The following is a 57,671-nucleotide window of genomic DNA, read 5'->3' as shown; positions in this document are numbered from 1 at the left end:
GACAGAGGAGAAGATTACAGAGATTGACGGGGAGCAGGTTGTTGTGACAGTCACAAAGCCGGGAGAATTTGTTGTATGTAATCTTGCAAGTCTCTCTCTTGGAAGGATCGATGTCAATAACAAGGAAGAGTTGTCAGAGATCACGAAGACGGCAGTGCGCGCGCTGGACAATGTCATTGATCTGAACTTTTTTCCGGTACCATACGCGAAGATTAACAATGAGAAATATCGCCCAATCGGGCTTGGGGTAAGTGGTTACCATCATATGCTGGCGAAAAATGAGATTCCATGGGAGAGCGAAGAACATCTGGCATTCGCAGAGCGTGTATTTGCAGAGATCCATTATGCAGCGGTGGAAGCAAGTGCAGAACTTGCCAGAGAGAAAGGGTGCTACACCTATTTTGAAGGAAGTAAATGGCAGACCGGAGAATATTTTGCAGAGAGACATCTGACCGAAGACCGCTGGAAAAAGCTGGCAAAAAAGGTTAGGGAAAATGGAATGCGAAATGGGTATCTGATGGCGATCGCGCCGACGGGAAGTACAAGTATGATTGCCGGAACGACAGCGGGGATTGACCCGGTCATGAGCAGGTATTTTCTTGAGGAAAAGAAAAGCGGAATTCTTCCGCGTGTGGCGCCGGAGCTTACAATGGATACGTTCTGGTATTACAAGAACGCACACCATATCGATCAGACTTGGTCTGTCCGTGCCTGTGGAGTAAGGCAACGCTACATTGACCAGGCGCAAAGTATGAATCTTTATATTACAAATGAGTATACATTCCGAAAAGTATTGCATCTATATTTGCTTGCGTGGGAAGAGGGAGTCAAAACGATCTACTATATCCGTTCTAAGAGTCTGGAAGTGGAAGAGTGTGAAGTGTGCTCTGCGTAGAAGAGTGTGCCTGGGAGAAAAGAGAAAAGGAGAGAACGAATCAAATGGCAGAGTTAAAGAAAAAACCGCTGTTTAATCCGGCAGGGGATACGGAAGTACGCTTGCGCCGGATTGTCGGGGGGAATACGACAAACTTAAATGATTTCAACAATATGAAATATAGCTGGGTGAGTGACTGGTACCGGCAGGCAATGAATAATTTCTGGATTCCGGAGGAGATTAATCTTGGTGCGGATGTCAGGGATTATCGCACGCTTCCGGCACCGGAACGGCGAGCATACGATAAGATTTTATCATTTCTTGTATTTCTGGACAGTATTCAGACTGCGAATCTGCCGAACATCAGCGAATATATTACAGCAAATGAAGTAAATCTGTGCCTGTCGATTCAGGCATTTCAGGAGGCAGTACACAGTCAAAGTTATAGTTATATGCTGGATACGATCTGTGAGCCGCAGGAGAGAAATGAAGTGCTGTATCAGTGGAAAGATGATCCGCATCTGCTGAGTCGGAATGAATTTATCGGAAATCTGTACAATGAATTTCAGAGAGAGAAAAGTCTGGAAGCATTCGTGCGGACGATGATTGCAAACTATATTTTGGAGGGAATTTATTTTTACAGTGGGTTCATGTTTTTCTATAATCTTGGGCGAAATCAGAAGATGACAGGTTCCGTGCAGGAAATTCGTTACATCAATCGGGATGAGAACACACATTTATGGTTATTTACCAATATTTTAAGAGAACTCAGAAAAGAACTTCCAGAATTATTCAGCGAGGAGAAGGAAAAAGAATATCGTCAGATGATCCGAGAAGGCTGTGAGCAGGAGATTGCATGGGGGCATTATGTGATCGGCGATGCAGTGAGTGGACTGAGCTGTGACATGATCACAGATTATGTGAAATATCTGGGCAATCTGCGCTGCAAAAATCTTGGGCTTGCGCCAATTTATGAAGGGCATGAAAAAGAGCCGGAGAGTATGGGATGGGTCAGTCAGTTTTCCAACGCAAATATGATCAAAACAGATTTCTTTGAGGCAAAAAGCACCGCTTACGCAAAGAGCAGTGCGTTGGTCGATGACTTGTAAAATAGTGTAGAGAAAAAGAAAAAAATAAGAACTGCGTTGGGGACGCAGTTCTTGGAGAAAAGTTATGAAAAAGATGTTATTAGTAATAGTATTATGAATGTTGCTTCAGTAATATTTATTACAATAATAACTATACTGGAAAAATGTGTTGATTGTGTGTGCAAAAAATAAAAGGATTGTGAATAAAATAAGAAGAAAAAATGAAGGACTGTTCACAAAGAGAACTATTCGACCTACTCAGACACAACACCGAGAACTTTTCCCAGACATTTGAAATCACTCATCGGATGGATATGGATTGGCGTTGCATTGACATGGAATGGAATCAGTTTAATCGTATTTCCCATATGATATAATTTCAGAATGTACATCTTATGCTGAAAGGAGAATACTCCGATTTCATTGTGATGAACCGGACAGTTTTTCACGGCAAGAATATCGTTGGAGTGAAAAATAGGCTCTAGAATATCCGTATCCGGAATTCTGATGCAGTAATCAGTCTCGCTTGTGATATGGTTAGGCAGGATACTGACTTCCTTTGAGAAACAGTCATCAAGATGGAATGTCCAGGCATTGTGAAGGGTTGGAAACAGGCATGGGAAGGAGACACGTTTCTTCCGGAGAAGACCTTCCAGCATACGGGCATATTCCTCGTCAATGATCAGTTTGGCTACATGTTTTCCATGGTCATTGAGCTGACGGTATTTTTCGATGAGATCTTGTTCGTTTTTTGTAATATTAAAGTCTGTCTGGAGATTGGCAGGCAGATAATCCTGGTATAGATAATTGGCATCACATTCTAATGATTGAAAAAGGCTGATTAATATTTCAAATTTCGGAGTACTGATTCCATTTTCATAGTTGGCCAGGGCTTGTGGAGTAATGTAAGTGATCTCGCTTAATTTTTTTCGACTTAAATTCAGCATAACGCGTCGTTCTTTCAGTCTATCTCCTAAACTCATTGTAAAATCTCCCTAAAATGATATAATATTTTGTTAAACAAACCCATAATATTACAAGATTCTTTTAAAGTCAACAAAAAGATTGACTATTTTAGACAAATACGATAGGGTAAAGGGCAGGTGCTTTCTAAGGATTTACCAGTTTGTCGAAAGGAGTAGAGTGATGAGAGAACGGGTACAGGAAATTTTAATGGAGATTGGGATACCAGCGAATTTGAAAGGATTCAAGTATATTTTGGACATCATGGAACTATTTGAAGAAGACGAAGCATGGAGAAATGCGAAGATGATGATTGTATACGAGAAGGTAGCGCGTATGAATAAGACAAATTATTGCAGGGTAGAAAAGTCTATTCGTTATGCTTTTTCCAACGCGGTTACTTATGGAGACTTGGCGCTGGTAGAGAAATATCTGTCAGTAGTCAATGTGACAAATGGAAATTTACTTCACACACTTTATGCTAGGGTATCAGAAGAACAAAGAGAAGAAAAGAAAGCAAATCTGCCGGAAAAAGACCGGGAAAAACAAAATACATATGAGAAAGAAGTCAATACATTTTTTATCAAGATTATGTGCGAACTGATGGATTTTCGGAATAAATGTATTGGAGAAGAAGATCATTTGTATGAGTCGATGAAAGAGACGTTTGGAAAAGTTGCCGGCTTCTAAAAAATACGAGGAGAAAATTTGTTTGAAAGAAGGACAAATGAAAAAGCTGCTCCCGAAAGGGAACAGCCGGCAAAATGAAGTGGAAAGCTTCTATCTGAGAAATTGATCAATGACGAACAGAACACCGTCTTCGTCATTGGACTTTGTAATATAATCTGCTTTTTCACGGACAAGCGGCTGGGCATTTGCCATGGCAACACCGAGTCCGGCGCTTTCCAGCATGGTAATATCATTATAACCATCGCCGCAGCAGATCATTTGGTCTGCGGTCAGGCCGATTGCAGATAATAATTTCTGGAGGGTATATGCTTTATCAATATTTTGTGGCATGATTTCCAGAAAGAAAGGCTCTGAGCGGTAAATATTGAGTAGCTTGCGGAAATGGGAGTTCAATTTGATTTCCAGTTCGGCAGTGAGCGACTCTTCACCTGAGATCAACAGTTTGTTTGTAGGAAAATTTATATATGCAGGGAAATTTTCTACACGGCAGATCGGAAGACTGTTGATTCGGGCTTCCAATTCTGTATAGGAATTCGGGCAGATTCCGGAGATGATCGCATCATCGGAATATGCAAGAATATCCACATCATAATCTTTTGCCAGTTCATAGGCAGGGCGTATCACTTCAGAAGGAATCGTCTTATTGTATAAGACTTCTCCGGTACTGCAGTTGATGATTTTTGCGCCATTAAAAGAAAGAACATATCCCCCATATTTTTCTAATTCCAATTCGTGGGCAAGCGGCAAGATGCCGGGGGTCGGCCGGCCGGATGCAAGCACGACGATCTTTCCTTTTTGCTGAATGTCAAGCAGCGCTTCTTTTGTTGGTTCTGTAATCTTTTTTTCAGAGTTGGTGAGTGTACCGTCAAGATCAAGAACTAATACTTCATAATTCATGTCAATTCTCCTGAGTGTTTTTTAAAATGTTAAGTGACAGAGGGCGTGGACGATCTCTTCAAAAGCCATTCCATGGGAAGCTTTTACAAGAATTGTATCGTGCTCCTTTATAATAGAAGAAACAGCATTTAAAAAGTCGTTTTTTGTCTCAAAATAGCAAATTTTTGTATCGTTTTGTGCAGAAAATTCGGATGCACCATCTGCCATTGCTTTGGATAATGTCCCAATGCAGCAGAGGAGATCCAGTTTCTTTTCGGCTGCATAGGTACCAACTTCTCTGTGAAGGAGAAGTTCCTTCGTTCCAAGTTCAAACATATCTCCGAGAATTGCAACCTTTCTTGTAAGTGCGGTGGAGAGGACATCCAGGGAGGCCTTCATGGAAACTGGATTTGCATTGTAGCAGTCATCAAGGATTGTCAGATGTTCTGTCTCAATCATGTGGTTTCTTCCGGCAACTGGCTGTAATGCTTCGATTCCGGTCTTGATCTCATCGAGTGTCAGTCCAAGTTCAATGCCGACTGCGGTTCCGGCAAGGGCATTGTATACCATGTGTGCACCTGGGATGGAAATGATCACTGTAAAATCACCTGCTGGAGTGTGAATCTTACAGGAAGTTCCTTTGAGTCCGAGACTTTGAATTTCATCGGCATAGAAAGCATTGTGCGGATCTTTTCCAAAGAAGATAGGAGTCGTATCCCCGGATTTGCCGACAGCGGATGCGGCAGAAGTCTCATCGTGAGTCGAATCAGAATAAGGAACGACAGTTGTACCGTCTTGTTTGGAGAAAGAAGCGGCATGCACTGTTGCAATTTCAGACAGTTTGTCATCATCTCCGTTCAGGATGATTGAAGCGCCCGGACGTCTGTGGGCGAACATCTCTGTCTTTGCTTTCCGCACACCGTCGCGGTCTCCTAAATTTTCCAGATGACATTGTCCGATATTGGTCAACACACAGATGTCTGGCTGTGCAATTTTGGCTAGGCGGTTCATCTCCTGAAAGTCGCTGATGCCCATCTCAAGAACAGCAACCTCATGTTCTTTTTGAATCTGGAAAACGGTCAGTGGGAGACCGATTTCATTGTTGAAGTTGCCGGCAGTTTTTAAAACGGAATATTTCTGTTCCAAAATGGAAGCGATCATTTCTTTCGTACTTGTCTTTCCCACACTTCCACTGATCCCGACTACTTTAATTCCGAGTGCCCTGCGATAATGTTCGGCAATATCTTTGAGCGCCTGGGCGCAGGAACTCACAAGGATATATGGGGAACTGTCAGAAAGCGGGTGCTCGGAGAGTGTGCAGAGTGCCCCTTGTTCCATCACCTGTGGAATAAAAGAATGTCCATCTACTCTGGCTCCTTTGATCGGGACAAATAAAAAATCCTTTCCGGCTTTCCGGCTGTCGATGGCGACACCGGATACTTCTCTTGTAAGCAGTGACGGTTCCCCGTAATAGGTTCCGCCACAGGCTGTTGTAATTTCCTGTAATGACATATGTTCCATAATCAGTTTCTCCTATTCTTGAATACTCATCTGATCTAACAGTTCTTTTTTGACATCATACAATTTCTTTGAGAGGTCAATATACACTTTATGCGGATTGAACAGACGTGTCACTTCATCCCAGAGTGTTTCTTTCTCTTTGCGGCAGTAATCAGCGATTTCCATGACGGTCGGTGATTGGTAGACACAGTTCCCGTTTAAGAAGACTGGTTTTAACAGTTCGCGCATCGTGTAAGTACCACCTTTTAGTTTTGTCTTCTTCCAGGTTTCTACTGGATCAAAGAGTAGGAGATCCTTACTTTCGTCGAAGACTTCATCGACAAAACAGATCAGGTCAGCAAGAAGCTTTCCGGTTTCTTTGTCATAGATTCGGTGAACGGTTTTATTTCCTGGGTTCGTAATCTTTTCCGTATTTTCTGAGAGTTTGATCTTCGGAATAAATTCACCGTCGGCATTCTGAATGGCAGCAAGTTTGTAGACACCGCCGAATGCCGGGCAGTCTTTGGAGGTGATCATGCTCGTGCCGACCCCCCAGGAAGTGATTGCAGCACCTTGATTCTTCAAGTCGAGAATGAGATATTCATCAAGGTCATTGGAGGCTGAGATAAATGCATCCGAGAAGCCAGCGGCATCTAACATCTTTCTTGCCTTTTTTGATAAATAAGCAAGGTCACCGCTGTCCAGACGAATCCCATAATTTTTCAGTTCGATTCCTTCTTCGCGCATTTCCCGGAAGACACGGATCGCATTTGGAACACCGGATTTTAAGGTGTCGTAAGTATCTACAAGCAGGCAGCATGCGGAAGGGTATAGCTTGGCATAAGTTTTAAAAGCAGTGTACTCATCCGGGAAACTCATGATCCAGCTGTGTGCATGGGTTCCTTTTACCGGTACATCAAACATTCGTCCGGCAAGCACGTTGGAAGTACCGATACATCCGCCGATCATGGCGGCTCTTGCGCCGTAGAGTCCGGCATCCGGTCCTTGTGCCCGGCGAAGTCCAAATTCCATCACACCGTCTCCGTCAGCGGCATAGACGACGCGGGAAGCTTTTGTGGCGATCAGTGACTGGTGATTGATAATGTTTAACAGTGCAGTCTCCACAAGCTGCGCTTCCATCACCGGAGCAATCACCTTCAGGAGTGGTTCTCTAGGGAAGATCACAGTTCCTTCCGGGATCGCATAGATACTTCCGCTGAAATGAAATCCGCTTAAATACTGAAGAAAAGTTTCATCAAATAGATTCAGGCTGCGAAGATAGTCGACATCTTCGTAAGAAAAATTCAAATTTTTGATATATTCAATTACCTGTTCCAGTCCTGCTGCGATGGAATACCCGCCGCCGGATGGATTACTGCGGAAAAAGATGTCAAAGACGACAGGAGTATTTTCCTCTTTGCTGTGAAAATATCCCTGCATCATCGTCAGTTCATAAAAATCGGTCAATAATGTTAAATTTTGTGTTGTCATGGTTCTTAGCCCCTTTCGTGCACGCTTTCGAGCAGTGCAGCGTTTTTATTGATAGTTTCCTGAATGATATTCTGGCAGTAGGCACCAAGGTGCTTGCGTTCTTCCCGATCAAGTGTGTGTGGATAGATTGGCTTGCCATATTCAATAATCACATGCGTCTTCCGGATTTTTGGAAATCCCTTTGTACCTTTCTTTGGCAGATGGTTTTCGAAAATTTCGGCAGTATTGTTCATCGAGATCGGAACGATTGCACATCCGGTCTTGTCGGCGATCTTGAGTGCGCCGTCTTTAAACGGGAGCATACTTAATTCCTCGCCGGTATTTCTTGTCCCTTCCGGGAAAATACAGATGGAAATTCCCTGCTTGATATAATCGATCCCGGTCAGAATTGTCTTGAGTCCTTCTTTTAAATTATCTCGGTCGAGGAACAGGCAGTAGAGATTACGCATCCAGTTGTTCAAAAGAGGGAAGCGTTCCATCTCCTTTTTAGCCACATAGCCGGTTAGACGCTTGCAGCGGGAGTAAGTAAGCAGAATGTCAAAATAACTTCTGTGGTTCCCGACAAATAAGACCGGTTCATCTGGTACTTGTTCCTCGCCGATCACGGTCGTTTCTACTCCGGTGATCCATAAAATACAACGAAATCCCCACTGGACAATGCGAAGACAGCTGTAATCTTTTGCCTTCCGGTTGAACTTCCCGATGATGGCTTCTACAAGCAATACTGGGATGGAAAGAATTAAAAAGGATATTAAAAATATCACTAAAAATGTAAAACGCAGCATAGTTAAAGTCTCCTTCATTATTTTGATTTATTGAAAATATTATACTAGAGAGGGAATGAAAAGACAAGAAAGATAATAAGATGTAGAGAGAATCATGCAGGAGCGGAAGTGATTGTTTCCAGGTGAAAAAGTATATTGGCAGGAAAATAGTTCTTCTTCTTGTTGCCTGTCTGATGTTGACGGTGGGCGGCTGTGTGGAGAAGACAGAGCGGACCGGGAAACTTCGGGACATAGAATTTACGGTGACAGAGAAGCAGGACATTCCGGAAGAATTAGAGGAAATGATTGCAGAGCGAAAGGAAGAAGGATTTCAACTTTCTTATGCAGATCAGGGAGAACTGTACCTTGCAGTGGGGTATGGAACAAGACCGACAAGCGGTTACAGTATAAAAGTGAAAGCATTGTACGAGACAGAAAATGCAGTCTATATACAGACGGAGCTTTTAGGGCCGTCCAAGGAAGAGAAAATCACGGAAAAACAGACATATCCGTATGTTGTTGTGAAAATGGAATGGATTGATAAAAATATTATATTTGAGTAGGAGGATGTTTTATGGAGTTAAGAAAGAAAAATGTACATTGCAGTCAGATTGGAAAGCGGATGATCCATCAGTTTTTTGTAGATGACGATTACAATGTACCCGATGCAAAAAATGATGTACTCCGTGTTGTACAGGGGGAGGGGCATGTCAAGGTCGAAGGGATAGAACGGATGGAAAATTATCTCAGAGTATCCGGAAAACTATATTTTCAGGTGTTGTATGTGACCGATGAGGTGGAACCAAAACTGTCAGCAGTGGAAGGAAGACTTCCGTTTGAAGAGATGGTCTACATCGAAGAAGGGGAAGCACAGGTTACATACAGTGTAGGGGATTACCGAGTGGAGTTTGTGCCGACGCTGATCCATTCCCGGAAAATGAATTTGAAAGCGATGGTAGAGCTTCAGATTTGCCGGGAAGTGCTCCGGGAAGAGGAGACAACAACCGGAATTGAAGAGGAGGAGGAAATTTTCCAGAAAAAGCGGACTGCGAAAGTGCTGGAACTGCACACCGGGAAGAAAGATACTTACCGGATCAAGGAAGAGATTACATTGCCGGGCACAAAGGAGAATATTGGGACGATTCTTTGGACAGATATTGTAAACCGGAAGCTGGATTCGAAGCTGATTGACGATCAGCTTGTCGTCAAAGGAGAACTGCTTGTTTTTTGCTTATATCTGTCGGAGGAACAGAAAGAAGACTGGATAGAACAGACTGTTCCCTATGAGGGAACGGTGGAATGTTCTGGGGCAGAGGCACAGATGTATCATCATCTCTATGCAAATCTGGAGGATACTCTTGTGGACATCCGCATGGATGAAGATGGAGAAATGAGGGTACTGGGCGTTGAGGCAACACTGGATCTGAAGATCACGATCTATCAGGAAGAAGAATTGGAGATTCTTGAGGATGCATATTCTCTGAAAGAAAAATGTAATCTGGAAAAGAAGGAAGCAGCTTATGAGACATTGTTGCTTCAGAATCATTCAAAATGCAAGGTGACAGAGCAACTTGCGCTTCCGGAGTTAAAAGAAGAAATCCTTCAAATCTGTCATAGTAATGGAGACATTCAGGTAGAGCACACAGAAGTGACGGAAAACGGAATTCAAATGGAAGGAATCCTCCATGTCTCCTTTTTATATGTGAAAGCAAATGATGAGGTGCCATTTGCAACGTGGCAGGGCATGGTGCCGTTTTCCTATCTGTTAGAGGCAGAAGGAATGAATGAGAAGACACAGTATGATATTTCAAATAATATTGAACAGCTTTCTATTTCCATGGCGGGAAGTGGAGAGATTGAGGTGAAGGCAGTTCTGGCATTTTGCAGTTTTATCAGACAGCCGGTGCAGACAGAGGTCATTGACAACATTACGATGGAGCCATATCAGACAGAGGAGCTGGAGCGCCGTCCGGGAATCGTCGGTTATATCGTAAAAGAAGGAGAGGAACTGTGGACACTGGCAAAGCGGTACTGTACCACAATTGACGGGATCTGTGCAGTCAATGGGCTGACGGAAGATCAGGTGAAACCGGGGGATAAGATATTGATTTTTAAAGAAAACATGAGTATACTATAAGAATAATGTATACAAGATACACGATTTCTTCTATCGGATGTAGAGGTTCTGATAGAAGAAATCCGTGTGTTGTGGTCGAAAGGGGTAGGAAGATGAGATACTTAAAGTTAAAATCTCTGGCGAAAATTAACCTGGGACTAGATGTACTCGGAAGAAGAGAGAATGGTTATCACGATGTCAGGATGGTTATGCAGACCATCTATCTGTATGATGATGTGACACTGAGACGAACGGAGGAACCGGGCATACGGATTCAGACGAATTTGTTCTATCTTCCGGTCAATGAAAATAATATTGCGTACAAGGCGGCAAAGCTTCTGATCGATGAATTTGATATTCAGGACGGAGTGTCGATCACACTTGATAAGCATATACCGGTAGCGGCAGGTCTGGCAGGTGGAAGTTCCAATGCGGCGGCAGTTCTGTTTGGAATGAACAAGATGTTTGCCTTAGGACTCTCTGAGCAGGAATTGATGGACAGAGGGGTCAAGCTTGGAGCAGATGTACCGTACTGTCTGATGAGAGGGACAGTGCTGGCAGAGGGAATCGGGGAAGAATTGACAAGACTGCCGCAGATGCCGAACTGTTATGTGCTGATTGCGAAACCGCCGATCAGTGTATCCACGAAGATGGTGTATGAAAAATTAGATTCGGGGGAGATTACAGATCATCCGGATATTGATGGGATCCTGCAGGGACTTTCGGAGCAGAGCCTGGAAAAAGTGGCAGCTTCGATGGGCAATGTGCTGGAGAGAGTGACGATCGGGGAATATCCGGTGATCGAAGAGATTAAAAATGTGATGAAAGCGCACGGGGCTTTGAACGCGATGATGAGCGGAAGTGGGCCGACGGTATTTGGTCTGTTCCGAGACCGCAGAATGGCGCGCGAGGCACAGAAAGCAATCAGAGACAGAGAACTGGCAAAGCAGGTGTATATTACGAATATACACAATGCAAGGAGGAAATAAGAGCATGGAACCAAAATTTCAAGTAAGCATGGACGAGTATTTACCATTGAGAGATGTTGTATTCAATACACTGCGGCAGGCAATTCTGCGCGGAGAATTAAAGCCGGGAGAGCGCCTGATGGAGATACAGCTTGCCAATAAGCTGGGAGTCAGCCGCACTCCGATTCGGGAGGCGATCCGCAAGCTGGAGCTGGAGGGACTTGTGCTCATGATCCCAAGAAAAGGGGCGGAAGTGGCCGAGATCACAGAGAAAAGCTTAAAGGATGTGTTGGAAGTCAGACGTGCGTTAGAAGAGCTCGCCGTAGAGATTGCCTGTGAGAAGATGACTGCACAGCAGATTGAGGAGTTGAAAGCAGCCGCGAAGGAGTTTGAAGTGACATTAAAGAGCAAAGACGTGACAAAATATGCGGAAGCCGATGTGAAATTTCATGATGTGATCTATATGGCGACCGACAACCAGCGTCTGATCCAACTGTTGAATAATCTCCGGGAGCAGATGTACCGTTTCCGCGTGGAATATTTGAAAAAGGACGAATCCCATGTGAAATTGTTAGAAGAGCATGATCAGATTATAGAAAATATTGAAAAGCGCAACAAGGAAGAAGCTGCAAAGATTGTATGTCGCCATATTGAGAATCAGGTAGAATCTGTGCTGCATACGATCCGCTCGAAAAAAGAATAGGAATAATGAATAAAAACTGCTCATCGGTACATACTCCTTATATCAAAAAGGGAGGTACATAGTGATGAGTGGGAGAGAACAAGCAGCAGAAACAGAAAAGACAGTTGTGCCGGGGATCACAAAGAAAGCGAAGTACAGGATTTTCATACTTGCAGTATTGATCGCAGGGGTATTGACCGGGGTGGTGACAACCAGGATGCATGCGGCAGCAAAGGAGAAGTTGTCCAATCTTCAGGAGCATATGGCGGGAGAGGTTTTGCGGTTCCATGTGCTGGCAAATAGTGACAGCGAAAAAGATCAGGCATTGAAGATGAAGGTTAAGGAAGCGGTTCTTGCCTATATGGAATATAAAATGCCGCAGCATACCGATCTTGCACAGACAAGAGAGTGGGTTGGGGAGCATCTCGGAGAGCTGGGGGATATTGCTCAGGCAGTAATCTGTGGGGAGTCCTATGACTATCCGGTTCACCTAGAACTGACTACAAGTTATTTCCCGGAGAAAACTTATGGGGACGTCACATTTCCGGCAGGGGAATATGAAGCGCTTCGCATTGAGATTGGAGAGGCGAAAGGGCATAACTGGTGGTGTGTCCTATATCCAAATCTCTGTTTTATTGATGCAGTTCATGCAGTCGTCCCGGAAGATGGAAAGAAAGAACTTCAGGAAGTGTTGACGGAGGAAGAGTATGATCTGGTAACTTCTGATGCAAAAGTAAAAGTGAGATGGTTCTTTTTTCCGGAGAAAGATGACAAATAGAAAACAGCAAAAGAAGAGAGGGATTTTATGACCGATTGGTTAGTAAAACGATTTGTAAAAGACTATGAAGAGACAGGAAACAACGTAGTCCGGACAAGATATGGGATGCTGGCGAGTGTCGTCGGCATCTTTTGTAATGTGTTATTATTCTTGATAAAAATAAGTATCGGGTTTGTTCTGCGAAGTATTTCGGTTATGGCAGATGCATTTAACAACCTGTCAGATGCGGGATCTTCTATCATAAGCTTTGTAGGAGTTCGGATCGCAAGTAAGCCCGCAGATAAAGATCACCCGTTTGGGCATGGAAGAATCGAGTATATTTCTGCACTGGTAGTATCTTTCCTTGTCATTGAGGTCGGGTTTACTTTTTTGAAAGATGCGATTCAGAAAATCATGCATCCGCAGGAGATGCACTTTCAGTTGATTTCTGTTATAATATTATTGCTTTCTGTCGGAATCAAGCTGTGGCTTGGAATGTTCAATAAGAAATTAGGAAAACGAATCCATTCCCAGGTGATGCTGGCGACAGCGGCCGACTCGATCGGAGATGTGATCACAACTTCAGCGACGATTCTTTCATTGATTGTTTTTGGAGTGACGGGAATTAATATCGATGGATTTGTAGGACTGGGAGTGTCACTTGTCGTGATGTGGGCAGGAATCAGCATTGCAAAAGACACACTGGAGCCATTGATCGGAGAAGCGGTTTCCCCGGAAGTCTATGTACAGATCACAAAATTTGTAGAGCAGTATGATGGGATTGTAGGGAGCCATGATTTGATCGTACATAATTACGGACCTGGGAAAAGTATGGCATCCATCCATGCAGAGGTTCCTAACGACACAGACATTGAGACGTCACACGAGGTGATCGACCGGATTGAGCGGGATGCGCTCAAGCAGCTTGGCATTTTTCTTGTCATTCATATGGATCCCGTTGAGACGAAAGATGAGACAGTACTTGCAGCGAGAAAGATGGCAGAAGAAGTGCTTCAGTCGCTGGACGCAGATGCAAGTATCCATGATTTCCGAATGGTAGACGGCAAAGACCAGATCAATCTGATCTTTGACATGGTAGTGCCACATGAATATGATCAGGCAAAGCAGAGGGAGCTGCATGACTTATTTGTCAGATGCATCCGGGAGAGGGATTCTAGATACCAGTGTGTGATCACCGTGGAGACAAGTTTTATCAATGAGAAAGAAAAGTAAAAGAGGCGCAGAGAAATGAAATATCAATGGAAACAACGGATCAGATACAGCGAAGTCGATGGGGAAAGGAAACTGACCATTCCCAATCTTGTCAATTATTTTCAAGACTGCAGTACCTTCCAGTCAGAAGAACTTGGAGTCGGATGTGAATATATGGAGGAGCATCAGAAAGCATGGGTATTGTCTTTCTGGCAGATTGTGATCGAGCGTCGGCCAAAACTTGGTGAGGAAGTTACAGTAGAGACGTTCGCGACCGGATTTGACGGATTGTATGGGACAAGAAATTTTGTGATGACCGATGCAAAAGGGAGTAAAATCGCCTATGCCTATTCCATATGGGTATTCATGGATCTGAAAAAAGGGCGTCCGGTAAGACCACAGCCTCAGGAAATTGCAGGGTATGGAACAGAGGAACCGCTTCCGATGGAATATGCAGGAAGAAAGATCCCTCTGCCAAAAGAACGAAAGCAGGGTGAGCCATTTCCAGTGAGAAGACATCAGATCGATACGAATCACCATGTGAACAATAGCCAGTATGTGCAGATGGCATTGGATGTTTGGGAAGAGATGGGAACGCCGTCTAAGATCAGGGAACTGAGGGTTGAGTACAAAAAATCAGCAGTGTACGGAGATATGATTTATCCGTCTATGATAGAGGAACAAGACAACACAACGATCGTGCTTGGAGATGAAAAGGAAAGACCATATGCGATCGTGCAAGTAAGAGGAGAAAATTAGGATGCAGTTAGGGAAAAAACAAGTATTGACAGTAGTAAAAATCGTGGATTTTGGAGTGTATTTGGGAAGTGATGAAGAAAGAGTGCTCCTTCCGAAAAAGCAGGTGCCGGAGGATATTGAAGTGGGAGATCCGATTGAGGTCTTTCTGTATAAGGATTCCAGCGACCGTCTGATCGCCACGACCAATGAGCCGGAATTGAAAGTCGGAGAATTGGCAGTGCTCGAAGTTGCAGATGTAGGAAAATTCGGGGCATTTCTGTCGTGGGGACTGGAAAAGGATCTGTTCCTTCCATTTAAAGAACAGACAGCAAAAGTGGAAAAAGGAGATAAATGTCTTGTGACACTTTATATTGACAAAAGTCAGAGACTTTGTGCGACAATGAAAGTATACGGTCTTCTTCGCACGGATTCTCCATATAAGAAAGATGATATGGTACATGGGATTGTCTATGACACCAGTGATCGCTTTGGAGTCTTTGTTGCCGTAGATAATAAATATTCTGCGCTGATCCCAAGAAAAGAAGTTTTTAAAAATTTCTGTGTCGGAACAGAGGTGACTGGAAGAGTTACTGCGGTCAAAGAAGACGGAAAGCTGGATTTAAGCATCCGCGAGAAAATTCCGGCGCAGATGGATAAAGATGCAGAGTATGTGCTTGGTATCATGAAAAAATGCGATGGAAAGCTGCCGTTTAATGATAAAGCAGACGCAGAAAAGATTAAAAAGGAACTCGGCATGAGCAAAAATGCATTCAAAAGAGCAGTGGGAAGGCTGCTTAAGGAGAGGAAGATTGAGATCAAAGAAGATTCCATTGTGATGAAATAGGCAGAAGAAATGATTTGATATAGGTAAAATACTCCGAAATAAAAGGAACTGTTGTACTAAGAAAATAGTATTACAGTTCCTTTTTGAGTGTTTTCTTTTCTGTGCAAAGGAGATTTTTTGACCGTATTTAATCCGTAGTATTCCGGCGGATCAAAACAGGAGTAATCTGCTTATGAATCGGTTCGCTTAAAGGAACGGGCTGCCTTTTCTTCATCTCGTTCATTTGGAGGATCAGAAGTTCCATAGCTGTTTTGGAAATTTGATCGATCTGTTGTCCGATAGTGGAAATAGGGATGATTGACTCGTTTGCAATAGGGGAATTGTCAAATCCCATGATCTGATACTCTTGTGGTAATGTTCCATATTTTTGAAAAACTAGGTTTAGAAAAATATTTGCATAGGTATCATTGGCGAGAAAAACACCTTTTTTCTTTCCTGGATAAGCATTGTCAATTTTGACAAAGACTTTTTTGATTGCTTCGTAAGTTGTCTCATAAGTGGAACCAAAATCTTGCAGCATCAGTTCATAAGGAACATGGTGTTCGATGCAGGTATCTTCAAAACCACGGATACGATTGTAAGCGGGAACCTGCTTAGGAACCGGAACATTGACGTGAATGAGGATTTCACACTGATTCCGAATCAGGAGAGTGGCTGCCTGTACGGCTCCCATATAATTGTCAGTGTTGACGCTGCAGATATGTTCTGCTTCCCGCTCGATAGCAACGATCGGAATATGATAGGAGGCCAGTTTTTCTGAAGGAAACGTGTGGCTTAAGACAATCAATCCCTCAATCTTATATGCCATCAGCTCATCTAAATATTGTTGTTCCAGTTCTTTCTGGTCGCTGCTTACAAATACAAGAAATTTGTAATGGTAGTCTGTGTAGCTGGATAAAAGCTGATTCAACATCTCAGAATAATAGTGTAGATAAAGGTTCGGGATAATGATGCCGACAAATTCACTCTTTCCATTTGCGAGAACTTTTGCGAGTTTGTTTTCCTGATAATCAAGCTCGTCCAGTGCTTTTGCAATTTTTTCCTGATTTTCCAGAGTCAGGGAATCCGGGTCATTAAAATATCTGGAGATAGTTGTCTTGGAGAATCCGGTATATTTTGCAATGTCAGCAAAGGTGACTTTCTTTTTGCTCATAATAAAACGCCTCTTTCTATAAATTAACATTAGTATAGCAAGAACAACTGTAAAAAGCAATTTAAAAATAACTGGTAAAGTGACCGGTTATTTAGAGTGGGAGAAAAGAGAGTGATTTTTTGGAAAAAATGTTGACAGAGGAGTAATTTTATTGTAGTATCAAATCAAAAGTAACCGGTTACTTTACCGGTTGCGGAACCGGTTTATAAAAGAGGAAAAGAAAATGGAGGAACAAAGCATGAGGACGTTTGCGAGAAAGAAAACAGTTTCTGCAAAGCAGACAATGAGGCAGAAGCTGGCGTATGTCAGAAAGAACTGGCAGTTGTATGTGATTTTTTTAATGCCAGCTCTTCTTTTGACGATTATTTTTAAGTATATCCCAATGAGTGGAGTACTGATCGCATTTGAGGATTACAATGTCATCAAAGGAATTTTTGGAAGTGAGTGGGTAGGTCTGGAGTATTTTAAGAGATTCCTGTCTTCACCAGATTTTATGAATTATTTGCTGAACACATTGAAACTGAGTGCATATGGGCTTTTATGGGGATTCCCAGTACCGATTATTTTAGCACTGTTGCTAAATCGGATTCGAAAGGTTGGACTGCGGAAGAATATTCAATTATTGATTTATGCGCCAAATTTCATTTCAGTGATTGTTCTCTGTGGTATGGTTAGGATGTTTTTGTCACCGGTAGGTCCGATCAATCAGGTGCTTGGAATCAATACAAACTGGATGGCAATGCCGGAGGCATTTCGCACCATTTATATCGCCAGTGGAATCTGGCAGGGAGCTGGATGGGCTTCGATCATGTATACGGCAGCGCTTTCCAACGCAAGTAAGGATTTAGAAGAGGCGGCAATCGTAGATGGTGCAAATATTTTTCAGCAGATTCGTTATGTAGAACTTCCGGCCATCAAAAATATTATTGTCATTCAGTTTATTTTGCAGGCAGGAAATATTATGAGCATTGGATTTGAAAAGGCATACGCATTACAGACTTCGATGAATCTTCCGGCATCAGAAATTTTATCAACATATGTTTATCGAATTGGTCTGCTGAATGGCGATTACGGATATTCAACAGCGGTCGGTCTGTTCAACTCGGTTATCAATGTTATTTTATTGATTGCAGTAAATCTGATCGTGAAGAAGCTTAATGATGGAGAAGGATTATAGGAGGTGCAAAAATGAAGGCAACAGGAAGAAAAAGAAAACTGGGAATGTCAGATAGACTAATCTTGGGAGTTGGATATTTCGCGTTAGGTTTATTTGTACTTGCGATTATCATTCCGCTTGTATATGTTGTAGCAGCTTCTTTTATGGATCCAAATGTATTGAACAGTCAGGGAATCAGCTTTGATTTTAAGAAATGGACCTTAGATGCCTATCGGAGAGTACTGGAAAATGAGATGATCTGGAGAGGATTTTTCAATTCCTTTTTCTATTCCACAGCATTTACAGTCATTTCGGTGTTTATCACATTGTTAGCTGCGTATCCGATGTCAAAAAAAGATTTTGTCGGAAGAGGATTTTTTAATGTGATTTTCATCATTACCATGTTTTTTGGAGGAGGATTGATTCCGACTTTTATTTTGATCAATCAGTTACATCTGGTGAATACGGTTTGGGCGATTTTGATTCCGGGGGCATTTAATGTTTGGAATATGATTCTTGCAAGAACTTACTATCAATCAATACCGAAAGAGTTGCGGGAAGCATCTGCGCTGGATGGGGCAAGCGAGCTTCAGCATTTCTTTAAAATCATGATTCCAGTCTGCAAGCCGATCATCGCTGTTTTGGCATTGTGGTCTTTTGTGGGAATGTGGAATAGCTATTTTGATGCATTGATTTACTTAAATGATGCGGATCTGCAGCCATTGCAGCTTGTGCTTCGGTCTATTTTAGTGCAGAATACGCCGCAGCCGGGAATGATCGCGGATATCCAAAGTACGGCAGAGATGGCGAAAGTGGCAGAATTATTGAAATATGCCACAATCGTTGTATCAAGTTTACCATTATTGATCATGTACCCATTTTTCCAAAAATATTTTGATCAGGGTATTATGGTTGGTTCAGTGAAAGGTTAGGAGGCAGCAGCATGAGAAGAAAGAAGAATACCGTAATTGCAGCAGGATTATCTTTGGTGCTTGCATGTTCTGTTGTGGGATGCGGAGACGGAAAGAAGATGGAAGCAGAGATCAATCCGGATACACCAGTGGAAGAAGTAGCATTTCCATTAAAAGAAAAAGCGGAGCTGTCATTTATTACCAATGCGCCGGCAACCTCTACACAAGATCCAAATCAAAGAGAGATCTTCAAAAGACTGGAGAAACAGACGAACGTACATATTGACTGGACCTGTTTTGTGGCAGATCAGTTTGCGGATAAGAAAAATCTTGCATTGGCTCAATTTGGAAATCTTCCGGACGGGCTTTTCAATGCGGGGATGAATGATTATGATCTTTTACGCTATGCAAAACAAGGAATCATTATTCCTCTGGAGGAGTTGATTGACAAATACATGCCTAATTTGCAGGCGGTATTTGAACAGTATCCGGAATACAGAACAATGTGCACAGCTCCGGATGGACATATTTATTCCTTTCCGTGGATTGAACAGCTTGGAGAGGGAAAAGAAGCGATTCAGGCAATTGGCAACATTCCTTATATCAATAAAAAGTGGCTGGATTTTTTAGGACTAGAAGTACCAGATACGACAAAAGAACTAGAACAGGTACTGATCGCTTTTCGGGATAATGCAGATCTTTTGGAAAGCGAATTTGAAATAGAGGGAGAGGTTATCCCAATGTCTTTTATCATCAATAATGGAGATCAGGATCCAGGAATCTTAATCAATGGATTCGGAGAAGGCTATGGGGACACGGGGGATCATTTTGCGGTGACAGATGAAGGAAAAGTGATCTATACTACTGTGCAGGAAGGATATAAAGAAGGCGTTCAATGGCTGCATGGGCTGGTAGAGCAGGATTTGGTCGATCCGGAAGCTTTCACACAAGAGTGGTCTACTTATGTAGCGAAAGGAAAGAGCCATCGTTATGGGCTTTGCTTCACATGGGATATTTCTAATATTGATAATTATGAAGACTATGTTATGCTGCCAGCGCTCGCAGGCCCAGAAGGACTGGTAAACATTACAAGACAGAATAACAGTGAAACGAGCGGGTTTGACAGAGGGCGCTGTGTACTGACAACAAGTTGCCGGAATACTGCACTGGCGGCTGCTTGGATCGATCAGATGTATGCTCCGTTACAGTCTCCGCAGAATAACTGGGGAACCTATGGGGAAAAAGATTCCTTTAATATTTTTGAGATGAATGAGAATGCACAAGGCGAAAAAATGTTAAAGCATATGGACCTTGGAGAGCAGTCTCCGGTAGAAGTCCGAGAGGCACAGTCGGTCAATGGACCACTGGCAATATTAAATGAGTATTATGATACTTATGTGACACAGCCTACGGATGCAAAATGGCGTCTCGATAATATGCATGAAGTATACTTGGAGGACATGAACAGCAAGTATGTATACCCAAATGTATTTATGAGCATTGCAGATACGAATAAAGTATCTCAGTACGATACTGACATCAAGAAGTATGCAGAACAGAAAAAAGCAGACTGGATTTTAAATGGCGGAATTGAAGAAGAATGGGATAGTTATCTGAAAAAAATGGAGCAGTATGGACTATCCGATTATTTAAAAATCAAACAGAAATATTTTGATCAATACCAGGAATCCTTAAAGAATGAATAGAAAGACAGGTGAGCAAAGCGTGAGTGAAAAATTAGAAAAAGCGCGAGAATATGAAAAAAATAAACAGAAGGAGATTTCTTTCGAAGAAAAACCGGTGTTTCATATCACACCACCGATTGGCTGGATGAATGACCCAAATGGATTTTCATTTTATGATGGGAAAATTCATCTGTTTTATCAGTATCATCCTTATACACGAGAGTGGGGACCGATGCACTGGGGACACAGTGTCTCAGAGGATATGATTTCATGGGAAACTCTTCCTGTGGCGTTGGCTCCAGATGAAAATTATGATGCATTTGGATGTTTTTCAGGAAGCGCTCTGGAAGCAAATGGGAAACATGTGCTTCTCTACACTGGTGTGAGCAGACAAGTGCTGGAAGATGGAAGAGAAGAAGAGCGACAGAATCAATGCATTGCATATGGAGATGGAAATTCTTATGAGAAATCTTCCAAAAATCCGGTAGTGACTGGAGAGCTGATGCCGGAGAACTGTAGCCGGATTGATTTCCGTGATCCTAAAGTATGGAAAAAAGGGGATACCTATTACCTCATCGTAGGGAATAAAAATGCAGAACAAAAAGGACAGGTTGTTCTTTTTTCCAGTAAAAATTTAGAAGAGTGGAAATTTGAAACTGTACTGGCAGAAAACAGTGACGGCAAAGTGGGGACCATGTGGGAATGTCCGGATTTCTTCGCATTGGATGAAAAATATTTTCTAATCTGTTCGCCGCAGAATATGAAAGCGCAGAAATACGAATTTCATAATGGAAATAATTCTGTATATTTTGTGGGAGATTACAATGAAAACACACATACATTCCAAAAAGAGATGCCGAAAACATTGGATTATGGATTAGACTTTTATGCACCGCAGACGACAGAACTGCCGGATGGAAGAAGAATCCTGATTGCGTGGATGAAATCCTGGGATGCCTGCGTAATTCCGGAAGAACAAAAATGGCAGGGAATGATGACACTTCCAAGAGAATTACATTATGTAAATGGAAAGTTATATCAGAAACCGGTAGAAGAATTGAAAAACTACCGAAAAAATTCCTGTCGTTTGGAGAATCAGGAAGTATCTGGTACGGTGCAATTTGATGAAGTGAAAGGGCGGATTTTGGATTTGACAGTGGAAATCTGCGAAGGAGTCTTCGATGAATTTTGCATCGAACTGGCACACAATCAAGAATATACGACCAGTTATACTTATTATAGAAAAAAACAGATAATGGAAGTGAACCGAACATACTGCGGTGTGACAAGGGACATCGTATGTCAGCGTGCGTGGAAACTTCCAGAACAAAAAGAACCTTTAAAACTTCGTTTTATTATGGACAGACAGTCTATTGAATTATTTATTAACGATGGGGAGCAAGTGTCTACCACAGCAATCTGTACGCCGATGGAAGCAGAAGAGATTGTATTTTGTTGTGATGGAACAGTAAAAATCAACGTGGAAAAACATGAACTGATTTAAAGAGCAGGAGGAAGGCAATGGATGTAGTAGCATTAGGAGAACTTCTGGTAGATTTTACCAGTGCAGGAATCAGCGGTCAGGGTAATCAGATTTATGAGGCAAATCCTGGAGGAGCGCCATGCAATGTACTTGCAATGCTTCAGAAACTGGGGAGAAATACCGCATTTATTGGAAAAGTAGGGAAAGATTCTTTTGGAGAAATGTTGGTGTCGGTAGTAAAAGAACAGGGAATTTCAGCAGAGGGAATCTGCTATGATGAGAAAATCCCAACGACATTGGCTTTTGTACATAATGCAGCAGATGGAGAGCGTACGTTTTCGTTTTATCGGAATCCCGGTGCGGATATGATGCTTCGAAAAGAAGAAGTTGGGGAAGCACTTTTAAAAGAGACAAAACTTTTTCATTTTGGAAGCCTTTCTATGACATCGTCCGAGGCAGAAGAAGCGACAAAATATGCCATTTGGACAGCAAAACAAAATGGTGCGATAATCTCTTTTGATCCTAATTTGCGTCCGGCACTTTGGAATCATTTAGATGAGGCAAAAGAAAAGATTGCATTTGGGATGAGTCAGTGCGATGTGTTAAAAATCTCTGACAATGAGATCACATTTATGACAGGAGAAACAGACATTGATCGCGGAGTACAGAAACTGATAGAGAAATATCAAATTCCTTTTGTCTGTGCAACGATGGGAAATCAGGGAAGCAAAGCATTTTTTGGCAGTGAGATTGTAGAAGCAGAAGCCTTTTTGATGGAGGACACAATCGATACAACTGGAGCGGGAGATACATTTTGCGCTTGCCTTCTGGACTACATATTAAGATATGGCATACAGAAGCAAGACAAAGAAAGGGTAAGGGAAATGCTACAGTTTGCCAATGCAGCAGCTGCATTGATCACGACGAAAAAAGGCGCTCTGCGAGTGATGCCGGAACGAGAAGAAATTGAAAAGGTTTTGGGAGGAAAATCCTGCTCTTCATTTTGAGGGGCAGGATTTTTCTATTAGAAAAGGAATGACGGCGAGTTTCAATGATGATATACTGGATTCGTAGATTTTAGAATCATTGTAATAAATATTTGAGTAATAAAAATCTGCCGGACCGATTCAGAAGGAAATGGTACTTTCACTGTTTCGGATATTGACAGGAAGAGAAGAAAAGGAGGAAATCAGCAACATCTATGAGTTTTGCACATTTGCATGTCCATACAGAGTATAGTCTTCTGGATGGATCAAATAAAATCAAAGAGTACGTTGCCAGGGTAAAAGAGCTGGGGATGAACAGTGCTGCGATCACCGATCACGGTGTCATGTTTGGTGTGATTGATTTTTACCGGGCGGCTAAGGCTGCAGGCATCAATCCCATTCTTGGCTGTGAGGTGTATGTGGCTCCCGGGTCACGTTTTGACCATGAGATCAATGGCGGAGAGGACCGCTATTACCATCTGGTATTGTTGGCAGAAAATAATCAGGGATATCAGAATCTGATGAAGATTGTTTCCAAAGGGTTTGTGGAAGGATATTATTACAAGCCAAGAATTGATATCGAATTGTTAGAAGAGTACCATGAAGGAATCATTGCACTGAGTGCTTGTCTTGCAGGGGAAGTACAGAAAAATCTTCTTCGGGGAATGTTCGAGGAAGCGAAACAGGCAGCACTGAGATATGAATCTATTTTCGGAAAGGGGAATTTCTTTCTGGAGCTTCAGGATCATGGGCTGACCGAGCAGGCAGATGTCAATCAGCGTCTGATTCGGCTGGCGGCAGAGACCGGGATCGAGCTTGTGGCGACCAATGACGTCCACTATACTTATGCGGAGGATGAGAAACCGCATGACATTCTGCTGTGTATTCAGACCGGGAAAAAGTTGACAGATGAAAACCGGATGCGCTATGCAGGCGGACAGTATTATGTCAAGTCAGAGCAGGAGATGATCGAATTATTCCCATATGCAAGGCAGGCGCTGGAAAATACGCAGAAGATTGCAGATAGATGTCATGTGGAGATTGAATTTGGGGTGACGAAACTTCCAAAATACGATGTGCCAGGGGGAATGACTTCATGGGAATATCTGAATCAACTCTGTTTTGAAGGGTTAGAACGCCGGTATCCAAATCCGGGAGAAGAATTAAAAGAACGTCTTTCCTATGAATTGAGTACGATCAAAAATATGGGATATGTGGATTACTTCCTGATCGTATGGGATTTCATCAAATATGCGAGGGACAATGATATCAGTGTAGGGCCGGGGCGAGGTTCGGCGGCGGGAAGTATTGTCTCGTACTGTCTTGGGATCACGAATATTGATCCGATCCGCTATCAGCTTCTGTTTGAACGTTTCTTAAATCCTGAGCGTGTGTCCATGCCGGATATCGATATTGATTTCTGTTTTGAACGGCGTCAGGAAGTCATCGATTATGTTGTGAGAAAATATGGGAAAGACCGCGTTGTGCAGATCGTAACATTCGGTACAATGGCGGCAAGAGGTGTGATCCGCGATGTAGGACGTGTGATGGATCTGCCGTATGCATTTGTCGATACGATCGCAAAGATGATTCCGACAGAGCTAAATATCACGATTGATAAAGCATTGAAAATGAATCCGGAGTTCCGGAAAATGTATGAGACAGACGAACAAGTAAAATATTTGATCGACATGTCCAAACGTCTCGAAGGGCTTCCACGGCATACGTCGATGCATGCTGCCGGAGTCGTGATCAGTCAGAAGTCGGTAGACGAATATGTGCCGCTTTCCAGAGCATCGGACGGTTCGATCACGACACAGTTTACGATGACGACACTGGAAGAACTTGGTCTTTTGAAAATGGATTTCCTGGGCTTGAGAACTCTGACCGTAATTCAGAATGCCGTCAACCTGGTGGAGCAGGCGACTGGAGTCAAGTTGGATATGGGGGAGATTGACTACAACGACAAACTGGTATTGGATTCCATCGGAACCGGGAAGACTGATGGTGTATTTCAGTTGGAGAGCGCCGGAATGAAAAACTTTATGAAAGAGTTAAAGCCGCAGAGTCTGGAAGATATCATTGCCGGTATTTCGCTGTACCGGCCGGGGCCGATGGATTTCATTCCACAGTACATCAAAGGAAAGAATGACAAAGGATCTATCACCTATGATTGCCCACAGCTGGAGCCAATCCTTGCACCGACATATGGATGTATCGTTTACCAGGAACAGGTTATGCAGATTGTGCGTGATCTTGCCGGATATACACTTGGACGAAGTGACCTTTTGCGAAGGGCGATGTCAAAGAAAAAGGCGGATGTCATGGAGAGGGAGCGCCAGAGTTTTGTTTATGGCAATATTGATGAAGGAGTTCCGGGATGTCTGAACAATGGAATTGATGAAAAGACAGCGAATAAGATTTATGATGAAATGATTGATTTTGCAAAATATGCGTTCAATAAATCTCATGCCGCAGCATATGCAGTTGTTTCTTATCAGACAGCCTATTTGAAATATTACTATCCCATTGAGTTTATGGCAGCGCTGATGACATCTGTGATTGAAAATCCGACAAAGGTATCAGAATATATTTATGCGGCAAGGCAGATGGGCATCAAAATCCTTCCGCCGGATATCAACCGCGGAGTCAGTGGATTCTCGGTAGATGAGGGAAATATCCGCTATGGACTGGCGGCGATCAAAAGTATCGGGAAGCCGGTCATTGAAGCAATTGTAAGTGAACGGGAAGAAAATGGATTGTACCGGGGACTGAAAGATTTTATTGAACGTATTTCCTTAAAAGAAATGTTAAATAAAAGAAGTATTGAAAACTTTATCAAAGCAGGGGCGCTAGACAATCTTGGCGGGACAAGAAAGCAGTTTATGATGATCTATATTCAGATTGTAGACAATGTCAATCAGGAAAAGAAATTTTCGATGAGCGGGCAGATGTCACTGTTTGATTTTGTCGACGAAGATCAGAAGAAAGAATTTGAGATCCAGCTCCCAGATGTTGGGGAATATGAAAAAGAGACGCTTCTTGCATTTGAGAAGGAGGTGCTTGGTGTTTATATCAGCGGGCATCCATTAGATGCCTATGAAGAGCAGTGGAAGAAAAGTGTGTCGGCAACTACACTGGACTTTCAGCTTGATGAGGAGACAAACCGGACAAAAGTGCATGACGGTGCGAAAGAAATCATCGGGGGCATGATCGTTGGGAAGACGATCAAGCATACGAAGACAAATCAAATGATGGCATTTATTACCGTGGAAGATCTGCTCGGAACGGTGGAAGTTGTCGTGTTCCCGAGAGATTATGAGGCGAACAGACAATACTTGGAAGAAGATAAGAAGGTGTTTGTCAAAGGAAGAGTTTCTGAGGAAGATGACCGTCCTAGCAAACTGATTTGTGAGAAAATCATCCCATTTCATCAAGTAAAGAGAGAACTTTGGATTCAGTTTGCAGACAAAAATAGTTATCTTGCGGAAGAAAAGCTTTTGATGGGCATGCTCCAGGATTCTGAAGGAGATGACACAGTTGTAATTTATTGTAAGGCAGAGAAAGCGGTAAAACGTCTTCCGCGTAACTGGAACATTGGGATTGAACCGAATATTTTGAGCAGACTGACAAATTATTATGGGGAAGAACGTGTGAAAGTTGTCGAAAAATGCATTGAAAACAAATTTTAAGTATGTTAAAATAATCACAAAATATATAAATAATAATATTTAGGTATAGGTAAATGGAGGTAATATCATGGCAAAGCGTATACGTACAATCGGTGTCCTGACAAGTGGTGGAGATGCTCCGGGAATGAATGCGGCAATCCGTTCCGTAGTCAGAACAGCTTTGGGGAAAGGACTTAGAGTAAGAGGGATCAGAAGAGGATATCAGGGACTGATGGAAGAGGAGATCATCGATCTTTCAGCAAGAGACGTATCTGATACAATTCAGCGCGGAGGTACGATTCTCCAGACTGCCAGATGTAAGGAAATGCGTACAGAAGAAGGACAGCAGAAGGCTGCTGCAATCTGTAAGAAATACGGAATTGAAGGGCTTGTTGTCATTGGTGGAGACGGTTCTTTTGCCGGAGCACAGAAGCTTGCAAAGCTCGGAATCAATACAATCGGAATCCCGGGAACAATCGATTTGGATATTGATTGTACAGAGTATACGATCGGTTTTGATACAGCGGTGAATACCGCAATGGAAGCAATTGATAAAGTGCGTGATACTTCGACTTCTCATCAGCGCTGCAGTATTGTAGAGGTTATGGGAAGAGATGCAGGGTATCTGGCATTGTGGTGTGGAATCGCCAACGGTGCAGAGGAGATCCTTCTTCCAGAAGAGCACAATTACGATGAGTCAGAAATTATCAAGAGAATTATTGATAACAGAGACCGTGGAAAGAAACATTATATTATCATCAATGCAGAAGGTGTCGGAGATTCCATCAACATGGCAAAGAGAATCGAAGAAGCAACTGGAATGGAGACAAGAGCGACGATCCTTGGACACATGCAGCGCGGTGGAAGCCCGACAGCAAAGGACAGAGTGTATGCTTCCATTATGGGTGCAAAGGCAGTAGAACTTCTCTGCGAAGGAAAGACGAACCGTGTGGTAGGATACAAGCATGGTGAATATATTGATGTGGATATTGATGAAGCGCTGAACATGGAAAAGAAACTTCCAGAGTATCAGCTTGAGGTTGCGAAAAAACTGGCAATTTAGTGATTTTATAAGAGAAACAATCTGTCTGTGAGGACGGCAGAGTAGATGGCTTTCTCTGACTGACAAAGGAAGAAAGAACATTTTCAATTCGGACGGGCATCCAGTGACGGGGGATGATTGAAAATGTTCTTTTTTTGCTTCTCATTGGACCGGGATTTTGAGTAAAGGGAACATGCCCTTGAAATCTGCCTGATAAGCGGGTACAATAGAGAACAGATATGGCAGATAGAAGGAGAAATGTTGTGAAGATAGAGAATAAGAAAGATATGCCGATCGGCGTATTTGATTCCGGAGTCGGAGGACTTACAGTGGCAAGGGAGATTATGCGGCAGCTTCCTAATGAGAGTATTGTGTATTTCGGAGATACTGCAAGAGTACCTTATGGAAGCAAGTCGGAAACTACAATTATCCGCTATTCCCGTCAGATTATCCGCTTCCTGCTGACGAAGGAAGTGAAGGCGATTGTGATTGCCTGCAATACAGCGAGTGCGCTTGCTCTGGATGCGGTGCGGAAAGAATTTAAGATTCCGATCATCGGTGTTGTTGCACCGGGAGCGAGGGCGGCAAGGGAAGAGACGATCAATAAAAAAATCGGAGTGATCGGTACAGAGGCGACGGTAAAAAGTGAGATTTATAAAAAACTGATACAGGCAGAAGACCCTCAGATCAGTGTATCCGGAAGAGCATGTCCCCTGTTTGTGCCGCTTGTGGAAGAAGGATTTGCAAAACATAAGATTACCCGGGAAGTCATTGATATCTATCTGTCAGATATGAGAGAATCTGATATCGATACACTGATTCTTGGCTGCACACATTACCCACTCTTGCGCTCAACGATCCGGGAATATATGGGAGAAAAGATTCATCTTGTGAATCCGGCATATGAGACTGCAATGGATCTTAAACGGCTTCTGGAGGAAGAAGAGATGCTCAGAGACACTCCGGTGAATGGCCAGGAAGAACATGGAGAGTATTCTTTCTATGTCAGTGATGCGGCAGATAAGTTCAAGCAGTTTGCCAATTCTATTTTGCCGTATGATATTGAGACGACAAAGCAGATCAATATTGAAGAATATTAGAATGCAACAATATGAGAGATGACAGACAAAAAGTACAGGTGAGAGTATGACAAAAGACGTATTAATAAGTATTTCGGGACTGCAGATGGACGTACTGGAGGAGGAAAAAGAGTATGAAGCTATTGAAGTCGTTGCTCCTGCTAACTATTTCCTCAAAAATGGAAAACATTACATTTTATTCGATGAAGTTACAGAGGGCATACCGGGCATTACAAAAAATCGAATAAAGATTACCGGAGAGGACACTTTGGAAGTGATGAAGAGCGGTGTATCAAATGTGCACATGGTATTTGAGAAGAATAAAAAGAACCTCACATACTACCAGACACCGTATGGACAGCTTCTGATCGGCATCCATACAAAAGAAATGGAAGTGGAAGTGTCAGAGGATAATATCAATGTAAAGGTCGGATATATATTGGATGTCAATCATGAGCCATTGGCAGACTGTCAGATCCGAATCAATGTAAAGTCTAAAGATGCAGGAGACTTTCAGATTACAAAAAATATGGATTTCTAAAGAAGAATGAGAAAGGAAAGTGTTGAAAATCTGAGGGAAGAGTAAAGGAAACCTCCAAAATGATGTGTATTAACTGGCATCATTTTGGAGGTTTCTGTAATCTCCAGACATTTCCATGAAAGTTATCTTCCTGTAGGAATGTATTAGATTATTTATTTTTCTTTGTAGATTCTTTACTCTTTTTGTTATCGTTTTGTTCGTCTTTGTTCTTTTTGAATCTTGCGAAGAAGCCTTTTTTCTTTTCAGGCATTTCTAATTTTCCGCGAAGTCCTTTGACATCTGTGATATAGATACCGCTGAGAACTGCTTTGACTTCCTTTTTGACCGGGATCAATGGGAAAATTTTCTCGTCGCACATCAGAGTCATTACTTTTGGACCGATCTTTGCTTTTACAACCGGAACTTTGGCTCTGCGCAAATATTTCGGTGTACTCTCCAGTACGATGGCAGGAAAACCGGCTTCTTTTAGTTTCATATGCTTCTTATCAATGATAAGCATCGTTACATTTTGAGCCATAGCATCTAACTGCTGCTGTTGTTCTGCCTGTTTCTTTTCCGCTTTTTTTCCCAAGAAGTACAATACGATCGTGCCGATGATCAGTACGGCTAAAACGATAAGTAATATAATTACTGGTAAACTCACGATAGACCTCCTAGTATATAGTAAAAATACATTTTTAGACAAATAGTATTGTAGCATTGTTTCTTAGGAAGTGCAAGCGATTTGAGCGCTGCACCTTACTTTTCTGTGGAAAAATGAGTATAATAGGGAATGAGAAAAAGGTGAAAAATACAAAAGTGAGGTGAGGGAATGTTAGGAAATATTTGGAATGATCTTTGTACAGGAACTGGCTGGATGATGGAGCATCTTGTTTTGATCAATATTCTTCTTTCGTTTGTGATCATCTTCTTTCAGAGAAGAAAGCCGCAGACTGTCTGGACATGGCTGCTCGTACTATATTTTATACCAATTGTTGGATTTGTATTGTATCTGCTGATCGGACAAGATTTCCGAAAGAGCAGAATGTTTAAAATGAAGGAAATTGAGGGAGAAGTAAATTATGCAGTCAGACGTCAGGAGAAGAGTATCCGTCGGAAGCAGTTTCGTCTGTCCAATCCAAAGATGGAACGATTTGAGAATCTGATCTATTACAATCTGGAAGCGGCCAGTGCAGTGCTGACAGGGAATAATGATGTACAGATTTATACGGACGGCAGAGAGAAATTCGCGGCTCTGATACGGGAAATCCGCGCCGCAAAGACATATATCCATCTGCAATATTATATTATCCGAAAGGATGAGCTGTGGCAGGCGATCAGCAGAGAACTGATCAAAAAGGCCAAGGAAGGCGTGGAAGTACGCATCCTGTTTGACAGTATGGGATGTCGTGATATGAAGAAAAAAGACTGGGAGGAGCTGAATGCAAATGGAATTCAGACGGCAGAGTTTTTTCCGGCGCTGCTTGGGAAGCTACATTTGCGTGTCAATTATCGGAATCATAGGAAGATTGCGGTCATCGATGGAAGAGTTGGGTTTGTCGGAGGATTCAATATAGGAAAAGAATATATTGGGTTGAGCGAAAAATTCGGATACTGGAGAGATACCCATCTTTGCATCGAAGGATCAGCGGTTACTTCCCTTGCGGTGCGCTTTGTGATGGACTGGAACTATGCGGCCAGAGACAATCTGTTTTTGCGGGATGAGTTGTTTGAAATTCCAGAGTACGTAAGAAATGGAAGAGAGCCGGTACAGATTATTTCCAGTGGACCGGATTCCAAAAGTGAAGAGATCCGTGACAACTATATGAGGCTGATCCATAAGGCGCGCCATCATATTTATTTGCAGACGCCATACTTCGTGCCGGACGACTGCATTTTGGAAGCGCTTCGGATTGCGGCGAAATCGGGAGTAGATGTGCGAATCATGATTCCGTGTAAACCGGATCATCCGTTTGTTTACTGGGCATCGTATTCGTACCTTGGGGATATGATCGAGGCTGGGGCAAAATGCTATGTGTATAACAACGGTTTTCTCCATGTCAAAGGACTGACGGTCGATGGCCTTGTAAGCTGTTTTGGGACAGCCAATATGGACATTCGGAGTTTTGAACTGAACTTTGAAGTCAATGCCGTGATCTACAGTGAGGAGACGACAAAAAAACTGGAGGAAGCTTTTGAACAGGATATTCTAAATTCTACGTTGGTGACAAAACGTCTTTACGAAGAGCGGAGTCTTCTCATCCGTGGAAAAGAGCAGTTTTCCCGCCTGTTGTCCCCACTTTTATAAGAAGAAAGAGGATTCTAAAAGAAGTGTGAAATCTGGCAAAACACCTTTCTTTCTGTTTGGAAGTATGATATAACTGAAAGAGCAGTCAAAATGTGAGATGACAGCTGGAAAATGAAAGAATAATGAGGTAGGAAGATGAAAAAGAAATTAGCGGCGCTTCTTCTCGGAGTGTGTATGACAGTAACACTGGCAGGATGTCAGAAATCCATTGAGGACGATAATGTAAAGATCAGTGAGTATAAAGGGATTAAAGTAGAAGGACTGGAACTGGCGAAGGTGACAGATAAAGATGTAGAAAACAGCATCCAGAGCACATTGGAAGCGGAAGCTGAACATAAAGAGGTGACAGACCGGGCGACAAAGAAAGGAGATTCTCTGGAAGTTTCTTACGTTGGAAAAGCAGATGGGGAGACATTTGATCAGGGAGACCTTACGGTAGAAGTCGGAGGCGAAGGATTTGTGGAAGGATTTTCAGAAGGAATGGAAGGGCATAAGCTGAATGAGACATTTGATATTTCTCTTACATTGCCGGAGAATTATCCAGCGGAAATCGCGGGGAAAGATGCAGTGTTTACCGTAACGATCAATTCCATTACAGAGGAGATCCTGCCAGAGCTGAACGATGAATTTGTACAGAAAATTTCTGACAAGGCAAAGACCGTTGACGAGTACAAAAAACAAGTAAAAAAAGATCTGGAGACATCTAATAAAAAGACGGTAGAGTCTCAGAACAAAAACAGTGCATGGACAGAAGTAGTCAAGAACACAGAGCTGAAAAAAGAGTTTAAAGAGGATATCAATGAGAGCGTAGATCTGATGAAAGAGCAGTATACACAGCTTGCAGAGATGTACTACCAAGTTACATTTGAGGAATTCCTGGAACAATCTGGAATCACAGAAGATCAGTTTGTAGAGAAGATGGAAAAGCAGGCAAAAGATCAGTTGAAGAGCAAGTATGCAAGCAAGCTGATCGCCGAGAAAGAAAAATTAGAGCTTTCCGACAAAGCGTATAAGGAAAAATATGACGAATATGCACAGTCCTACGGATACGAAAACGGAGATGCATTTATTGAGGCAAATGGTGAGGACGGAGAAGAGAAGTTAAAAGAGAGCATTCTCTTAGATACAGCTATGACATGGGTTGCTGATCATGCGAAGTTTGTAGAGGCAGAGACGGAGAAATAAGAAGTTAGATGCAAGAACGGCAAGAGGAGTCTGTAAAATTCTGACCGGAAAGGCAGAGCATCAGACAGAAAGAATAAGGGGAGAGAAGACAGTGCGGATTGCATATTGTGAGGATGAGCGCGCGCAGGCGGTGCTGACAGAGGATATGATAAAAAGCTGGGCAAAGGAGCGCGGGCAGAAGTGTATCGTCGATGTATTTTCCAGTGCAGAACAATTTCTATTTGAGTTGGATGGAGAAGAACTCGTACCCTATGATCTGCTTCTTCTTGATATTTCGATGATCGGGATGGATGGATTCACACTTGCAAAACAGATTCGGAAAACGGATATGAATATTCGCATTGTTTTTTTGACATCAGATCCAAGTCATGTATTTGATGGCTATGAGATTGAAGCCTGGAGATATATGATGAAACCAGTAAGGGAACAGAAGCTGTATGAAATGTTGGACATACTTGTGACAGAACTTGCAGACAGAGAAGAGCCATATGTTCTTTTGGAAGTGGCAGGGGAGAATATCAAGGTGGAGCAGGGGCAGATTTTGTATGTTGCAGTGGATGGTCACTACACCACAGTGTATTGCAAGGACAGACAGTTGACAGTCAAAGAGAGTTTCGGGGAAGTTTTAAATCATCTGAACAGAGATACAAAGGACGGGGGCATTCCTCCTTTTGTGAAATGTCATAGAAGTACTGCTGTAAATTTATCGAAGGTGAGCCGGATTGGCAGGCAGAGCTGTGTTCTTACAGGCGAGATCGAGGTTCCGGTGAGCCGGGGAATGTACCAACAGCTTAATCAGGCATTTATTCAGGAAAATCTATAAGGAGTATTACAGATGAGAATGGAAATCATAGGGCTGGCTGCAGTGGCAATGCTGCTCCTGCTTGTGATCATCGGTTTCGTGATCCGGGCAATCATGCAGCGGCAGTATGAGAAGGCGCTGATTGATTATCAGAACAAAATTTTGTCTCAGGAGATGGATGAAGTGCGGAGCATCTATATGACGATGCGAGGTTGGCGGCATGATTATCATAATCATATGCAGTCGGTAAAGGCATATCTTGCGAAAGATAATATCACTGAGGCAAAGGAATACTTAAACCGGCTGGAGGAAGATCTTGCGGATATCCGCCTGTTGTTTGATACCGGAAATCTCAATGTAGATGCGATCTTAAATGCGAAGATTTCACTTGCGCTGGAAAATGGAATCCGGTGTGACTATAAGGCGGTGATCCCCAAAGAGTTGTCTGTGTCGGACATTGATTTATGTGTTGTGATCGGGAATCTGATCGACAATGCAGTCGAAGCATGTCGGACGGTGAAGAAGGAAGAACAGTTTCTCCGACTTTATATTGCACCGCTGAAGCAGCAGTTGTATATTACAGTGACCAATGCCACCAGCGAGGTTGTGCGAAAACTCGATGAAGAATATATTTCCAAAAAGCGCGGTGATCACGGTCATGGGCTTAAACGGATTAACAATGTTGTGAAGAAATATGACGGTTATATCAATCGAAAGAATGAACCAGGGGTGTTCGTCACCGAGATCATGCTGCCATTATAGAGAAAATTTGCAATTCATGCACGGATTTTTACAATTCGTGCATGTTTTTTCTATTTTGAGAACAAATGTGATAAGTTAAGAATGCAAGAAAAGAGAGGAGGCTTTATAGATGGAGGAAGAGAAGAAACAAAAGCAAAAGAAAAGGAGCATTTTAAGCAACCTGATTTTCTGCTTTGCACCGGCTATGAAGAAAACTCCGGTTTATCTGGTGCACATCGGGATTCAGGCAGTCACATATGTTCTTCTTCTGTTACTGGGGGTAGGAGCAAATGCACTTATCGTATCGATGCTGGGGAAGGAAAGCCCGCTTATGCTGTTGATCGGGGCGGTCATGACCATCTTTCTTGTATACGGGGCGATTAGTTGGATTGATACTTATCTGCAGAATATCATATCAGTAGAATACATCGAAATGAGGATAGGAGGACACTTCTATTCTGTTCTCGAAAAATATTGGAGATTTCTCTGGAACAGTCAGAAAGCAGTGAAATCCGTCAGATGATGGAGAGGTCGCTGATCGCATTGAATGGAAACGATTCCAATGGAGTGCAAGGCATGATGCAGCGTTTTGGAATGTTTTTTACAAATGTACTAGGGCTGGTCACATATGCAATGATCGTGGGAAGTATGGATATACGCATCTTGCTACTCCTTGTCGGTCTGTCACTGATCACTGTCGCAACGTCCAAAGTTTCTGTAAAAGTGTATGAGAGGGTCAAAGAAAAACTTGCTGGATATCAGAGGATAGAGGGATATATTGATCGGCTTGTGGATGATATTGCAGGCGGAAAGGATATCCGCGTCTTCGGACTTTCCGACTGGCTGATCGGAAAATATGATTCGGCGATCAGACAGCGAAGAAAATATAGGGCGCTTTATAATGCGGCCTGCTTCTTCTCGGACTTTACAGAAGTGATCCTGGCAGCAGTCAGAGATTTTATCTGTTATTTTTATCTGATCTATCTTTTGAAACAGGGGCTTTCGTCAAGCATGTTTGTGTTTTATATTGGATTGATCAGCGGGTTTGCCAAATGGTTTACAGAGATCACAAGCAACTTTGTTGTGATGAAGCGGTGCGGGCAGCAGGTGGATGATCTTAGAGATTTTTTAGAACTTGAGAGCGGATCAGGAGGAGAAAGGCGGATTCCGGAAAACCAATTTTCCAGTCTGGACATTACGTTTGATCATGTATCCTATCGCTATGAGGGGGCAGAGGAAGAGGTGCTAAAGGATGTTTCCTTTACCATCCATCAAGGAGAGCGGCTTGCACTTGTCGGATTAAACGGGGCCGGAAAATCTACGATTGTAAAACTGATTTCTGGTCTATATCTTCCTACAAACGGAGCAGTCTATGTTAATGGGATCGACACGAGGGAACTGGATCGCAAAGCCTACATGCACCATGTTGCTGCAATTTTTCAGAATCCGTTTATCATGTCGTATACAGTTGGGGAAAATGTAACGCTCTCAGGAGAATGGGATGAGGAAAGGTTATGGAATGTGCTGGAAAAGGCAGGAGTGGCAGAGAAGATCAGCAGCCTTCCGGACGGACTATACACCTATTTTGGAAAGGATGTATCGGAAGATGGGATTATGCTCTCGGGTGGACAGATTCAGAAGCTTCTTCTAGCAAGGGCGCTGTATCACAGCCCGAAACTGTTACTTTTAGATGAACCGACTGCAGCGCTGGATGCACTTGCAGAAAAAAATATTTATGATACTTACCAGAAGACGCTGGAAGGAACAAGTACGATCTTTATTTCCCACCGGCTGGCATCGACACGGTTCTGCAATGAGATTCTTCTGCTTGACAAAGGGGAGATCATTGAGCGCGGAACCCATGAAACATTGATGAAAATGGGAGGGACATACGCTTCCCTTTTTGAACTTCAGGGGAAATATTATCAGGAGGAAGAGGCACATGAATAAGAGAAAACAGATGTCTGTAAAAGAAATGTGGAAATTTTGTCTTTTTCAGGCGAAAGGCTATCGGATTTTGCCGGTGATCCTTGTACTTGGAATGCTCTCGGGTGCATCGGTTGTCTATATTAACAGTTTTCTGTATGCGAAGATTCTCGATGTTCTTCTGGAGGAGAAGTATCAGCAGGCAGCAACTTTTGTCGTGATTCTTGTTGTGACGGTGATGATTGTATCATTGATCTCAAAGGCAGCGGAACAGATCTTTTCGCACTATGCGGAACCGAGCGAGGAGGAGACGAAAAAGCGTACTGCAAAAAAAGCATTTTCCATGGAATACGAAGAAATTGAGAAACAGGAGACGATTCAGAAGTTTCGAAGAGTACGGCAGGCAGAGCGCGGACATGGAGGAATCTCCGAACAGTGTATAGAAATTTATAAGTATTTTACCTGCTGCACGGAAGTTGTTTTTGCCAGTGGATTTGTCGTGCTTCTGCTGCTGCAGTCAGACTGGGAGAAGGAAAGTATCTTTCGGTTTCTGATCAGTACGGGGGTGATGATCGCTGGTTTTGTATTTGTATTGTGGTTAGGAGATAAGGTTTCCGAACGGATCGGAAAGGAAACAGTAATCACTATGCATGCAAATGAAAAGTCAAATGCATTATTTGACTATCTAGTCAACCTGATTGTTTCAGAGCAGTTTGCGCAGGATATCCGTCTGTTTCAGCTCAAAGAATATCTGATAAATAAATTTCAAGGAGATGTGATAAAGAAGTGTATGGCACTGTTCCAGAGAAGAGCGAAAGTTTCCGGACGTGGAAATGGCGCTGTCGCTTTTGCGCTTCAGATCCTGGCAGGCATCACTTATGTATATATTGCAATAAAGGCAATTGCAGGAAGTGTTTCCGCCGGGGAAGTGCTGATGTATGCGGGTGCGATCATAACGATGATGAACAGTATCCGTGAAATGATGGGAGCACATATTGAGATTGATTATTCCAATGAGTATCTGAAATCTTATGAGGAATTTATTCATCTCCCGAATATGCATTATGTAGGGACACTGCCGATTGAAAAAAGAGACGATAATCAGTATGAGTTGGAGTTTGACCATGTTTCTTTTTGTTATCCGGGGACAGAGACGTATATTTTAAAGGATGTAAGTTTAAAATTCAAAGTAGGGGAGACGATGGCGCTTGTCGGGATGAATGGTGCAGGAAAAACGACATTGATCAAACTGCTGCTTCGTTTCTATGAGCCGTCTGAGGGAAAGATCACTTTAAATGGGATTGAGATCGGGAAATATGATTATGAGGAATATATAAAGATTTTCGCGGTTGTCTTTCAGGACTTCAGACTGTATCATTTTCCATTGGATGAAAATATCGCAGGCTCCGAGAAAGTGGATGAAAAGAGAGTATGGAAGGTGATCCGTCAGGTCGGGCTGGAAGAAAGAGTGAAGAAGATGAAAGATGGGATTCACACGCTGCTCTATCACGAAACCGGGGATGGCGAGGCGCTCTCCGGCGGGGAGGCGCAGAAGGTTGCAATCGCAAGAGCGCTTTATAAAGATGCTCCGTTTGTGATCCTCGATGAACCGACTGCAGCGTTAGATCCGGTGGCAGAATCGGAAATCTATGAGAATTTCAACGAACTGATCAATGGAAAAACGGCCATCTATATCTCCCACCGGATGAGCAGCTGCAAGTTCTGTGACACAATTGTTGTTCTGGAAGAAGGAACTGTTGCAGAGAGCGGAAATCATCAAACATTGATGGAAAAGAAAGGGAAATATTTTGCGCTTTACGAGGCACAGGCACAGTACTATGTGAAGAAGAAAGCGGAAGGAGGGGAATCAGAAATTTTATAAAAAAAGAATTGTGTTCTTATCCGATTCTAGTTATAATAGGCATAAAGATAAAAATTTCACAATCTCTGAAACAGAGAGAAATCTGTGAGAGAAAATCAAATGTAAGAAAAGAATCAGACTGCGAAGTCAGTATTTCAAAAAATCAGGAGGAATACAAAATGAAGGTGACAAATGATATCATTTACGTTGGGGTTAATGATCATCAGGTAGATTTGTTTGAAGGGCAGTATGTTGTGCCAAATGGAATGTCTTACAACTCTTATGTGATCAAAGATGAGAAAATCGCTGTAATGGATACTGTGGATGTGAATTTTGCGGAAGAATGGCTGGCAAATATTGCACAGGTGCTGGATGGAGCAAAGCCGGATTATTTGATCGTGCAGCATATGGAACCGGATCATTCTGCAAATATTTATAATTTTATGAAGGTATATCCAGATACAACGATTGTGGCAAATGAGAAGACATTTGTGATGATGGCCAACTTTTTCAGGGAGATGGATCTGGAAGGAAGAACATTGGAAGTAGAAAACGGACAGACATTGTCACTTGGAAAGCATGATCTGACATTTGTGTTCGCTCCGATGGTACACTGGCCGGAAGTTATGGTTACTTACGACAGTACAGAAAAAGTACTGTTCTCTGCAGATGGATTTGGTAAATTCGGGGCAAATGATGTGGAGGAAGATTGGGATGACGAAGCTCGCCGTTATTATATCGGAATCGTCGGAAAATATGGTACACAGGTACAAAACCTCTTAAAAGTGGCAGCGACACTGGATATCCAGATGATCTGTCCGCTGCACGGACCGATTTTAAAGGAGAATCTTGGACATTATATCGAGAAATATGATATCTGGTCTTCTTATGCAGTGGAAAAAGAAGGTGTGATGATCGCTTACACATCGGTCTACGGAAATACAAAGAAAGCAGCAGAAACTTTGGCTGCGAAATTAGAAGAAAAAGGATGTCCGGATGTGTATGTCTGTGACCTTGCACGCGCAGATATGGCAAGAGCAGTGGAAAATGCATTCAGCTATGGAAAATTAGTACTGGCGACAACGACATATAATGCAGATATTTTCCCGTTTATGAAAATTTTTATTGAGCATCTGACCGCGCGCAATTACCAGAAGCGCACGATCGGATTCATTGAGAACGGAAGCTGGGCACCGACGGCAGCAAGAGTTATGAAGGGAATGTTTGAGGACAGCCAGGATATTACATGGATGAAAAATTCAGTAAAGATCATGTCCTCGCTGAGCGAAGAGAATCTGGAAGAGTTAGATCAGATGGCAGACGAGTTATGTCAGGAATATATTGCCCAGTCAGATGACAAAGCAAATAAAAATGATCTGACAGCGCTGTTCCGTCTTGGATATGGACTGTATGTTGTGACTTCAAGAGACGGTGAGAAGGATAACGGACTGATCGTCAACACTGTTACACAGCTGACAGACAATCCGAACCGTGTGGCAGTCAATATCAATAAGGCGAATTATTCGCATGATATCATCAAGAAGACTGGCGTGATGAATGTCAACTGTCTCTCTGTGGAAGCACCGTTTAAAGTGTTTGAAAGATTTGGATTCCAGAGCGGAAGAGAAGCAGATAAATTCGAAGGATGGAATCTGCTGCGTGCAGACAATGGTGTTGCCTTCCTTCCAAAATATATCAATGCCTTTCTTGCATTGAAAGTGGAGCAGTATGTGGATCTGGATACACACGGAATGTTTATCTGTACCGTGACAGAGGCTCGTGTGATGAATGATAAAGAAACGATGACATACACTTACTATCAGAAACATGTAAAACCAAAACCGCAGACAGAAGGAAAGAAAGGATTCGTATGTGTGGTATGTGGATATATCTATGAAGGAGAGGAACTTCCGGATGATTATATTTGTCCACTGTGCAAGCATGGAGTTGCGGATTTTGAACCGATTTAGGGAAAAGTAGAAAGCTAGCTTTTAGTTATATCCCCTGCATACATTGTCAGAGATGTTTGCAGGGGATTTTTTAATTATTTTGATAAGAATTATCCCAATATTTTAATCGATATTCTTTCGGTGTCATGTGATGCTTTGAATAAAAAATATGATAAAAATGTGTTCGGTTTGTAAAGCCTAAAATAGAAATAATATGTGAAATAGAATAATCTGTTTTTAGGAGATAGTATTCTGCCTTTCGTATGATAAAAGTCATCGAATATTCAAAGAGCGTCATACCGCTATATTTTTTGGAAATACGATTTAAGTAGTCTCCGCTATAGTTTAGCAGTTTGGAAAGTTCATGGCGTGATAGTTGTTGGTTAGAATCTTCTAAAAGATGGGTCAATTTTGTAAAAATTAAAAAGTCGTTGTTGTAATCAATATCGACAGTTGTAGTATGATATAGTTCACTATTTGATAGGTGATCAAATAGTTGAAATATGAAACCATTAATAAAAAATGAATCTCCGGCAACTGGCGCAAGAAGAGTTTTTGTAATTTTTTCTTCTAAATTATATATTACCTTGTAAGAATCACTATTATTATATACAGGGAAAAAATCAAGGTATTCTTTTTTAGTATTCTCTTCGGTAGAGGCATTTTTATATAAAAAATGAAAAAGTGTATGCAAAGAAGTGTTATTTTCAATGTCAAAGTATAAACCGGAGATGGAATCAAGCAGTTGTTTTACATAATTTTTTGAAAGGTTTAAAAAGAAAATACGAAAGTCAGATGACATTTTTTCTAAATGTCGAAGATTACAATTTACAATACATCCGGTTCCCGCTGGATAGATGCGCTCAGTATTTTCTATTTTAAAAATGACCTCACCTTGTTGGACAAACATGAATTCAAAAAAATCATGTTGGTGAAGAGGGCGTTTTGCCATTGAGGATAAAAGAGATTCATCATCAATTAAAATCTCAGAAAAATCATTTGGGGAGAAATTAGCAATCTTAAAGTATTTGTTTTCTAAATCAGATCGATAGACTTCAAGTACAACACTGAATGGTGTATCTATGTGATAATACTGACTGAAATTACTGTGAAAGTTATGAACTTTCAAAAATTTGGAACGGAATTCCTCCAAGGATTTTCTGCTATTACTCATAGAAGCCTCCATTTATTCGTGAATATGATACAATTTGATTGCTTGTAGGTCTTTTTTTAACATTGTGATAAAAGAAGATTTATAATAATATAATACTATGCTAGTTAGATTATAGTACATTTTGACATGTGCTGCAATTATGTATTCATTCGAATGAGGAGAAAAAATGTAACAAATACGAGTATATGATGGAGGGAATTATGAGAGAGAAAAAATATTTGAAGTGGTATCAGAAACTTGCATATGGTGCAGGGGATCTAGCATCAAACTGTAGTTATGGATTGGTATCTAGTTTCTTATTGTTATATTTATCAGACACAATGGGAATGAATACTGGAATTATAGGAACATTGATGCTTGTTTCAAAGGTATTGGATGGAGTTACAGATGTATTTTTTGGGAGAATGATTGATAAAACAAAAAGCAAACTGGGAAAAGCTCGTCCATGGATGCTATATGCTCAAATTGGAGTATCGCTATGTCTATTATTATTGTTTTCAGTGCCTGATATTGGAGAAACAGCGCAATATGCATATTTCTTTGTATTTTACACAAGTTTAAATGCTATTTTCTATACTGCAAATGGAATTGCATATTCAACATTATCTGCATTAATCACAAAAAACTCTACAGAACGAGTACAATTAGGATCTATTCGTTTTATGTTTGCAGTTGTTACTAATATTGTGATGGGGTTTGCGGTAACAGGTGCAGTTGCACATTTTGGTGGCGGAGCAAAAGGATGGAGAGTGGTTGCTTTTATTTGTGCAGTGATTGGTCTGGTTGTAAATACGATCAGCTGTCTGGCAGTAAAAGAAGTTCCGGATGAAGAAAACACAGAAATACAGGAAGAAGCAGGACAAAAAGATGATAAATTAAGTTTTGTGGATACAATCAAAATTTTATTTGCAAATAAGTATTATATTATGATTCTTGTTTTGTATATCGTATATTATACAATGAGTGGATTGACAACGGGCAGCGGGATATATTTTACTACATATGTGTTGGGAGATGCCTCTTTATTAGGTTCCTTTTCTATGATGAAAATGTTTCCTGTAATTATTGCATTAGCATTTACACCTATGCTTGTAAAAAAGGCAGGAAGTATGCAGAAGGTAAATTTTTGGGGATATGTGATCAATACAGTTTTGAGTGTGTTCTTTGTTTATTTTGCAGTAAAAAGAAATGTACCTATGCTCTTATTGGTAATGTTTATGAAAGGTGTTTTTGCAGGAACTCTTAGCGGAACATTAAACGCATTGATCGCAGAAATTAGCGGATATACTTATAGAACAAAAAAAGTACATATGGATGGAACCATGTTTAGCTGTTCTTCTCTTGGGGTAAAAGTTGGCGGTGGAATTGGTACAGCAGCAGTCGGCTGGCTTTTGAACATAGGAGGATATGTTGGAACGGCAACAGTACAATCTCAGAGCGCAATTAATATGATCTTTCATATGTATATTACACTTCCGGTTGTATTCGGAGTGATTATTACAATTATTTTAAGTATGCTGAAAGTAGAAAAAGCAAATAAAGAATGGGATGAAAAACATAATGTTGAAAAGTAATTTTAACCAAAACTGGAAATTTGTAAAAGGTTGTATACCGTCACTAATGACATTGAAAATGTACGGAAAGGAAGCAGATGATATCTCACTTCCGCACGATGCCATGATTCATGAGACTCCTTGTGAGACAACAAAAAATGGTGGAGCTACAGGTTTTTATCCAGGAGGAATATATACTTATTTTAAAACATTTGTTGCCCCGGAAGAGTGGAAGGATAAAACGGTAACGTTAGAATTTGAAGGTGTTTATGAAAAAGCAATGGTGTATTTGAATGGTGCACTGATAACAACGAATTCATATGGATATTCTAATTTTTATGCTTCACTGGACCGATATTTACAATATGGGCAGGAAAATGAATTAAAAGTAGTAGCAGATAATTCGGCGGAGCAAAATAGTAGATGGTATACAGGAAGCGGAATTTACAGGAATGTGAATCTGTTTGTTGGAGAACTCATACAAATACCAGTGGACGGAGTGCATGCTACAACGATAAATGTGGAGAAAGACTTTGCAGTGGTAGAATTTGTGACTACTGTTGTGAATCAGACAAGAAAAAAGGAAAAACTTCAAGTACAGATAGAAATGAGTGATGAAGATGGAAATGTAATCCGAGGAGTGACGCATTTAACAGCCTTTGGAAATTCGGAAAATCAAATTCGTCAAGAGATTGTAATTAAAAATCCTAAATTATGGAACTGTGACACTCCGCATTTGTATAAATGTCAAGTGAGTATATTCTCTGAGAAAAAAGTATGGGATACCAATGAGTTTCTGTATGGGATTCGCCGGATCACTTTGGATTCGGTGTATGGTCTTCGAATAAATGGTGAGTCTGTGAAACTACGTGGAACTTGCGTTCATCACGATAATGGGATTCTTGGTGCGGCGACATATAGAGAAGCAGAATATCGGAAATGTAAATTGCTAAAGCAAGCTGGATTTAATAGTGTACGCAGCGCACATCATCCTGCAGCAAAAGATTTTCTTGATGCATGTGACAAGTATGGGATTTTAGTTATGGATGAATTATGTGACATGTGGACCATTCATAAAAATGACCATGATTATGCATTCTCATTTTTTAATGAGTGGAAAAATATTGTAGATAAAATGATCCAAAAAGATTATAACCATCCATCAGTTATTATGTATTCCATCGGAAATGAAATTCAGGAAGTGGGAACAGAGCGTGGTGCAGAAATTAACCGTACTATCTGTAATTATATAAAAGAAAAAGACAGAACGAGATATACTACAAATGGAATCAATGGCCTGAATGCAGCCGGAGCAAAAATGTATCCGATTATGCAAGATTTAGCGCCATTATTTAAAAAAGATGCAGAAAATAGTGAGACAAATGATTCCTCAGGAAGCAACGCGATTAATAGCTTTATGCAATTGATGGAGGGAGAAGTCGGTGATGCCTTTGCAAAACATCCGCTTATGACAGAAGTCCTGCAGGAAAGTTGTGAAGCGATGGATATTATAGGATTAAATTATTTGACAGGCAGACATCTGTTGGATACAGAATTGTATCCAAATAAATGTGTTCTTGGGACAGAAACATTTCCAGCAGATATTGCAAGACTTTGGTCTGTTGTAAAAAAATCAAATCAAGTACTGGGAGATTTTACATGGTCGGGCTATGATTATCTAGGAGAAGCAGGATGTGGCATTTTCTATTATGATGAGAAAACTAATTTTGGAAGTTATTTTCCGGATCGACTTGCATATATTGGAGACATTGATCTGACAGGATACAGAAGACCGATTAGTTATTTGCGCGAAATTGTATATGGAATGCGAAAAGAACCATATATTGCGGTGGAACGGGTTGACCGTTCTGGAATGAAGCATTCAAAGACACCTTGGATGCTGAAAGATAATATTGCTTCCTGGACATGGGAAGGATATGAAGGAAAGTCTGCAATGGTAGATGTATATTCAGCAGATGAAGAGGTAGAATTATTCATAAATGGGAAATCGCTTGGGAAAAAACCAGCAGGAGAAAAAGTTGGATATGTAAGTACCTTTGAATGTAAGTATGAGCCTGGAGAAGTTACTGCCATAAGTTATAACCAAGGGAAAGAAAGCAGTTCCTGCCAATTAAAAACAGCAGGGACTGCCAGGGGAGTGAAAGTAGATGTTTCTCAGGAAGTAATGATAAAAGGTACGGAGGAACTTGTTTTTATTCAGTTGAGCCTTGTAGATAAAGATGGCTTAGAAGTGTTGACAGAGGAGAAAGAAATTAAAGTAGTAGCTGAAGGAAATGTCCAGATTCTTGCAGTTGGAAATGCAGATCCCCAGACAACAACATCTTATGATAGTCATTGTTGGAAAACCTATCATGGGAAACTTTTGTTAGTTGCCAAAGCTGGTGAGCTGCTGGGAGAGAGTGTGATTCACATTGTCATGGATGATAATATAATAAAAGATGTTAGTATAAAAGTTATAGACTCAGAGAGTAGTTTTTGATAAAGGGGAGGGATGAAACGGTCATAGGACAGGAATACTGGCAGGACACAAAATGTTCACAATTTTTTTAGCACTCCCTCTTGACGAGTGCTAACATAAGTGTTATATTACAACTAGAACAAAGGAGGAGGACGAAGAAAGGATGAGAAGATCTGAATAGTCCCCACATCACCGGTTCCAATAAATGACATTTATCAATAAGATTTTAATGGAAAAGGAGAGATGATTTATGATGATGCCTAGTATTTTTGGAGAGAATTTGTTTGATGATTTCTTTGATTTTGATTACCCATTCAGAGGTTACCAGAGAGCGAACACAGAGTCTTTGATGAAGACAGACATTAAGGAGCATGAACATGGCTACGAATTGGAAGTAAGCCTTCCGGGATATAAGAAAGAAGACATTCACGCAGAATTAAAAGATGGTTATCTGACCATCCAGGCGGCGACGACGAAGAACAACAATCAGAAGGATGAGAAGACAGGCAATTATATCCGAAGAGAAAGATATTCCGGATCTTGTAGCAGAAGTTTCTATGTAGGAAAGGATATCACTCAGGAAGACATTAAGGCAAAATATGAAAATGGTATACTTGTTCTTGCAATCCCGAAGAAGGATCAGAAGAAAGTAGAAGCTGAGGAGAAGAAATATATTGCCATCGAAGGATAGTGCTGGTAGGTGTGTATGGGGAAGAACTTTTTGTTACGGATCAAGAAAGCAGTGATAGATTTTCAGACACACTCTATATAGATTTGGGACTGCATGATTACAGACTGTGACATGCAGTCCCGTTTTTATTCCGCAGGAAATTTTTAATCTTGCATAAAAATTGTAGTAGGAAAGGGGAGAAATAGTTATGGCGGCAAATAAGGATTATTACAAGATTCTCGGAGTGGACAGAAATGCAGACGCGAATGCGATCAAGAAGGCATACCGAAAACTGGCAAAAAAGTATCATCCGGATACCAATCAGGAGAATTCTGTTGCAAATGAGAAATTTAAAGAAGTGACCGAAGCTTACGAGATCCTGCACGATGAAGAGAAACGAAAGTTGTACGATCGATTTGGAACAGCAGCCTTTGATGGAAGTATGGGAGCAGATCCGGGCGCCTATCAGTCGTACGGAGAACCTAAAGGGGCGAAGTTCTATCGAAGTCCGGACGGAAGCTACCAGGAATTTCATTTTGAAGACGGAAATATGGATGATTTTTTTGATGACATTTTTGGAAGTTCTTTTCAGAGAGCAAGGGGAAGTGGAACTGGACCGCGCGGTTATCGCAGGAAAGGTGCAGATGTCACTGCAAAATTAGAGGTGACTTTTGAGGAAGCAGCATTTGGAGGAGATAAGGTCATCTCTTATACAGACGCAAGTGGACGTGCACAGTCTCTGAAAGTACACATTCCGGCGGGAATTTCTTCCGGCAAGAAAATCCGGCTGAAAGGAAAGGGACAGGACGGGATGAACGGAGGGGAAGCCGGAGATCTGTTTCTGGAAATTTCAGTAAAAGACAAAGTCGGTTATGAACGGAAGGGAGACGATGTCTACACGACCATTCAGATTCCGTATACAACAGCGGTGTTGGGCGGTGAGGTGATTGTGCCGACACTTTACGGAAAGGTAAGCTGCAAGATCAAGGAAGGAACACAATCCGGAACAAAAGTGAGACTGGCCGGAAAGGGAATCGCACATATGGGTCAGCCATCCGGAAAAGGAGATCAGTATGTGACAATTCAAATACAGGTGCCGCGGAATCTGAGTGAAGATGCAAGGAGAAAGTTGAGAGCATATCAGGAGGCAGCAGGAAGAGTTGCATAAGCATTGCTGTTTAAATACCACTGTTTAAGAATGATAAAGGGGAGAAGTACGGGAAAGATAAAGTGTAAGGAAGCAGTTGTTATTGGAAAAACTTTGGTTTATAATAGGGGTGTACAAGCGGGAAGGGAGTTTTCTCTTCCTGAATGTATTTTGGAAACCGATGAATTTACACTTTATAAGGATGGGAAACATATGATAAAAGTTCAGGAATACAGAGGACATATTCGCAACTGGGAGGCGCTTTGTGAAGAGCTTTGCATTGACAAAAGCTTATCCAGAAGAGAGAGAGAGGAGCGGATTTTGGTCCGGGCATTTGAGACATGGCAGTTTGATATGGCAGCGCATTTGTATGGAATGTTTGCTTTTGCGCTCTGGGATGAAGAGGAAAAACAGCTATTCTGTCTCAGAGACCAGTTTGGCACGAAGCCGTTCTACTATTATGAGACGGAAGATGGACAGCTTCTCTATGGAACAACAATCCGGGGAATCATGGAGCAGCCAGGGTTTGTCAAAGAATTGAATGAGGAGATGCTGCAGATCTATCTCAGTCTGACTTACGTGGCAGGAGAGAATACGTTTTTCCGCGGACTGAAGAAACTGCTTCCGGGACGTTACCTTATCTGGAAGGACGGAGTAGTGACAGTAAAGCGCTATTGGAAGCCGGAATTTCATCCGGATGACAGCAAGTCTCTTGAGGAATGGGCAGACGAGATCCACACGACACTTGGCGAGATCATGAAGGAAGTAAAGACTTCAGACGAGCGAGTGGAGTCTTTCCTGTCAGGCGGAGTGGATTCTTCCTATGTACTTGCGATGTCTGATGCCGATACTGCGGATACATGCGGTTATGAGGAAGAACGGTTCGATGAGTCCGTACTGGCTGTAGAGACTGCGCGCATTTTAGAACGTAAGATTTCCAGACGTGTGATCAATCCGGAGGAATATTTTAATATTGTCCCATATGTCATGTACAATATGGAGCAGCCGCTTGGGGATGCTTCTGCGATTGTGTTTGCACTTGGATGTCAGGCGACTGCAGAGCATACGAAGATCTGCTATTCAGGAGAAGGTGCAGATGAATTTTTCGGTGGGTACAATATGTACCGCAATGCAGAGCGATACGGGGAGAATCTAAAGAACTTCTATGTCGGTAACACGAACATTATGAAAGAAGACGAGAAGAAGAAAATATTGAAAAAATATGACCCGGACGTACTGCCAATCGAAGTGGCACAGAGTATTTACGAAGAGATGGAAGGGCTGGATCCTCTGACAAAGATGTCTAATATCGATATCCAGATCTGGCTGGAGGGAGATATTTACCTCAATGTAGATAAGATGAGTGAGGCGGCAGGACTTGAGGTTCGTATGCCGTTGACAGATTTGCGTATTTTCGATATTGCATCGAGAATGCCTTCGAAGTATAAAGTGAATGAAGAGCAGAATAAGGTTGCGTTCCGTACAGCGGCACAGAAAATGCTGCCGGAAGAGATTGCGTTCCGAAAGAAACTCGGATTTATCGTGCCAATTCGTATCTGGATGGCAGATGACCGCTATAATCAAGATGTGCGCGCCAAATTCCACAGCGAGATGGCAGAGAAATTCTTCAATGTAGAAGAGATCAATACAATCTTTGATGAGTATGTCGGAGGAAATTCTGACAACTGGAGAAAAGTTTGGACAATCTATACGTTCCTTGTATGGTATGAAGAATATTTTGTAAAGCGTTAATCGTGCACTGGCAGATGGCATGAGAGCAGCATTGCTGCATCGGATATAAGGAAGGTTCAAAAAACGTGTGTGAAAAGCTGGAGAGGTTTCACGCACGTTTTTCCTATCAGAAAAAGCGGATCACAAATGAAAAGTTTGAGAAAAAGGAGAGAGGGATATGGAAGAAAAAAGAAATCCTATTGCAATTATTGTGACAAGATTTGGGGACATTAAGGTAGAGCTATACCCAAAAGAGGCGCCAAATACGGTGAATTGTTTTATTTCTTTGGCGAAAAAAGGACTGTTTGATCACCGGAAGATTAGAAGGATTGCACCGGGATTTGTATTGCAGCCGAGTTATTCTGACTTTGAGGATGAAAGGTGTGCAATCTCACTCGATGGAGAATATCGAAATAACGGGTTTCCGAATGATATTCCGTTTGAGCGCGGGACTGTCGCGATGGGCGGAGAGGGAAATGTAGCTTCGGGAAGCTGTTTTTTTATTACACTGACGGATGAAGCTGGCAAACGTCTCGATGGAGGCTATGCGGCATTTGGGAAAGTCATAGAAGGCTGGGAAGTTGTGGAACAGATTATAGCACTTCCGACAGAAAAAGTAGATATTGGAATTCCGGGAGTGGATGTCAATGAACCGATTGAGCCGGAATACATGGAAAAAGTGATAGTAGAAACATGGGGAGTCGAATATGATGAGCCGGTTATTTTAGGGTAGAGATACTGTCATGCCAATCAATTAGAATGACAGTATCTACAAAGGGGGAGTGCGAAAAAACGGGCTGCTATGCGGAGTAGATTCCTTGCACCGTGATCCTTTTAAAAAATTTGGAGAGTCCAAGTGTCACTGTTTCCTCCATGTGCTGTGGGATACGGCGGATCAGGACGTTCCCAAGTGGATGAGGGAATACTTGAAAATGATCTGCTTTTAATGCGGCAGTTTCCTCTGTGTCGATAAATCTTGCTGAAACCTCCAGCCGGGAGCCGCCTCAAGTATGGCAGAGCATAGAAGTGATCAGAATATTTTCTTTGTGATGTTCTTTCATATAACTGGTAAGACGTTCGTCTAATTGAATGTGCATAATGGTAATCCTCCTTACGATAGTATGTGATCTGTGATGGCTATATCATCGCAGAAACAAAAAGAAAATTCTGTAATGAAGTCACAGACGTTTCTTCTTAAAAAGAGAATTGAAAAGAAAAGGGACGATAAGATTGTAAGGCTTCCGTTTTGGATGTATAATAAAAAAGAAATACCAGTGTGGTTCATAAATAAAGAGAAAAGAACTTTGTTTACTGGCATTGACAGAATCGAAATGGAGGGAAGATTCAAATGAAAATTGCAGTAACATATGAAGAAGGAAAGGTGTTTCAGCATTTTGGACACACAGAACACTTCAAATTTTATGAGGTGGAAGACGGAAAAGTCACAACGAGTCAAGTTGTAGACACGAACGGAAGCGGACATGGAGCGCTTGCAGGACTGCTTGCGGAGCATCAAGTGGATGTTTTAATCTGCGGCGGTATTGGAGGCGGCGCACAGGCAGCGCTTGCGGAAGTGGGAATCAAGCTTTATGGAGGAGTGACCGGAGAGGCAGATCAAGCTGTTGAGGCATTTTTAAACGAAGCACTTTCTTATGATCCAAATGTGAAATGCAGTCATCGTGAAGGGGAACACGAGCATCATGAGAACTGTGCAGGCGGCGGATGCGGAAGTGGTCACTGCGGACATTAAAAGAATAAATAAGAGATTCATAGGCTACCGGAAAAACGGTAGTCTATTTTCTACTTCTGTAAGACCTGGGAGCAGGTACAAAATAGAAAGATCAGACTATTAAGAAGAAAGGTTGATGTCATGATAACAGAAAAGAAAGAGAAGCGGATTTTAATGATGTCCTTTATTTCAGGACTTGCGTTTGCTGTCATAGAATTTATATTTTCTATTTACAGTCACTCACAATCAGCTTTGACGGATGCGGTATATGATGCTTCCGAATTAGTATTTATTGCTTTGTTACTATTTTTAACACCATTGTTTCATAAGCCGGTATCGGAAAAACATCCCTATGGATATTTTCAGATTGAGTCCATATTTGTCATTATCAAAGGAGTCATGATGCTGTCAGTGACAATGGGAGTTTCGGCAGAGATTATTGAGTCGGCATTAGCAGGTGGTAATGCGGTGAATAATGCACAAATTTCTGTTTTTCAATTATTTTTGGGGATAGCAAGTATTATTATTTTTGTGATTATGAAAAAGTGGAACAGAAATTTATCCTCTCCTACCATCGAAGCAGAATTGTTAGGATGGAAATTGGATATTGTTTACAGCTTGGGTATGTCATTTGCTTTTTTCATATCACTTTATTTAGAGCGAACACCGATTGCGTTTGTAGCTCCATATTTTGATCAGATTGTGGCGGTAGTAGTGATGATCTTCATGCTTCCGGAAAGTGTGAAAGTATTGTGGAATGCGATAAAAGAAGTATTTTTGTTTTCACCGGAAAAACATGTAGTGGATGAGATTAAAACACTTTGCAATCCGATTTTAGAGAAATATCAGTTTTCCCCTGTGTTTTATGATGTGACTAAGACAGGACGACATTTATGGATCGCAGTTTATTTTCAGATTGCAACAGAAAGTATGTCTGTGCGGGACCTGGAGTCTGCATTGAGACAGGTAAATGAGCAGGTAAAGGAAAAATACCAGGAATGCACTTGTGAATTGATTTTAGTACCCGGAAAATAAAATATGATTTGGAAAGAGGAAACAATTGCATTGACATCACCTACATGATTATTTATAATATCAGCTTGAATTACATGTATTCCGTTGTTAAACTAAAAAGGAATAGAAAACAATACAAGGAGGAAACAAGATGAAAAAGAAATTAGTCAGTTTATTATTAGTGACTGCTATGTCAGTGACTGCTTTAGCAGGATGCGGTTCCAAAGCCGACGGAACTGAAGGAAGTAAAAAAGAAGATAAAAAAGAAGCGCAGTCTATTACATTTATGGCTCCTGATTGGGCAGTCCCTACAGATGAACAGCTGGATGAATTTACAAAAGAAACAGGAATAGAAGTTGTAGTCAATGAAGTTGGCTGGGATGATATTCGTGAAAAAATGGTTACTGCAGCTGCAGGAGGACAGGCCGTTGCAGATGTGGTAGAAGTAGACTGGTCATGGGTTGGTGAATTTTATGCGGCTGACTGGTTAGAGCCATTAGACGTTTCTGATGAAGTAAAAGCAGATATGCCTACTCTGGAAACATTTACAAAAGATGGAAAAGTGCTTGCAATCCCATATGCAAACGATTACCGTTTATCTTACTATAATACAGAACAGTTTGAGAAAGCCGGAATCACAGAGGAGCCTCAGACATGGGAGGATGTGCTGGAAGCATGCCGAACATTAAAATCTACAGGGACAGTAGAGCATCCTTTTGCAATTGCATTAAATGCAGAGGAAAAAACAACGACTTGCTTGATGTGGCTTGCATATACGATGAATGGTGTTGTCTATAATGAAGATGGTACTTTAAATGAAGAATCTGTAACAGAGGCTTTAAAGTACATGGAAACTCTGATTCAGGAAGAACTTGTAGATCCGGCAGATAAGACTTCATCTGGTATGGATGCCTATAAACGTCTGACAGGTGGAAGCGCAAGCTTCTTAACAGGACCGACTTCTTTTGTATCCAGAAGCACAAATCCAGAGGAGTGCAGTGTTGTCGGACAGATTACACCAATCCTTACACCGGGAAAAGAAGGAAAATCCGAAGTGACAATGGCTCTTCCAGAAGCGCTTGGTGTAACAAAATTTTCTAAAAACAAAGAAGCAGCGAAAAAATTTGTTGAGTGGTATACATCTGCTGATATGCAGAAAAAATTAAACGAAACAAACAGTGCGATTCCAACAAGAAATTCAGTGCTAGAAGAACTCATCAACGATGATAAAATTCAGAATGCTGGTGCAATGCTGGAAGAGGCGAAGTTAATTTCTTCTCCATTCCCGGATGGAATCCCGTCTTACTATGCGGAGATGAGCAATGCAATGTACAATGCAATCAACAAAATGGCTCTTGGTGAACTGACAGCTGAGGAAGCTTTCAAAGAAATGGATACTAAGATCACTGAGTTAGCAGGACAGAAATAATGAAAAAGAAGATTTTACCATATCTTTTACTCACACCCATGATATTGATCATGGGTGTATTAGTATTTTATCCGATTGCAGCAACCTTTTCTTACAGCCTAAAGTATTGGAAACTGACTGCGCCAAATGACGTTCATTTTATTGGATTCGATAACTACATAAATATTTTAAAATCAGAGTCCTTCTGGTACAGCCTCCAGAATACGGTGTTCCTTCTCGTACTGATTTTGTTTGGAACAACCATTCTCGGGGTGCTGCTCTCTCTGTTTTTGAATATTGAAGTAAAGTTTTCCGGAGTTCTGCTTGCAGTTGCGGTTCTTCCGTGGGCACTGCCGCCTTATGTAAATGGAATTTTGTGGAGATTTATTTTTTACCCGGGATACGGTCTGATGAACAAGCTGCTGATCGGAATGGGAGTGGTCGATCAGCCGGTCGAATGGCTCAATTCGAGGTGGACACTTCTCTTTGTCGTATCCATTGTAGTAATTTGGAGGAGCATTCCGTTTATGGCGCTGGTATGTCTTGCCGGAAGACAGTCGATTCCACATGAATTATATGAAGCTGCAAAAATCGATGGCGCAAATGTTCCAAATATTTTTCGGCGGATCACGTTCCCGCTGATGCTTCCGTTTATTGGAATCGGAGTGACATCCACTTCGGTGACAGCGATCAATGTTTTTGATGAGATTGTTGCGTTATCTGGTTATAGCGATCTGGGGAAAAATATCCTTGTGGAAAGCTATTTGACGACCTTTAGTTTCCTGGACTTTGGAAAAGGAAGCGCAGTTACCTATCTGGTAATGTTCCTCGCCGCAATCTTAGGAATCTTTTACTTGCGGAGTCTGAATAAGGAGGTGGAATACTAATGAAATGGTTGAAAAAAGCAGGGTATGTTTTGTGCTTACTTGTATTCCTTCTTCTGACGCTTGGACCATTTGTGTGGGCGTTTATTTTGTCTATTACTCCGGAGCATGCGATGCTTGCGAAGTCGACAGCGCTTCTTCCGGAAGTAGTTACCTGGAAAAACTATCTGGAACTGTTTGGAGGAAGTCGGAAAGGACAGCTTTTGTTTGCCGGCATCGCAAATTCGTTAAAAGCGGTTGGCATGACTTTGTTGGTTGGGATTCCAATCTGTCTGATGAGTGCATACACGTTGAGTCGTATGGAATTTAAAGGGAGAAAATTTATCCGGAATCTTCTTTTGATCACGATGGTCATTCCTGTCATGGCGACGATCATTCCGCTGTTTCGGATTTTTGTTGCCAGACAGTTGTTGGATAACGTATTTTGGCTCAGCCTTGTTTATGTCAGTTCGTATCTTCCGATGATTACCTGGCTGATGTCCAATTATTTTTCTACGATACCAAAAGAATTAGAAGAAGCGGCAGTGATTGATGGCTGCGGAAGGCTTGCTGTTTTTATGAGGATTTTTCTTCCGATTTCTTATCCGATCATCCTCTCAGCAGCATTGATCATATTTTTAAACACATGGAATCAGTTTCAGATTCCGTTAATTCTCGCTTCTTCTGTGGAGACAAAACCGGTGGCGATCGTTGTATCAGAGTTCATGACAAAGGACTCCATTCAATACGGTCTGACTGCTGCAGCAGGGATTATAACTGTGATTCCGCCGGCCATTACAGCGTTAATCTTTCGAAAGTTTTTGATTTCCGGGATGATGCGTGGATCTGTAAAAGGTTAGATCCTTCCTTTTTTCGAGGGTGAAGTGTGGGACTGTTGGAAAATGAAAAAACATTTTTCAACAGTCTTTTTTTTAATATTTTGAGGGAAAGATAAAAATACTATAAGTAATAGCCTATAAGTTATATAAAACTTATGTATTTTACAAATGATATAGAGTGTGATAAACTCATTTCGGAAACAGGGAAGACCAGAGAAGGTTTACATAGAAAATGGAGGAGAGCATTATGAAAAAGGATTATAGTAAACTATGGGTGTTATTTAAGTCAATGTTTGTGCTCAGTGCATGCACATTCGGAGGGGGATTTGTCATTGTATCCTTGATGAAGAAAAAATTTGTGGAAGAGCTGCAGTGGTTGGAGGAGGATGAGATGCTTGATGTGACGGCGATCACACAGTCAGCGCCCGGTCCGCTTCCGGTGAATGCTTCGGTGATCATCGGATATCGGATCGCAGGGGTAATAGGTTCACTGACGGCTATTCTTGGTACAATTCTTCCGCCGATGATCATTATTTCCATCATCTCACTGTTCTATGAACAGTTCCGTACAAATCCGTATATCAGTACAGCGCTGCAGGTGATGCGGGCAGGTGTGGCAGCGGTTATCTTTGACGTAGTCATTAACCTTGCTGGAAATGTGATAAAGACAAAACGGATTCTGTATATTTCCATGATGATCATCGCTTTTGTTGCGACGTATCTGTTGGATGTCAGCGCAATGATCATTATTCTCGCTTGTCTTGGAATTGGTCTGCTGGACCTTGCTGTAGGAACTTTTCGGAAAAAGAATGGAGGGGTTGCATAAATGTTATTATTAAAATTATTTTTTGCTTTCATACAAGTTGGAATGTTCAGTGTAGGCGGTGGATATGCTGCTATTCCACTGATTCAGGAACAGATTGTCAATATTTACGGGTTAATGACACTGGAAGAATTTTCAGATTTGATCACGGTTGCAGAGATGACACCGGGACCGATTTCCATCAATTCAGCAACGTTCGTAGGAATGCGGATTGCCGGGATTCCAGGTGTCCTGCTCTGTTCGATTGGATGTATCATACCATCCTTTTGCATTTGTCTGATCCTTGCACATTTCTATTATAAATATCGTTCGGTTGGTGGTGTGCAGATTGTTCTTGGAGCAATGCGGCCGGCAGTCGTATCTCTGATCGCCTCTGCAGGTGCGTCTATTTTGATGTTGGGATTATTCCAGGCAGAGTTAAGAGAAGTGGTAGTTGGTGAACTTCGCGTTGTAGAGTTGGGGATTTTTGTCGTAGCACTGTTCCTCCTGAGGAAATACAAAGTAAGCGCAATTGCAATTATTTTGGGAAGCGGTGTTGTCGGGACGGTAATTTATGCACTGTTGGGAGCCATCTAAATCACTGTGAGGTTCATCCGGAAAAGCAGAAAAATCCGAAGATTTTAGGGAAAAAGAAGAGCAGGGACCAAGATAGAAGGGAAGGAATATATGACGATCAGGCATTTGAAAATATTTACGGCGGTAGCAGATTACGGCGGGATGAGCAAGGCGGCAAAGATGCTGCACATCTCTCAGCCGAGTATCAGCCAGGCAGTTTCAGAACTTGAGAAACATTATGGAGTAAAGCTGTTTGAACGGCTTTCACAAAAGATATATTTGACGAAAGAAGGAGAGCTGATGCTCTCTTTTTCCCGTCATATTCTCGATTCGTTCGACCATATGGAAGCGGCGATGAACCGGGCAGTAGAAACAACAAGTCTGAGGATTGGATGCAGCGTATCTGTGGGCACATGCCTGATCAATGATATTCTGGATCAGGCAGAGAAACGGATTCCAGAATGTATGATCAGTGTCAATGTGAGCAATTCTTCAGAGATTGAGAGACAGATTTTAAATAATGAAGTGGATCTTGGAATTGTGGAAGGAATTTTAAAAAGCAAGGATCTCGTCCTGACACCTGTCTGTAAGGATGAGATGGTTGTTGTTTGTGGAAGAGATCACTGGCTTGCAAAAGAGAGAAGTGTGACATTGGAGATGCTCCAGGGGGAGTCATACATTAGCAGAGAAAGTGGCAGCGCGGAGCGCAATCAGATTGAAAAGATGTTTGAGGATCGTGGAGTACAGCTTCGCAGGACATTTTGCAGTACGAATACGGAAGCAATTAAAAATGCGGTGATCCGTGGAAGAGGGATTGCCATTTTCTCAAGAAGAATGATTGAGAAAGAGGCAGAAGACGGAAGCATTGTCATACTGCCGTTAAAGGAGATCAGTGTCACAAGGAACATTCATCTTGCCATTCATAAAAATAAATATTTGTCAGAGGAAATCAAAGTACTTCAGGAAATTTTATTGAGCAGTTGTTAATTTTTCCGGACATTTTGTTGAGATCTGTTCAGTTGTGGAAGAATCAGCGCTTTGCTATGCTTAAAGTAAGTAAAGGCCGATGCGAAAAGAAAAAGATTCAAGAGAAATGGATAAAGACAGGAAGAGATGGCAAATGCACTTGAGGAGAGCTAAATCGGATCAGCTATGATTTTGTTTAAGTACATTTAACGAAAAGTCTGGTAGACGACACAAAAATCAAGTAGAGTGTGGTATAATAAATTTATTTCATGTAGATGAAAAGGCAGTGTATCTGCCTTTCCAGACAGCAGAAGAAATGAAGAGGAAAAAAAGAGGGACAAAAGAGAATGAAGATTTTGAGTATTACAGCACAGAAACCACACAGCACGGGAAGCGGTGTCTATCTGACAGAACTTGTGAAAAACTGGGCGGAAGCGGGACATGAACAGTCTGTTGTCGGGGGAGTTTACGAGGAAGATCAGGTTGATTTTCCTGATGGGGTGAAGTTCTATCCGGTATTTTATCAGACAGAGGCACTTCCATTTGCAATTACGGGGATGTCTGACGAGATGCCGTATGAGAGCACATGCTACAAGGATCTGACATCAGAGATGTTGGGGCAATTTCGGGAAATATTTTGCCGTACGATTGAAGATGCAGTGAGGGAACTGAACCCGGATGTGATTGTCTGTCATCACC

The 57,671-nt window shown here is 41.8% G+C and carries 51 protein-coding genes (2 of these 51 cut by a window edge); 43 read left to right on the top strand and 8 right to left on the bottom strand.

Annotation, left to right across the window (positions count from 1 at the left end; translation table 11 throughout):
* Together ACESPO_RS06705 and ACESPO_RS06700 are read left to right on the top strand one after the other, a co-directional pair.
* Positions 1–895, top strand: the final stretch of a protein-coding gene (locus ACESPO_RS06705; protein ID WP_336305060.1) for a ribonucleoside-diphosphate reductase subunit alpha. Its footprint begins 1,358 nt before the window's first position; only the last 895 of its 2,253 coding nucleotides appear in the window; its start codon lies beyond the left edge, outside the window; it ends in the stop codon at positions 893–895.
* Positions 896–939: 44 nt separating this feature from the next.
* Entirely contained in the window at positions 940–1,983 is a 1,044-nt protein-coding gene (locus ACESPO_RS06700; RefSeq protein ID WP_008977084.1) for a ribonucleotide-diphosphate reductase subunit beta, read from the top strand.
* A gap of 233 nt (positions 1,984–2,216) precedes the next feature.
* On the opposite strand, the gene ACESPO_RS06695 is transcribed toward ACESPO_RS06700, so the two are convergent.
* Positions 2,217–2,945 (bottom strand): helix-turn-helix transcriptional regulator, encoded by a 729-nt coding sequence (locus ACESPO_RS06695; protein ID WP_016439524.1) that lies wholly within the window; start codon positions 2,943–2,945, stop codon positions 2,217–2,219.
* 163 nt (positions 2,946–3,108) lie between these two features.
* On the opposite strand from ACESPO_RS06695, the gene ACESPO_RS06690 reads away from it, so the two are divergent.
* On the top strand, positions 3,109–3,615 hold the full coding sequence (locus ACESPO_RS06690) for a sporulation initiation factor Spo0A C-terminal domain-containing protein (protein WP_009263374.1): 507 nt from the start codon (positions 3,109–3,111) through the stop codon (positions 3,613–3,615).
* A 90-nt stretch (positions 3,616–3,705) separates the two neighbouring features.
* On the opposite strand, the gene ACESPO_RS06685 is transcribed toward ACESPO_RS06690, so the two are convergent.
* Genes ACESPO_RS06685 through ACESPO_RS06670 form a run of 4 tightly spaced genes read right to left on the bottom strand, consistent with a single transcriptional unit; the run spans position 3,706 to position 8,267 of the window.
* Positions 3,706–4,512, bottom strand: a complete 807-nt coding sequence (locus ACESPO_RS06685) for a Cof-type HAD-IIB family hydrolase (RefSeq protein WP_117577955.1) — start codon at positions 4,510–4,512, stop codon at positions 3,706–3,708.
* Between the two features lie 21 nt (positions 4,513–4,533).
* On the bottom strand, positions 4,534–6,012 hold the full coding sequence (locus ACESPO_RS06680; protein ID WP_270602180.1) for a UDP-N-acetylmuramoyl-tripeptide--D-alanyl-D-alanine ligase: 1,479 nt from the start codon (positions 6,010–6,012) through the stop codon (positions 4,534–4,536).
* Between the two features lie 12 nt (positions 6,013–6,024).
* Complete coding sequence (locus tag ACESPO_RS06675; RefSeq protein ID WP_009263371.1) at positions 6,025–7,482, bottom strand: nicotinate phosphoribosyltransferase; 1,458 nt, start codon at positions 7,480–7,482, stop codon at positions 6,025–6,027.
* A 5-nt stretch (positions 7,483–7,487) separates the two neighbouring features.
* Positions 7,488–8,267, bottom strand: a complete 780-nt coding sequence (locus ACESPO_RS06670; protein WP_117577951.1) for a lysophospholipid acyltransferase family protein — start codon at positions 8,265–8,267, stop codon at positions 7,488–7,490.
* Between the two features lie 122 nt (positions 8,268–8,389).
* Between ACESPO_RS06670 and ACESPO_RS06665 the strand changes: the two genes are divergently transcribed.
* The 8 genes from ACESPO_RS06665 (at position 8,390) to ACESPO_RS06630 (ending at position 15,563) form a co-directional block, all read left to right on the top strand.
* Positions 8,390–8,809: a protease complex subunit PrcB family protein gene (locus tag ACESPO_RS06665; RefSeq protein ID WP_009263369.1), complete on the top strand. Its 420-nt coding sequence runs from the start codon at positions 8,390–8,392 to the stop codon at positions 8,807–8,809.
* A gap of 11 nt (positions 8,810–8,820) precedes the next feature.
* Complete coding sequence (locus ACESPO_RS06660) at positions 8,821–10,383, top strand: DUF3794 and LysM peptidoglycan-binding domain-containing protein (protein WP_009263368.1); 1,563 nt, start codon at positions 8,821–8,823, stop codon at positions 10,381–10,383.
* A gap of 92 nt (positions 10,384–10,475) precedes the next feature.
* Entirely contained in the window at positions 10,476–11,351 is an 876-nt protein-coding gene (ispE, locus tag ACESPO_RS06655) for a 4-(cytidine 5'-diphospho)-2-C-methyl-D-erythritol kinase (protein ID WP_008977075.1), read from the top strand.
* A gap of 4 nt (positions 11,352–11,355) precedes the next feature.
* Positions 11,356–12,033 carry a GntR family transcriptional regulator gene (locus tag ACESPO_RS06650; RefSeq protein ID WP_008977074.1) on the top strand — a complete coding sequence of 226 codons (678 nt, stop codon included), beginning with the start codon at positions 11,356–11,358 and terminating at the stop codon, positions 12,031–12,033.
* A 64-nt stretch (positions 12,034–12,097) separates the two neighbouring features.
* Positions 12,098–12,790 carry a stage II sporulation protein R gene (spoIIR, locus tag ACESPO_RS06645; RefSeq protein WP_008977073.1) on the top strand — a complete coding sequence of 231 codons (693 nt, stop codon included), beginning with the start codon at positions 12,098–12,100 and terminating at the stop codon, positions 12,788–12,790.
* Positions 12,791–12,817: 27 nt separating this feature from the next.
* Positions 12,818–14,002: a cation diffusion facilitator family transporter gene (locus ACESPO_RS06640; RefSeq protein ID WP_009263366.1), complete on the top strand. Its 1,185-nt coding sequence runs from the start codon at positions 12,818–12,820 to the stop codon at positions 14,000–14,002.
* 15 nt (positions 14,003–14,017) lie between these two features.
* A complete protein-coding gene (locus ACESPO_RS06635; protein WP_016439532.1) occupies positions 14,018–14,740 on the top strand; it encodes an acyl-[acyl-carrier-protein] thioesterase in 723 nt (240 codons plus the stop codon).
* A gap of 1 nt (position 14,741) precedes the next feature.
* A complete protein-coding gene (locus ACESPO_RS06630) occupies positions 14,742–15,563 on the top strand; it encodes a CvfB family protein (protein WP_336305063.1) in 822 nt (273 codons plus the stop codon).
* 127 nt (positions 15,564–15,690) lie between these two features.
* Here the strand turns inward: ACESPO_RS06630 and ACESPO_RS06625 are convergent, their stop codons facing one another.
* Entirely contained in the window at positions 15,691–16,716 is a 1,026-nt protein-coding gene (locus ACESPO_RS06625; RefSeq protein ID WP_336305064.1) for a LacI family DNA-binding transcriptional regulator, read from the bottom strand.
* 238 nt (positions 16,717–16,954) lie between these two features.
* Here ACESPO_RS06625 and ACESPO_RS06620 point away from each other — a divergent pair, with 238 nt between their 5' ends.
* The 9 genes from ACESPO_RS06620 to ACESPO_RS06580 all read left to right on the top strand — a co-directional run bounded on the left by ACESPO_RS06620 (position 16,955) and on the right by ACESPO_RS06580 (position 29,270).
* Positions 16,955–17,893: an ABC transporter permease gene (locus ACESPO_RS06620; RefSeq protein ID WP_009263362.1), complete on the top strand. Its 939-nt coding sequence runs from the start codon at positions 16,955–16,957 to the stop codon at positions 17,891–17,893.
* 11 nt (positions 17,894–17,904) lie between these two features.
* Entirely contained in the window at positions 17,905–18,804 is a 900-nt protein-coding gene (locus ACESPO_RS06615) for a carbohydrate ABC transporter permease (protein ID WP_117577947.1), read from the top strand.
* Positions 18,805–18,815: 11 nt separating this feature from the next.
* The gene (locus ACESPO_RS06610) at positions 18,816–20,489 is read left to right on the top strand and encodes a type 2 periplasmic-binding domain-containing protein (protein WP_336305065.1); all 1,674 of its coding nucleotides are present in this window, start codon (positions 18,816–18,818) and stop codon (positions 20,487–20,489) included.
* Positions 20,482–21,972, top strand: a complete 1,491-nt coding sequence (locus tag ACESPO_RS06605; RefSeq protein WP_336305066.1) for a glycoside hydrolase family 32 protein — start codon at positions 20,482–20,484, stop codon at positions 21,970–21,972. Before ACESPO_RS06610 ends, ACESPO_RS06605 begins: the two co-directional genes overlap by 8 nt.
* 17 nt (positions 21,973–21,989) lie before the next feature.
* Positions 21,990–22,958 (top strand): carbohydrate kinase family protein, encoded by a 969-nt coding sequence (locus ACESPO_RS06600; protein ID WP_016439536.1) that lies wholly within the window; start codon positions 21,990–21,992, stop codon positions 22,956–22,958.
* Positions 22,959–23,152: 194 nt separating this feature from the next.
* On the top strand, positions 23,153–26,629 hold the full coding sequence (locus ACESPO_RS06595) for a DNA polymerase III subunit alpha (protein ID WP_117577941.1): 3,477 nt from the start codon (positions 23,153–23,155) through the stop codon (positions 26,627–26,629).
* Between the two features lie 67 nt (positions 26,630–26,696).
* The gene (gene pfkA / locus ACESPO_RS06590) at positions 26,697–27,671 is read left to right on the top strand and encodes a 6-phosphofructokinase (protein ID WP_009263357.1); all 975 of its coding nucleotides are present in this window, start codon (positions 26,697–26,699) and stop codon (positions 27,669–27,671) included.
* Positions 27,672–27,913: 242 nt separating this feature from the next.
* A complete protein-coding gene (gene murI / locus ACESPO_RS06585) occupies positions 27,914–28,750 on the top strand; it encodes a glutamate racemase (RefSeq protein ID WP_016441363.1) in 837 nt (278 codons plus the stop codon).
* Between the two features lie 46 nt (positions 28,751–28,796).
* On the top strand, positions 28,797–29,270 hold the full coding sequence (locus ACESPO_RS06580; protein WP_336305067.1) for a YwiB family protein: 474 nt from the start codon (positions 28,797–28,799) through the stop codon (positions 29,268–29,270).
* A gap of 148 nt (positions 29,271–29,418) precedes the next feature.
* Here the strand turns inward: ACESPO_RS06580 and ACESPO_RS06575 are convergent, their stop codons facing one another.
* Positions 29,419–29,913 (bottom strand): hypothetical protein, encoded by a 495-nt coding sequence (locus ACESPO_RS06575; protein WP_008977053.1) that lies wholly within the window; start codon positions 29,911–29,913, stop codon positions 29,419–29,421.
* Between the two features lie 168 nt (positions 29,914–30,081).
* Here ACESPO_RS06575 and cls point away from each other — a divergent pair, with 168 nt between their 5' ends.
* The 8 genes from cls to ACESPO_RS06535 all read left to right on the top strand — a co-directional run bounded on the left by cls (position 30,082) and on the right by ACESPO_RS06535 (position 40,042).
* Complete coding sequence (gene cls, locus ACESPO_RS06570) at positions 30,082–31,557, top strand: cardiolipin synthase (RefSeq protein ID WP_008977052.1); 1,476 nt, start codon at positions 30,082–30,084, stop codon at positions 31,555–31,557.
* A gap of 135 nt (positions 31,558–31,692) precedes the next feature.
* Entirely contained in the window at positions 31,693–32,742 is a 1,050-nt protein-coding gene (locus tag ACESPO_RS06565) for a trigger factor (RefSeq protein WP_016439537.1), read from the top strand.
* Between the two features lie 91 nt (positions 32,743–32,833).
* On the top strand, positions 32,834–33,565 hold the full coding sequence (locus ACESPO_RS06560) for a LytR/AlgR family response regulator transcription factor (protein ID WP_009263353.1): 732 nt from the start codon (positions 32,834–32,836) through the stop codon (positions 33,563–33,565).
* A gap of 12 nt (positions 33,566–33,577) precedes the next feature.
* Complete coding sequence (locus tag ACESPO_RS06555) at positions 33,578–34,306, top strand: sensor histidine kinase (RefSeq protein ID WP_009263352.1); 729 nt, start codon at positions 33,578–33,580, stop codon at positions 34,304–34,306.
* A 109-nt stretch (positions 34,307–34,415) separates the two neighbouring features.
* Complete coding sequence (locus ACESPO_RS06550; protein ID WP_499788616.1) at positions 34,416–34,808, top strand: hypothetical protein; 393 nt, start codon at positions 34,416–34,418, stop codon at positions 34,806–34,808.
* Complete coding sequence (locus ACESPO_RS06545) at positions 34,805–36,235, top strand: ABC transporter ATP-binding protein (RefSeq protein WP_499788615.1); 1,431 nt, start codon at positions 34,805–34,807, stop codon at positions 36,233–36,235. The genes ACESPO_RS06550 and ACESPO_RS06545 overlap by 4 nt, the downstream gene beginning before the upstream one ends.
* Entirely contained in the window at positions 36,228–38,093 is a 1,866-nt protein-coding gene (locus tag ACESPO_RS06540) for an ABC transporter ATP-binding protein (RefSeq protein ID WP_120105610.1), read from the top strand. Before ACESPO_RS06545 ends, ACESPO_RS06540 begins: the two co-directional genes overlap by 8 nt.
* A gap of 158 nt (positions 38,094–38,251) precedes the next feature.
* Positions 38,252–40,042, top strand: coding sequence for a flavin reductase (locus tag ACESPO_RS06535; RefSeq protein ID WP_008977045.1), 1,791 nt, complete (start codon positions 38,252–38,254; stop codon positions 40,040–40,042).
* Between the two features lie 70 nt (positions 40,043–40,112).
* Here ACESPO_RS06535 and ACESPO_RS06530 read toward each other — a convergent pair whose 3' ends face one another.
* Positions 40,113–41,195: an AraC family transcriptional regulator gene (locus ACESPO_RS06530; protein WP_009263348.1), complete on the bottom strand. Its 1,083-nt coding sequence runs from the start codon at positions 41,193–41,195 to the stop codon at positions 40,113–40,115.
* A 200-nt stretch (positions 41,196–41,395) separates the two neighbouring features.
* Here ACESPO_RS06530 and ACESPO_RS06525 point away from each other — a divergent pair, with 200 nt between their 5' ends.
* The 15 genes from ACESPO_RS06525 to ACESPO_RS06455 form a co-directional block, all read left to right on the top strand.
* A complete protein-coding gene (locus ACESPO_RS06525; RefSeq protein ID WP_009263347.1) occupies positions 41,396–42,769 on the top strand; it encodes an MFS transporter in 1,374 nt (457 codons plus the stop codon).
* Entirely contained in the window at positions 42,756–45,248 is a 2,493-nt protein-coding gene (locus tag ACESPO_RS06520; RefSeq protein WP_120090967.1) for a glycoside hydrolase family 2 protein, read from the top strand. The genes ACESPO_RS06525 and ACESPO_RS06520 overlap by 14 nt, the downstream gene beginning before the upstream one ends.
* Positions 45,249–45,477: 229 nt before the next feature.
* Positions 45,478–45,918: an Hsp20/alpha crystallin family protein gene (locus tag ACESPO_RS06515; RefSeq protein ID WP_336305070.1), complete on the top strand. Its 441-nt coding sequence runs from the start codon at positions 45,478–45,480 to the stop codon at positions 45,916–45,918.
* Positions 45,919–46,105: 187 nt separating this feature from the next.
* Positions 46,106–47,065 (top strand): DnaJ C-terminal domain-containing protein, encoded by a 960-nt coding sequence (locus tag ACESPO_RS06510; RefSeq protein WP_336305071.1) that lies wholly within the window; start codon positions 46,106–46,108, stop codon positions 47,063–47,065.
* A gap of 192 nt (positions 47,066–47,257) precedes the next feature.
* On the top strand, positions 47,258–48,796 hold the full coding sequence (asnB, locus tag ACESPO_RS06505) for an asparagine synthase (glutamine-hydrolyzing) (protein ID WP_035102976.1): 1,539 nt from the start codon (positions 47,258–47,260) through the stop codon (positions 48,794–48,796).
* A 157-nt stretch (positions 48,797–48,953) separates the two neighbouring features.
* Positions 48,954–49,508: a peptidylprolyl isomerase gene (locus ACESPO_RS06500; RefSeq protein ID WP_008977038.1), complete on the top strand. Its 555-nt coding sequence runs from the start codon at positions 48,954–48,956 to the stop codon at positions 49,506–49,508.
* Positions 49,509–50,123: 615 nt separating this feature from the next.
* Positions 50,124–50,525, top strand: a complete 402-nt coding sequence (locus tag ACESPO_RS06495) for a NifB/NifX family molybdenum-iron cluster-binding protein (RefSeq protein WP_499788614.1) — start codon at positions 50,124–50,126, stop codon at positions 50,523–50,525.
* A 120-nt stretch (positions 50,526–50,645) separates the two neighbouring features.
* Positions 50,646–51,539, top strand: a complete 894-nt coding sequence (locus ACESPO_RS06490; RefSeq protein ID WP_117577857.1) for a cation efflux transmembrane domain-containing protein — start codon at positions 50,646–50,648, stop codon at positions 51,537–51,539.
* Positions 51,540–51,669: 130 nt separating this feature from the next.
* Positions 51,670–52,947 carry an ABC transporter substrate-binding protein gene (locus tag ACESPO_RS06485; protein ID WP_008977035.1) on the top strand — a complete coding sequence of 426 codons (1,278 nt, stop codon included), beginning with the start codon at positions 51,670–51,672 and terminating at the stop codon, positions 52,945–52,947.
* Positions 52,947–53,813, top strand: a complete 867-nt coding sequence (locus tag ACESPO_RS06480; RefSeq protein WP_008977034.1) for a carbohydrate ABC transporter permease — start codon at positions 52,947–52,949, stop codon at positions 53,811–53,813. Before ACESPO_RS06485 ends, ACESPO_RS06480 begins: the two co-directional genes overlap by 1 nt.
* Positions 53,813–54,649 carry a carbohydrate ABC transporter permease gene (locus ACESPO_RS06475; protein WP_008977033.1) on the top strand — a complete coding sequence of 279 codons (837 nt, stop codon included), beginning with the start codon at positions 53,813–53,815 and terminating at the stop codon, positions 54,647–54,649. Before ACESPO_RS06480 ends, ACESPO_RS06475 begins: the two co-directional genes overlap by 1 nt.
* 226 nt (positions 54,650–54,875) lie before the next feature.
* Positions 54,876–55,454: a chromate transporter gene (locus tag ACESPO_RS06470; protein ID WP_009263339.1), complete on the top strand. Its 579-nt coding sequence runs from the start codon at positions 54,876–54,878 to the stop codon at positions 55,452–55,454.
* The gene (locus ACESPO_RS06465; RefSeq protein WP_270602198.1) at positions 55,455–56,027 is read left to right on the top strand and encodes a chromate transporter; all 573 of its coding nucleotides are present in this window, start codon (positions 55,455–55,457) and stop codon (positions 56,025–56,027) included.
* Positions 56,028–56,117: 90 nt separating this feature from the next.
* A complete protein-coding gene (locus ACESPO_RS06460; RefSeq protein WP_008977030.1) occupies positions 56,118–56,993 on the top strand; it encodes a LysR family transcriptional regulator in 876 nt (291 codons plus the stop codon).
* Between the two features lie 326 nt (positions 56,994–57,319).
* Positions 57,320–57,671 carry the start of a glycosyltransferase family 4 protein gene (locus tag ACESPO_RS06455; protein ID WP_009263338.1) on the top strand. It continues 836 nt past the right edge of the window, so only the first 352 of its 1,188 coding nucleotides appear in the window; its start codon is at positions 57,320–57,322; its stop codon lies off the right edge, out of view.

Source organism: Coprococcus sp. HPP0074 (assembly GCF_964238105.1).
In the GTDB taxonomy this organism is placed as follows: domain Bacteria; phylum Bacillota; class Clostridia; order Lachnospirales; family Lachnospiraceae; genus Faecalimonas; species Faecalimonas umbilicata.
Note: the sequence above shows the minus strand (reverse complement) of the source record. Positions and strands in the feature narration are given on the sequence as shown.

Bases quoted from the DNA above. Each gene is read 5' to 3' on its own strand.
- ACESPO_RS06700 (WP_008977084.1), top strand. From the start codon at position 940: ATGGCAGAGTTAAAGAAAAAACCGCTGTTTAATCCGGCAGGGGATACG.
- ACESPO_RS06695 (WP_016439524.1), bottom strand. From the start codon at position 2,945: ATGAGTTTAGGAGATAGACTGAAAGAACGACGCGTTATGCTGAATTTA.
- ACESPO_RS06690 (WP_009263374.1), top strand. From the start codon at position 3,109: ATGAGAGAACGGGTACAGGAAATTTTAATGGAGATTGGGATACCAGCG.
- ACESPO_RS06685 (WP_117577955.1), bottom strand. From the start codon at position 4,512: ATGAATTATGAAGTATTAGTTCTTGATCTTGACGGTACACTCACCAAC.
- ACESPO_RS06680 (WP_270602180.1), bottom strand. From the start codon at position 6,012: ATGGAACATATGTCATTACAGGAAATTACAACAGCCTGTGGCGGAACC.
- ACESPO_RS06675 (WP_009263371.1), bottom strand. From the start codon at position 7,482: ATGACAACACAAAATTTAACATTATTGACCGATTTTTATGAACTGACG.
- ACESPO_RS06670 (WP_117577951.1), bottom strand. From the start codon at position 8,267: ATGCTGCGTTTTACATTTTTAGTGATATTTTTAATATCCTTTTTAATT.
- ACESPO_RS06660 (WP_009263368.1), top strand. From the start codon at position 8,821: ATGGAGTTAAGAAAGAAAAATGTACATTGCAGTCAGATTGGAAAGCGG.
- ispE (WP_008977075.1), top strand. From the start codon at position 10,476: ATGAGATACTTAAAGTTAAAATCTCTGGCGAAAATTAACCTGGGACTA.
- ACESPO_RS06650 (WP_008977074.1), top strand. From the start codon at position 11,356: ATGGAACCAAAATTTCAAGTAAGCATGGACGAGTATTTACCATTGAGA.
- spoIIR (WP_008977073.1), top strand. From the start codon at position 12,098: ATGAGTGGGAGAGAACAAGCAGCAGAAACAGAAAAGACAGTTGTGCCG.
- ACESPO_RS06640 (WP_009263366.1), top strand. From the start codon at position 12,818: ATGACCGATTGGTTAGTAAAACGATTTGTAAAAGACTATGAAGAGACA.
- ACESPO_RS06635 (WP_016439532.1), top strand. From the start codon at position 14,018: ATGAAATATCAATGGAAACAACGGATCAGATACAGCGAAGTCGATGGG.
- ACESPO_RS06630 (WP_336305063.1), top strand. From the start codon at position 14,742: ATGCAGTTAGGGAAAAAACAAGTATTGACAGTAGTAAAAATCGTGGAT.
- ACESPO_RS06625 (WP_336305064.1), bottom strand. From the start codon at position 16,716: ATGAGCAAAAAGAAAGTCACCTTTGCTGACATTGCAAAATATACCGGA.
- ACESPO_RS06620 (WP_009263362.1), top strand. From the start codon at position 16,955: ATGAGGACGTTTGCGAGAAAGAAAACAGTTTCTGCAAAGCAGACAATG.
- ACESPO_RS06615 (WP_117577947.1), top strand. From the start codon at position 17,905: ATGAAGGCAACAGGAAGAAAAAGAAAACTGGGAATGTCAGATAGACTA.
- ACESPO_RS06610 (WP_336305065.1), top strand. From the start codon at position 18,816: ATGAGAAGAAAGAAGAATACCGTAATTGCAGCAGGATTATCTTTGGTG.
- ACESPO_RS06605 (WP_336305066.1), top strand. From the start codon at position 20,482: ATGAATAGAAAGACAGGTGAGCAAAGCGTGAGTGAAAAATTAGAAAAA.
- ACESPO_RS06600 (WP_016439536.1), top strand. From the start codon at position 21,990: ATGGATGTAGTAGCATTAGGAGAACTTCTGGTAGATTTTACCAGTGCA.
- ACESPO_RS06595 (WP_117577941.1), top strand. From the start codon at position 23,153: ATGAGTTTTGCACATTTGCATGTCCATACAGAGTATAGTCTTCTGGAT.
- pfkA (WP_009263357.1), top strand. From the start codon at position 26,697: ATGGCAAAGCGTATACGTACAATCGGTGTCCTGACAAGTGGTGGAGAT.
- ACESPO_RS06580 (WP_336305067.1), top strand. From the start codon at position 28,797: ATGACAAAAGACGTATTAATAAGTATTTCGGGACTGCAGATGGACGTA.
- cls (WP_008977052.1), top strand. From the start codon at position 30,082: ATGTTAGGAAATATTTGGAATGATCTTTGTACAGGAACTGGCTGGATG.
- ACESPO_RS06565 (WP_016439537.1), top strand. From the start codon at position 31,693: ATGAAAAAGAAATTAGCGGCGCTTCTTCTCGGAGTGTGTATGACAGTA.
- ACESPO_RS06555 (WP_009263352.1), top strand. From the start codon at position 33,578: ATGAGAATGGAAATCATAGGGCTGGCTGCAGTGGCAATGCTGCTCCTG.
- ACESPO_RS06550 (WP_499788616.1), top strand. From the start codon at position 34,416: ATGGAGGAAGAGAAGAAACAAAAGCAAAAGAAAAGGAGCATTTTAAGC.
- ACESPO_RS06545 (WP_499788615.1), top strand. From the start codon at position 34,805: ATGATGGAGAGGTCGCTGATCGCATTGAATGGAAACGATTCCAATGGA.
- ACESPO_RS06540 (WP_120105610.1), top strand. From the start codon at position 36,228: ATGAATAAGAGAAAACAGATGTCTGTAAAAGAAATGTGGAAATTTTGT.
- ACESPO_RS06535 (WP_008977045.1), top strand. From the start codon at position 38,252: ATGAAGGTGACAAATGATATCATTTACGTTGGGGTTAATGATCATCAG.
- ACESPO_RS06530 (WP_009263348.1), bottom strand. From the start codon at position 41,195: ATGAGTAATAGCAGAAAATCCTTGGAGGAATTCCGTTCCAAATTTTTG.
- ACESPO_RS06525 (WP_009263347.1), top strand. From the start codon at position 41,396: ATGAGAGAGAAAAAATATTTGAAGTGGTATCAGAAACTTGCATATGGT.
- ACESPO_RS06520 (WP_120090967.1), top strand. From the start codon at position 42,756: ATGTTGAAAAGTAATTTTAACCAAAACTGGAAATTTGTAAAAGGTTGT.
- ACESPO_RS06515 (WP_336305070.1), top strand. From the start codon at position 45,478: ATGATGATGCCTAGTATTTTTGGAGAGAATTTGTTTGATGATTTCTTT.
- ACESPO_RS06510 (WP_336305071.1), top strand. From the start codon at position 46,106: ATGGCGGCAAATAAGGATTATTACAAGATTCTCGGAGTGGACAGAAAT.
- asnB (WP_035102976.1), top strand. From the start codon at position 47,258: ATGATAAAAGTTCAGGAATACAGAGGACATATTCGCAACTGGGAGGCG.
- ACESPO_RS06500 (WP_008977038.1), top strand. From the start codon at position 48,954: ATGGAAGAAAAAAGAAATCCTATTGCAATTATTGTGACAAGATTTGGG.
- ACESPO_RS06495 (WP_499788614.1), top strand. From the start codon at position 50,124: ATGAAAATTGCAGTAACATATGAAGAAGGAAAGGTGTTTCAGCATTTT.
- ACESPO_RS06490 (WP_117577857.1), top strand. From the start codon at position 50,646: ATGATAACAGAAAAGAAAGAGAAGCGGATTTTAATGATGTCCTTTATT.
- ACESPO_RS06485 (WP_008977035.1), top strand. From the start codon at position 51,670: ATGAAAAAGAAATTAGTCAGTTTATTATTAGTGACTGCTATGTCAGTG.
- ACESPO_RS06480 (WP_008977034.1), top strand. From the start codon at position 52,947: ATGAAAAAGAAGATTTTACCATATCTTTTACTCACACCCATGATATTG.
- ACESPO_RS06475 (WP_008977033.1), top strand. From the start codon at position 53,813: ATGAAATGGTTGAAAAAAGCAGGGTATGTTTTGTGCTTACTTGTATTC.
- ACESPO_RS06470 (WP_009263339.1), top strand. From the start codon at position 54,876: ATGAAAAAGGATTATAGTAAACTATGGGTGTTATTTAAGTCAATGTTT.
- ACESPO_RS06465 (WP_270602198.1), top strand. From the start codon at position 55,455: ATGTTATTATTAAAATTATTTTTTGCTTTCATACAAGTTGGAATGTTC.
- ACESPO_RS06460 (WP_008977030.1), top strand. From the start codon at position 56,118: ATGACGATCAGGCATTTGAAAATATTTACGGCGGTAGCAGATTACGGC.